Annotated in this window: 62 protein-coding genes and 1 other annotated feature (2 of these 63 running past the window's edge); of the genes, 13 read left to right on the top strand and 49 right to left on the bottom strand. The window is 52.1% G+C overall.

Annotated features, from left to right (window positions below; all coding sequences use genetic code 11):
- The 7 genes from AC13H5_RS05545 to AC13H5_RS05515 all read right to left on the bottom strand — a co-directional run.
- Positions 1-331, bottom strand: partial view of a BsuPI-related putative proteinase inhibitor gene (locus AC13H5_RS05545; protein WP_371743387.1) — the 5' portion only. 479 nt of this gene lie to the left of the window's left edge; the window shows 331 of its 810 coding nt (coding positions 1-331); the start codon lies at positions 329-331; its stop codon lies off the left edge, out of view.
- A 102-nt stretch (positions 332-433) separates the two neighbouring features.
- Positions 434-628, bottom strand: coding sequence for a hypothetical protein (locus tag AC13H5_RS05540; protein WP_021066980.1), 195 nt, complete (start codon positions 626-628; stop codon positions 434-436).
- 243 nt (positions 629-871) lie between these two features.
- Positions 872-1963, bottom strand: coding sequence for a virulence factor (locus tag AC13H5_RS05535; RefSeq protein WP_483546448.1), 1092 nt, complete (start codon positions 1961-1963; stop codon positions 872-874).
- Between the two features lie 71 nt (positions 1964-2034).
- On the bottom strand, positions 2035-2274 hold the full coding sequence (locus AC13H5_RS05530; RefSeq protein WP_034776991.1) for a hypothetical protein: 240 nt from the start codon (positions 2272-2274) through the stop codon (positions 2035-2037).
- Between the two features lie 69 nt (positions 2275-2343).
- Complete coding sequence (locus AC13H5_RS05525; RefSeq protein ID WP_034776989.1) at positions 2344-2904, bottom strand: NADPH-dependent FMN reductase; 561 nt, start codon at positions 2902-2904, stop codon at positions 2344-2346.
- Positions 2897-3610 (bottom strand): alpha/beta fold hydrolase, encoded by a 714-nt coding sequence (locus tag AC13H5_RS05520; RefSeq protein WP_404581865.1) that lies wholly within the window; start codon positions 3608-3610, stop codon positions 2897-2899. Before AC13H5_RS05520 ends, AC13H5_RS05525 begins: the two co-directional genes overlap by 8 nt.
- Positions 3610-4179 (bottom strand): GNAT family N-acetyltransferase, encoded by a 570-nt coding sequence (locus tag AC13H5_RS05515; RefSeq protein WP_034776985.1) that lies wholly within the window; start codon positions 4177-4179, stop codon positions 3610-3612. Before AC13H5_RS05515 ends, AC13H5_RS05520 begins: the two co-directional genes overlap by 1 nt.
- A 151-nt stretch (positions 4180-4330) precedes the next feature.
- Here AC13H5_RS05515 and AC13H5_RS05510 point away from each other — a divergent pair, with 151 nt between their 5' ends.
- The gene (locus AC13H5_RS05510; protein ID WP_034776983.1) at positions 4331-5062 is read left to right on the top strand and encodes a hypothetical protein; all 732 of its coding nucleotides are present in this window, start codon (positions 4331-4333) and stop codon (positions 5060-5062) included.
- Positions 5063-5335: 273 nt separating this feature from the next.
- On the top strand, positions 5336-5623 hold the full coding sequence (locus tag AC13H5_RS05505; RefSeq protein ID WP_029595769.1) for an FHA domain-containing protein: 288 nt from the start codon (positions 5336-5338) through the stop codon (positions 5621-5623).
- Positions 5624-5676: 53 nt separating this feature from the next.
- Here AC13H5_RS05505 and AC13H5_RS05500 read toward each other — a convergent pair whose 3' ends face one another.
- The 7 genes from AC13H5_RS05500 to AC13H5_RS05470 all read right to left on the bottom strand — a co-directional run bounded on the left by AC13H5_RS05500 (position 5677) and on the right by AC13H5_RS05470 (position 11277).
- Positions 5677-6939, bottom strand: a complete 1263-nt coding sequence (locus tag AC13H5_RS05500) for a PTS ascorbate transporter subunit IIC (RefSeq protein WP_214797064.1) — start codon at positions 6937-6939, stop codon at positions 5677-5679.
- A 32-nt stretch (positions 6940-6971) separates the two neighbouring features.
- Positions 6972-7238 carry a PTS sugar transporter subunit IIB gene (locus AC13H5_RS05495; RefSeq protein ID WP_034776979.1) on the bottom strand — a complete coding sequence of 89 codons (267 nt, stop codon included), beginning with the start codon at positions 7236-7238 and terminating at the stop codon, positions 6972-6974.
- Positions 7235-9259 (bottom strand): BglG family transcription antiterminator, encoded by a 2025-nt coding sequence (locus tag AC13H5_RS05490; RefSeq protein ID WP_483546447.1) that lies wholly within the window; start codon positions 9257-9259, stop codon positions 7235-7237. The genes AC13H5_RS05495 and AC13H5_RS05490 overlap by 4 nt, the downstream gene beginning before the upstream one ends.
- Before the next feature lie 170 nt (positions 9260-9429).
- The gene (locus AC13H5_RS05485; RefSeq protein WP_034776975.1) at positions 9430-9621 is read right to left on the bottom strand and encodes a hypothetical protein; all 192 of its coding nucleotides are present in this window, start codon (positions 9619-9621) and stop codon (positions 9430-9432) included.
- Entirely contained in the window at positions 9618-10151 is a 534-nt protein-coding gene (locus tag AC13H5_RS05480; RefSeq protein WP_483546446.1) for a hypothetical protein, read from the bottom strand. The genes AC13H5_RS05485 and AC13H5_RS05480 overlap by 4 nt, the downstream gene beginning before the upstream one ends.
- Positions 10148-10732, bottom strand: coding sequence for a phosphatase PAP2 family protein (locus AC13H5_RS05475; protein WP_034776971.1), 585 nt, complete (start codon positions 10730-10732; stop codon positions 10148-10150). The genes AC13H5_RS05480 and AC13H5_RS05475 overlap by 4 nt, the downstream gene beginning before the upstream one ends.
- Positions 10732-11277 (bottom strand): phosphatidylglycerophosphatase A family protein, encoded by a 546-nt coding sequence (locus AC13H5_RS05470; RefSeq protein ID WP_034779805.1) that lies wholly within the window; start codon positions 11275-11277, stop codon positions 10732-10734. The genes AC13H5_RS05475 and AC13H5_RS05470 overlap by 1 nt, the downstream gene beginning before the upstream one ends.
- A gap of 173 nt (positions 11278-11450) precedes the next feature.
- On the opposite strand from AC13H5_RS05470, the gene AC13H5_RS05465 reads away from it, so the two are divergent.
- Positions 11451-11960, top strand: coding sequence for a YjcG family protein (locus AC13H5_RS05465; RefSeq protein WP_034776969.1), 510 nt, complete (start codon positions 11451-11453; stop codon positions 11958-11960).
- A 2-nt stretch (positions 11961-11962) separates the two neighbouring features.
- Here AC13H5_RS05465 and AC13H5_RS05460 read toward each other — a convergent pair whose 3' ends face one another.
- Both AC13H5_RS05460 and fabI read right to left on the bottom strand, forming a co-directional pair.
- On the bottom strand, positions 11963-12151 hold the full coding sequence (locus AC13H5_RS05460) for a hypothetical protein (RefSeq protein WP_021066964.1): 189 nt from the start codon (positions 12149-12151) through the stop codon (positions 11963-11965).
- 85 nt (positions 12152-12236) lie between these two features.
- Positions 12237-13010 carry an enoyl-ACP reductase FabI gene (gene fabI / locus AC13H5_RS05455; protein ID WP_131433674.1) on the bottom strand — a complete coding sequence of 258 codons (774 nt, stop codon included), beginning with the start codon at positions 13008-13010 and terminating at the stop codon, positions 12237-12239.
- A gap of 149 nt (positions 13011-13159) precedes the next feature.
- Here fabI and AC13H5_RS05450 point away from each other — a divergent pair, with 149 nt between their 5' ends.
- On the top strand, positions 13160-14326 hold the full coding sequence (locus AC13H5_RS05450; protein ID WP_483546445.1) for an FtsW/RodA/SpoVE family cell cycle protein: 1167 nt from the start codon (positions 13160-13162) through the stop codon (positions 14324-14326).
- Positions 14327-14366: 40 nt separating this feature from the next.
- Here the strand turns inward: AC13H5_RS05450 and AC13H5_RS05445 are convergent, their stop codons facing one another.
- The 3 genes from AC13H5_RS05445 to yjbM are packed head-to-tail and all read right to left on the bottom strand — an operon-like array spanning position 14367 to position 16690.
- On the bottom strand, positions 14367-15233 hold the full coding sequence (locus AC13H5_RS05445; protein ID WP_483546444.1) for an RluA family pseudouridine synthase: 867 nt from the start codon (positions 15231-15233) through the stop codon (positions 14367-14369).
- Positions 15234-15236: 3 nt separating this feature from the next.
- On the bottom strand, positions 15237-16034 hold the full coding sequence (locus tag AC13H5_RS05440; RefSeq protein ID WP_034776962.1) for an NAD kinase: 798 nt from the start codon (positions 16032-16034) through the stop codon (positions 15237-15239).
- A gap of 11 nt (positions 16035-16045) precedes the next feature.
- Positions 16046-16690: a GTP diphosphokinase gene (yjbM, locus tag AC13H5_RS05435; RefSeq protein ID WP_034776960.1), complete on the bottom strand. Its 645-nt coding sequence runs from the start codon at positions 16688-16690 to the stop codon at positions 16046-16048.
- Positions 16691-16797: 107 nt separating this feature from the next.
- On the opposite strand from yjbM, the gene AC13H5_RS05430 reads away from it, so the two are divergent.
- Positions 16798-17379, top strand: a complete 582-nt coding sequence (locus AC13H5_RS05430; RefSeq protein WP_205729338.1) for a CYTH domain-containing protein — start codon at positions 16798-16800, stop codon at positions 17377-17379.
- Positions 17380-17464: 85 nt separating this feature from the next.
- On the top strand, positions 17465-18238 hold the full coding sequence (locus AC13H5_RS05425; protein ID WP_483546443.1) for a DsbA family protein: 774 nt from the start codon (positions 17465-17467) through the stop codon (positions 18236-18238).
- Positions 18239-18459: 221 nt separating this feature from the next.
- Here AC13H5_RS05425 and pepF read toward each other — a convergent pair whose 3' ends face one another.
- The 3 genes from pepF to cls are packed head-to-tail and all read right to left on the bottom strand — an operon-like array spanning position 18460 to position 22865.
- Positions 18460-20262 (bottom strand): oligoendopeptidase F, encoded by a 1803-nt coding sequence (gene pepF, locus AC13H5_RS05420; protein WP_034776956.1) that lies wholly within the window; start codon positions 20260-20262, stop codon positions 18460-18462.
- A 17-nt stretch (positions 20263-20279) separates the two neighbouring features.
- On the bottom strand, positions 20280-21341 hold the full coding sequence (locus AC13H5_RS05415; protein ID WP_483546442.1) for a competence protein CoiA: 1062 nt from the start codon (positions 21339-21341) through the stop codon (positions 20280-20282).
- A gap of 12 nt (positions 21342-21353) precedes the next feature.
- Positions 21354-22865 (bottom strand): cardiolipin synthase, encoded by a 1512-nt coding sequence (gene cls, locus AC13H5_RS05410; protein ID WP_034776952.1) that lies wholly within the window; start codon positions 22863-22865, stop codon positions 21354-21356.
- Positions 22866-22946: 81 nt separating this feature from the next.
- On the opposite strand from cls, the gene AC13H5_RS05405 reads away from it, so the two are divergent.
- The gene (locus AC13H5_RS05405) at positions 22947-23669 is read left to right on the top strand and encodes an SDR family NAD(P)-dependent oxidoreductase (protein WP_034776950.1); all 723 of its coding nucleotides are present in this window, start codon (positions 22947-22949) and stop codon (positions 23667-23669) included.
- Between the two features lie 43 nt (positions 23670-23712).
- Here AC13H5_RS05405 and AC13H5_RS05400 read toward each other — a convergent pair whose 3' ends face one another.
- The 4 genes from AC13H5_RS05400 to AC13H5_RS05385 all read right to left on the bottom strand — a co-directional run bounded on the left by AC13H5_RS05400 (position 23713) and on the right by AC13H5_RS05385 (position 26566).
- Positions 23713-24945 carry a DUF2254 domain-containing protein gene (locus AC13H5_RS05400; RefSeq protein WP_215190257.1) on the bottom strand — a complete coding sequence of 411 codons (1233 nt, stop codon included), beginning with the start codon at positions 24943-24945 and terminating at the stop codon, positions 23713-23715.
- 68 nt (positions 24946-25013) lie between these two features.
- Positions 25014-25670 (bottom strand): adaptor protein MecA, encoded by a 657-nt coding sequence (gene mecA, locus AC13H5_RS05395; protein ID WP_034776946.1) that lies wholly within the window; start codon positions 25668-25670, stop codon positions 25014-25016.
- Positions 25671-25850: 180 nt separating this feature from the next.
- Entirely contained in the window at positions 25851-26249 is a 399-nt protein-coding gene (gene spxA, locus AC13H5_RS05390) for a transcriptional regulator SpxA (protein ID WP_015881217.1), read from the bottom strand.
- 179 nt (positions 26250-26428) lie between these two features.
- Entirely contained in the window at positions 26429-26566 is a 138-nt protein-coding gene (locus tag AC13H5_RS05385) for a hypothetical protein (protein WP_016510424.1), read from the bottom strand.
- Between the two features lie 227 nt (positions 26567-26793).
- Here AC13H5_RS05385 and AC13H5_RS05380 point away from each other — a divergent pair, with 227 nt between their 5' ends.
- Positions 26794-27324, top strand: coding sequence for an HD domain-containing protein (locus AC13H5_RS05380; protein ID WP_034776944.1), 531 nt, complete (start codon positions 26794-26796; stop codon positions 27322-27324).
- Positions 27325-27397: 73 nt separating this feature from the next.
- Here the strand turns inward: AC13H5_RS05380 and AC13H5_RS05375 are convergent, their stop codons facing one another.
- From AC13H5_RS05375 to AC13H5_RS05355, 5 genes are all read right to left on the bottom strand, one after another.
- On the bottom strand, positions 27398-28348 hold the full coding sequence (locus AC13H5_RS05375; protein WP_034776942.1) for an ABC transporter ATP-binding protein: 951 nt from the start codon (positions 28346-28348) through the stop codon (positions 27398-27400).
- Complete coding sequence (locus AC13H5_RS05370) at positions 28348-29421, bottom strand: ABC transporter ATP-binding protein (protein WP_215190258.1); 1074 nt, start codon at positions 29419-29421, stop codon at positions 28348-28350. Before AC13H5_RS05370 ends, AC13H5_RS05375 begins: the two co-directional genes overlap by 1 nt.
- A gap of 24 nt (positions 29422-29445) precedes the next feature.
- Positions 29446-30471: an oligopeptide ABC transporter permease gene (opp3C, locus tag AC13H5_RS05365; RefSeq protein WP_034776938.1), complete on the bottom strand. Its 1026-nt coding sequence runs from the start codon at positions 30469-30471 to the stop codon at positions 29446-29448.
- Positions 30471-31397 carry an oligopeptide ABC transporter permease gene (gene opp3b, locus AC13H5_RS05360; protein ID WP_034776936.1) on the bottom strand — a complete coding sequence of 309 codons (927 nt, stop codon included), beginning with the start codon at positions 31395-31397 and terminating at the stop codon, positions 30471-30473. The genes opp3C and opp3b overlap by 1 nt, the downstream gene beginning before the upstream one ends.
- Positions 31398-31699: 302 nt before the next feature.
- The gene (locus AC13H5_RS05355) at positions 31700-33316 is read right to left on the bottom strand and encodes a peptide ABC transporter substrate-binding protein (protein ID WP_214752600.1); all 1617 of its coding nucleotides are present in this window, start codon (positions 33314-33316) and stop codon (positions 31700-31702) included.
- A gap of 272 nt (positions 33317-33588) precedes the next feature.
- Here AC13H5_RS05355 and AC13H5_RS05350 point away from each other — a divergent pair, with 272 nt between their 5' ends.
- Entirely contained in the window at positions 33589-33957 is a 369-nt protein-coding gene (locus AC13H5_RS05350) for a DUF3899 domain-containing protein (RefSeq protein WP_034776934.1), read from the top strand.
- Positions 33958-34003: 46 nt separating this feature from the next.
- Positions 34004-34211 (top strand) — a binding site (T-box leader).
- A gap of 48 nt (positions 34212-34259) precedes the next feature.
- Entirely contained in the window at positions 34260-35261 is a 1002-nt protein-coding gene (trpS, locus tag AC13H5_RS05345) for a tryptophan--tRNA ligase (protein WP_034776932.1), read from the top strand.
- A 110-nt stretch (positions 35262-35371) separates the two neighbouring features.
- Here trpS and AC13H5_RS05340 read toward each other — a convergent pair whose 3' ends face one another.
- The 15 genes from AC13H5_RS05340 to AC13H5_RS05270 form a co-directional block, all read right to left on the bottom strand.
- Complete coding sequence (locus AC13H5_RS05340) at positions 35372-37027, bottom strand: peptide ABC transporter substrate-binding protein (protein WP_214752598.1); 1656 nt, start codon at positions 37025-37027, stop codon at positions 35372-35374.
- 203 nt (positions 37028-37230) lie between these two features.
- Positions 37231-38763, bottom strand: a complete 1533-nt coding sequence (locus AC13H5_RS05335; protein WP_483546441.1) for a peptide ABC transporter substrate-binding protein — start codon at positions 38761-38763, stop codon at positions 37231-37233.
- Between the two features lie 66 nt (positions 38764-38829).
- A complete protein-coding gene (fabF, locus tag AC13H5_RS05330) occupies positions 38830-40062 on the bottom strand; it encodes a beta-ketoacyl-ACP synthase II (protein ID WP_029595790.1) in 1233 nt (410 codons plus the stop codon).
- Complete coding sequence (locus tag AC13H5_RS05325) at positions 40059-41018, bottom strand: beta-ketoacyl-ACP synthase III (protein WP_034776926.1); 960 nt, start codon at positions 41016-41018, stop codon at positions 40059-40061. Before AC13H5_RS05325 ends, fabF begins: the two co-directional genes overlap by 4 nt.
- Before the next feature lie 75 nt (positions 41019-41093).
- Positions 41094-41798, bottom strand: a complete 705-nt coding sequence (gene mtnN, locus AC13H5_RS05320; RefSeq protein WP_029595792.1) for a 5'-methylthioadenosine/S-adenosylhomocysteine nucleosidase — start codon at positions 41796-41798, stop codon at positions 41094-41096.
- A gap of 55 nt (positions 41799-41853) precedes the next feature.
- Entirely contained in the window at positions 41854-42327 is a 474-nt protein-coding gene (gene greA, locus AC13H5_RS05315; protein ID WP_029595793.1) for a transcription elongation factor GreA, read from the bottom strand.
- A 66-nt stretch (positions 42328-42393) separates the two neighbouring features.
- Positions 42394-43029 carry a uridine kinase gene (gene udk / locus AC13H5_RS05310; RefSeq protein ID WP_034776924.1) on the bottom strand — a complete coding sequence of 212 codons (636 nt, stop codon included), beginning with the start codon at positions 43027-43029 and terminating at the stop codon, positions 42394-42396.
- Between the two features lie 16 nt (positions 43030-43045).
- Positions 43046-43687, bottom strand: a complete 642-nt coding sequence (locus AC13H5_RS05305; RefSeq protein WP_483546440.1) for an O-methyltransferase — start codon at positions 43685-43687, stop codon at positions 43046-43048.
- Between the two features lie 66 nt (positions 43688-43753).
- Complete coding sequence (gene mltG / locus AC13H5_RS05300; RefSeq protein WP_034776920.1) at positions 43754-44896, bottom strand: endolytic transglycosylase MltG; 1143 nt, start codon at positions 44894-44896, stop codon at positions 43754-43756.
- Between the two features lie 71 nt (positions 44897-44967).
- Positions 44968-45270 (bottom strand): DUF1292 domain-containing protein, encoded by a 303-nt coding sequence (locus AC13H5_RS05295; protein ID WP_034776918.1) that lies wholly within the window; start codon positions 45268-45270, stop codon positions 44968-44970.
- Between the two features lie 13 nt (positions 45271-45283).
- Positions 45284-45706 (bottom strand): Holliday junction resolvase RuvX, encoded by a 423-nt coding sequence (ruvX, locus tag AC13H5_RS05290; protein ID WP_034776916.1) that lies wholly within the window; start codon positions 45704-45706, stop codon positions 45284-45286.
- Between the two features lies 1 nt (position 45707).
- The gene (locus tag AC13H5_RS05285; RefSeq protein ID WP_029595797.1) at positions 45708-45974 is read right to left on the bottom strand and encodes an IreB family regulatory phosphoprotein; all 267 of its coding nucleotides are present in this window, start codon (positions 45972-45974) and stop codon (positions 45708-45710) included.
- 37 nt (positions 45975-46011) lie between these two features.
- On the bottom strand, positions 46012-48651 hold the full coding sequence (alaS, locus tag AC13H5_RS05280; RefSeq protein WP_483546439.1) for an alanine--tRNA ligase: 2640 nt from the start codon (positions 48649-48651) through the stop codon (positions 46012-46014).
- A 310-nt stretch (positions 48652-48961) separates the two neighbouring features.
- The gene (recD2, locus tag AC13H5_RS05275; RefSeq protein WP_200881478.1) at positions 48962-51172 is read right to left on the bottom strand and encodes an SF1B family DNA helicase RecD2; all 2211 of its coding nucleotides are present in this window, start codon (positions 51170-51172) and stop codon (positions 48962-48964) included.
- 67 nt (positions 51173-51239) lie between these two features.
- On the bottom strand, positions 51240-51926 hold the full coding sequence (locus tag AC13H5_RS05270) for a magnesium and cobalt transport protein CorA (protein WP_483546438.1): 687 nt from the start codon (positions 51924-51926) through the stop codon (positions 51240-51242).
- A gap of 116 nt (positions 51927-52042) precedes the next feature.
- Here AC13H5_RS05270 and AC13H5_RS05265 point away from each other — a divergent pair, with 116 nt between their 5' ends.
- The 3 genes from AC13H5_RS05265 (at position 52043) to AC13H5_RS05255 (ending at position 53372) form a co-directional block, all read left to right on the top strand.
- On the top strand, positions 52043-52591 hold the full coding sequence (locus AC13H5_RS05265) for a VOC family protein (RefSeq protein WP_483546437.1): 549 nt from the start codon (positions 52043-52045) through the stop codon (positions 52589-52591).
- 62 nt (positions 52592-52653) lie between these two features.
- Positions 52654-52929, top strand: coding sequence for a hypothetical protein (locus AC13H5_RS05260; RefSeq protein WP_214797076.1), 276 nt, complete (start codon positions 52654-52656; stop codon positions 52927-52929).
- Positions 52926-53372, top strand: coding sequence for a hypothetical protein (locus AC13H5_RS05255; RefSeq protein ID WP_214797077.1), 447 nt, complete (start codon positions 52926-52928; stop codon positions 53370-53372). The genes AC13H5_RS05260 and AC13H5_RS05255 overlap by 4 nt, the downstream gene beginning before the upstream one ends.
- 44 nt (positions 53373-53416) lie before the next feature.
- Here the strand turns inward: AC13H5_RS05255 and AC13H5_RS05250 are convergent, their stop codons facing one another.
- The 3 genes in view from AC13H5_RS05250 to AC13H5_RS05240 are tightly spaced (at most 4 nt apart) and all read right to left on the bottom strand, a layout consistent with a single transcriptional unit that may run on beyond the window.
- Complete coding sequence (locus AC13H5_RS05250) at positions 53417-54082, bottom strand: tetratricopeptide repeat protein (protein ID WP_214797078.1); 666 nt, start codon at positions 54080-54082, stop codon at positions 53417-53419.
- A gap of 4 nt (positions 54083-54086) precedes the next feature.
- Entirely contained in the window at positions 54087-55208 is a 1122-nt protein-coding gene (mnmA, locus tag AC13H5_RS05245; RefSeq protein WP_034776905.1) for a tRNA 2-thiouridine(34) synthase MnmA, read from the bottom strand.
- Between the two features lie 3 nt (positions 55209-55211).
- A protein-coding gene (locus AC13H5_RS05240) for a cysteine desulfurase family protein (protein WP_138859718.1) crosses the window boundary here: on the bottom strand, positions 55212-56031 show its 3' portion. The gene runs 317 nt beyond the window's last position; 820 of the gene's 1137 nt are visible here — the last part of the coding sequence; the start codon falls outside the window, past its right edge — the gene reads right to left on this strand; it ends in the stop codon at positions 55212-55214.

The raw sequence follows: 56031 nt of genomic DNA, 5'->3' as shown, positions 1-56031 counted from the left end.
GTTCCCACGTCTCTTCGATAATCGATTCCGTGAACATATATTCACTGCCGTAATCGAAGACGGTCGTATCACCGTTCATCACCGTCATTTGAAAACGTTGAGACGAGTTGAACGTTACCTTAACCGGCTCTTCGTTCGGGTTTGTCATCGACACCGTCGTCGACAGTTGTTTCGATTCGGCATCGTAGCTCACGTCCGTATCGAGCGTCAATAAAGCAGGCGGTGTCGACGCGGTGTCGTCCACATCGCTCGGGTTCGCTTCTTCTTTGCTGCACGCCGCCACAACCAATATCATCGCCGTGACGATGGCCAATAACCAAGTCTTCTTCACGTATCCCACTCTCCTCTGAAAAATAAAAAAAAACGTCTATAGCACTAGTGTAAACGTTCGTGCAGACGTTTGTAATGGGTTTACGTATATTATTCACCTTTATTATGAAACTTGGACGTTTTCCACGTACTGTTGCCAACCAGTCATGAACAACGCGTCGGCGACGTCGATGTCGGAACGAACTTGTGCAGAGATCGAGAACGTCTCACTGTGAATCGACTCAAAGATGACCGTGATCATACCATCGACGACTTCCTTATAGGCTACGAGTTCTGGGGTTTCTGCAAAAAGCATCATGAGTATGGCTCCTTTGTTGGTATAAGATATGTTTAGTGTATCAACGATTCGCAAGGAAAAACGTCCCATCGTTCGACAGGACAAAAGACCCGTTTACCCAACTGTCGAATAACTGGTATCGATTGTTAGTCATTTGGATGAATTATCAAATTCAAAACGAGAAAAGAGAGACGAATCGCATGACGATTCGTCTCTCTTCCCTGTAACTGTAAAAAAAATAAATATTTGTTTGTCGAATGATTGTTACTTCGTTCGATTCGAAATTTGTTGCCACACCGTCCCAAGCGCTGTCTCTCCACTCGTGATTCGCTCTTTCGCGAGACGAGCTTGAAGAGAAACCTCGAACTCGCGGTCGTCCTCGGCAATTTTCAATGCCGGCACCGCTTGCTCATCTCCACAATCGAACAAGAACCGGGCGGCCCGCCAACGGACAAGCTTGCTCTTATCTTTGAGCGCCTCGATCATCGACGGCTGCGACTGCGGCAACGCCCAATCCGATACCGTATCGCCGGCCGTACGACGGACGATCGGTGACGAGTCCACGAGCGCCTGTTCGATATACGTGACGTACTCTTCGCGGTTCTCTTCGAACATGCCGATCATGACGACCGCTTGTCGACGGATCGCCATCACTTTATCCTCGAGCGCACGGCGGAAGTACACCATGTTGTCCGGGACGATCTCGAGTTCGTCCAAGAACGCCAATCGCGCTTTCCAATCGTCTGATTGCAACTGGTTCGCATTCGCTTCATAGTCGGCTTCCCGGCCGAACGCACGGGCGACGATGCGCGCGACCCGTTCTTCGGGATAAGCCGCCTCGAGTTCTTCTTGCGCGACGACGCTCACGTCCTCGAGCTCTCCGTAACGCGGAGCTTGCTCGACCCAACGCCGGTCTTGAATGACGTTTTTCACTTGTGCTTGCACGTCGAGCGCCGCGTCGACGAACCGCTTCGACAGACCGACACGTTTTTCGGTGTCACCTTTGACGAGTTTTAACTGCATCGGGACGTCGAGTACGAACTGGACCGATACGTGGACCGGTTCATAGTCCGCCGCCATCTGGTTTGCCTCGACTTCCGGGACGTCTTCCCCGAACGCGCGACGAATCTCGTTCATAACGTCGTGCCAATCATGTTTTGGATGGCGTTCGACGGCGAGGAAGTCGGAAACCGCATAGACCGACTTGACCCCTCGCAACCCCACGATGTCCTCGATAATCGGAGGCATGTCACGGCTCGCCTTGTCATACGTGACGCCTCGGCCAGTGAAAGACGGCTCCACGATAATCTTCAAGTTATTTGGACTTGGAGTTGGTTCAATTGCTACTAGTTTCATCCTCATCACCTCACCTTCAATCGTGACGAAAACGACAAAAAAACGCAAGCGAGTCGCTTGCGTCGTGAACATCAAAATAGGGCGATGAACTGTTGGAGCGAATAACGATCCCCTTCGACGATGAACGTATCGTCCCCGGCGACCGGCTCGAGGAAGAAACGTTTCTCTCCATCGGCCTTCACGTATCCGAAAATATGGCCCGTCTGATAGAATAATTCCACAATCGTGACCCGGCCGAACGTCATCCCGTCATTGATGACTGCCCGGTCCTCTAACTCGCCGCCATTGTACAGTTCAATATACGTTTCCATTTTTGCTGTCGCTCCCTTTGTGTTTGTTTTCACAATTTATTTCTATCAAACAATCAGGGCGACTTCAAGTTAATTTTTTGCTTGACGCTTCCAAAATTCAATCCAATTGTAATACTCCGATAATACTCGGTCGATTTGTTGCCGCGACTTTTCATCATGCAATCCAGTATCATCAATCTTTTCTTTACAATGCGTGATAAAGATTTCATTTCCTGGTAAAACGTTAGCACGATTTGTGGCAAATACTTGACGGAGATGAATTTGACATCGCGCCGTCCCGAGCATCCCTGGAGACGCCCCGGCAATCATGACCGGTTTCTCACGGAGCGGCGTGCCTGGTTCGAGCGACAGCCAATCGATCGCGTTCTTCAACACACCCGGGATGCTGTGGTTATATTCCGGGGTGACGACGAGCAGACCGTCCGCCTCACGCACAGCTCGTTTGAAGTCGCGCACGACTTCGGGTTCATCCGGGTCAATCAAGTCGTCGTTATAGAGCGGCATCTCAATCGAAGCGATTTCGACATCGAAGCGGTCACGGCCGAGCTCGATAATCGAGTGGAGCAACGCCGTATTGAACGACGCTTTCCGAAGACTCCCTGACACGGCGACAAGTTTGAATTTAGACATGTCGCACCTCCTTAAGCCAATCGTTGATGAGTCGCGCTTCTAATTCAGGCTCCTCCATCATCCCCATATGGCTGCTTGGGACGGTTTGTTTCGTGTGATGTTCTGCGCCTAAGAAAGCACGATCCGCGCCCATGTTCGGATCCTTGTCCCCATAGAGGAATAGTCCGGGCAATCCCGTTTCACGCACGGTCTCCGTTTCGTCGGCCCGATCGCGGATCGCGAGCTGGGCAGACATGACCCCTTCCTTCGACATCTCATACCCGATTTGTTTCGCGCGTTCAATCAAGCTAGTGTCGGAATCAGCCGCAAACACGCCGGGAATCATCGTATCGATGAACGGATGGACCCCTTCTTCCATTACTCGTTCGATCGCTTGATTGCGTTTGGCTTTTGCTTCTTCCGGGTCAGCCGCTGCCGTCGAGTGGATCAAACCGAATCCCGACAACTCGGTCGGATAACGGCGGACGAGGTTTGTCGTGATGTAGCCGCCGAATGAATGGCCGAGCACGATCGGCCGGTCGAGTTCTCGGAGCCGCATCTCGGCGACCACCCAATCCGCGAACTGGTCCATCGTCTCAGGTCCTGCTTCGGTTCCAGCATGACCTGGCAGCGTCAGCGCATATACTTCCGCATCAAGCAACGGGATAAGTTCCTCAAAATAGTCAGGTGACCCACATAAACCGTGTAACAGCACAAGTTGTCTCATCATCTTTCCTCCCTCTCATTCCATTCCTCTTTCAAGAGACGATACATCGTCAAGTCCATGAAACGGCCATGACTATAGGCATAATCATGAAGTAGCCCCTCTTCCGTGAATCCAAGCTTCTGCACCAACCGGTTCGACCCTTCGTTTTCCGGGGCGACGAGCGCCGAGATGCGATGAAACTTGAACTCGTCGAACCCGTGCCGGATGACGGCCGATGCCGCCTCATGCGCGACGCCGCGACGCCAGTGGTTCGGCGCAACCTCAAAGCCGATCTCGGCACGAAAGTATTGGGGCGTCCAGTTATGAAAGCCGATGGTCCCGACCAGTTCGTTCGTCTCACGGTCGCAGATCGCCCAGCGGATCGCTTTGCCTTGTTGAAACTGGTCTTTGAAATAAGCGATAACGTTCTTCGCCTCATATACGGCCAATAAAGGGTCAGACCCGTAATAGCGCATCACTTCCTCGGTCGAGAGAATCACATAGAGCGCCCTCGCGTCACGGGGTTCGAGTTCTCTTAAGATGAACCGACTCGTTATGAGTTCAGGAAAACTTTTTTTCAACCCCCACATATGGAATCCGCCTTTCTGCTTCTTTTCCTCAATTATAACCATTTTCCCAAAAAAACCATCATCTCAATCCTCCCGAACCGCTCAAACATGGCGCACTCGATAGGGATTTGCTAAAATCAAACTATAGTGACTTTGAACTGAGGGGATAAACATGTCAAAACAGTTGTTCTATATTAAACAAGACCGAGAACTGCAACGTTTTACACTTCACGGCGTGACGCTGAGCGATGTCACCGAGGCGCTATCACTCGCTCGCCCGATGATCATCTGTCGCACGGACATAAAAGGGATGAGACAGTCATCCCGGACCCGGTTTCGCTATATCGAGGCGCACGAACTGTCGACGTTCTCGACGAAATACTTAAACAATCAAACAAGCTTCACTGCTATCGACTTTCCCGACTACCACCTGCTCGAATCGTTATCAGACCATGAAATCGCCGAGATTTTGTTCCTCAGCCACATGGAACGAGGTTTGAAGGGGCCGTTCCTCAACTCGATTCAAAACGAGATCGCTTTCTTCAACGAGTCGAACGACCGTCACAGCAGCCTCTACATCAGAGACTGGTCGACGATTAGCCAGTTTCTCCAAAGTGTCTTGCAAAGCAAACTCGATCGGGACATCCGTAACATCAGTTTTGTCCCCATCCCCCTCCCGGTCATCGATGAAATTTTGGCGTTGTCACCACAAGGCCTGATCATCGATTTTGACCATACGAAACGGAGTCTATTCAATCGCCAAGTGTCGATCGCCTTCTATGTCGCGGGCCGATACGAGGACATGTCCGTCCTCGAGGAAGACTTTGACGCGAAGAAGGAATCGATTGCGTTGAAGGGACAATTGACGTATCGCCGGCGCACGTGGGAGATCGAACGCTTTTGAGTTCATCCCTGCATGAATCTTTGTCGAACCTGATCCCATCAGGTTCTTTTTTGTTATCCCGCCCATACGGATTACACCTTAAATCCCTTAGCGATGCGCCTGTGACACTATTTTTAAAAATTGATAACAAATTGTCTTAATTTTTCGTTAAATTAAGTCTTTTCTTTTATCGCGAGGACGGTATACTAGGAATAACCTTCTGGAGGAATGGAAGGCAATATAGAGAAAGCGAGGTGAAAATCTATTCATCATGCGGATGGATAGATACACGAGATGGAACAACTGAAAGTACAGGGAATGTCTTCGTTCACCAAGTTTGCGACGAATGGAAAAATGCTGAAACTAAAAGATGCAGTAGCCGGCGAGCAACGGATTTCGCTTCAAGAAGCGACCGATATTCAAGTATCGATGCTCGACGAGGACCATTCGCGCTTCACTATATTCGGTCAGTCACACCCGCTCGTTGAACTGACCCTTCCTCACCATTCTTGTGAAGTGTTACATGCCTGGTTATTACACAAGTTAAAACGACAAAAAATCAAGTTGGCTTCTAACGCCTAAAACAGTAGAAAGACCACGTCCGAACGGACGTGGTCTTTCGTTTGGATTCAACTTCATGTGAACAATGAGACGAACCAGCTGATGAGAATCCCGACGAGCGCGAAGTCTGAGTCTCCGAACGTCGTGCTCTCAAAGCCGAGGTTCCCGAGCAACGGTAGGAGCAGTGCCGGCAGGAAGCTGATGAGCACGCCGTTCGCGAAGGCACCTAAAATTGCCCCGCGGCGCCCTCCCGTCGCGTTGCCGAACACGCCTGCCGTCGCTCCCGTGAAGAAGTGCGGGACCAATCCCGGGACGATGATCGCGAGCCCGAACAGCGGGAGGAAGAACATCGAAATCAACCCGGCCGCAAAGCTGACCAAGAAACCGATGATGACCGCGTTCGGAGCGAACGGGAATACGGTCGGACAGTCAAGCGCAGGTTTTGCGTTCGGCACCATCTTGTCGGCAATCCCTTTGAACGCCGGTACGATCTCGGCGATCAACATCCGAACCCCGGCGAGGACGATATACACGCCGGCCGCGAACGTAATCGCTTGAATGATCGAGAAGACGATATAGTTCGAACCGCCTGATAGCTCACTCTCGACAAAACCGGGACCCGCGAAGATGGCCACGACAACAAACAAGAGCGTCATCGTCAACGAGACGGCGACCGATGTGTCACGTAGGAATCCGAGCTGCTTCGGTACTTGAATGTGTTCCGTCGAGTGTTCTTTGTTACCGGCATACTTGCCGATCGTACCCGAGACGAAATACCCGAGCGAACCGAAATGTCCGATCGCGAAGTCGTCCGAGCCTGTGATTTGACGGACGAACGGTTGCAAGAGCGCCGGGAAGAGCACCATACATAACCCGAGCAACAGCGAACCGACCGCGACGAGGACGACTCCTTCAAGGCCTGACACCGACAAAATCGCGGCGAGCAAACTCGCCATGAACAACGTGTGGTGACCCGTCAGAAAAATATATTTGAACGGTGTGAATCGGGCGAGCACGATGTTCATGACCATCCCGAACACCATGATCATCGCCGTCTCGACGCCGAACGCGTCTTGAGCGACCGCGACGATCGCTTCGTTATTCGGGATAACCCCGCGAATACTGAACGCCTCGTCGAACATCTGCCCGAATATATCAAGTGCCGCGATGATGACCCCGGCCCCGGCCCCGATAATGACGAAGCCCATGATCGTCTTCAACGTCCCAGAGACGACCGATGCCACATCTTTCTTTTGAAGCACAAGACCAATCAAAGCGAACAGACCGACCAAGATGGCAGGTGTCCCTAGTATGTCTCGCATAATTAAATCAAGCATTCATTGTTCCCCCTTCCGACCCCCGAAGTCGTTTACAGTTTACCTTCTAGTTGCGCCTTGATCCCTTCAATGTCCATGACGTTCTCAAGAGCCACGATTTCACGCGTCCCGTCATCGAGCGTACCGATGATGTCTTTGGCCCCCAGATAAATATCGGCCGGTTCCGTACGTGCCGTCGCGATATCCGTGTGCGACACTTCTGCCTCGGCACCCATTTGATCAAGCGCCTTCTTCACATTCAACTCCATGATGAAACTTGAACCGAGCCCGTTTCCACATACAACTAAGATTTTTTTCATGATTGTTCCTCCTCTGAATATTTGTTGATGACTGGTAACATGTCGTCACTCGTCTGGGCGGACAACAACGTCGCCAAATCGGCCTCGTTGCCGAGCAATTCCGTCAGTTGGGCGAGCGCCTTCAAATGTGTCGTCTGGTCGATGGCCGCAAGTACAAAGAAGAGCCGGACCGATTTGTTTTCGGGGAAGACGACCGGGTCTCCCACTTTCAATACGCTCATGCCGAGCTTTCGGACCCCGTCCTCGGGTCGGGCGTGCGGAATGGCCACGTCAGGCATGAGGACGATATACGGTCCGTGTTCTTCTACGTTGTCAATCATCGTGTCGATATAACTCCTCACAATCGATTCGTTCGCTTCGAGCGGCTTGGCCGCTAGACGGATGGCCGCTTGCCAATCCTCGACTTTGTCTAGCACTTGAATATTTTCTCGCGTGATCAGTTCATTTAGCACCGGCTGTCCCCCCTGGTGTACAGTTTGAGTCGTGTCTGCATACAGCAACGCCCGCAAATCTTGGCGCAGTTGCCGTTCGTTCGTGACGGTCGCATGTTTTTTTACGACTTGCAACACGTCGTCGAGTTGAACTGTGACGTGCTCGCCCCGTTTTAAAAATCGTTGCTCGATTTGACGCTTCAACTGGATTTGTTCAAGCCGTGTCGGCAACGCTGGGACAAGTGTCACATTCGCCAACTCATGAATCGTTCGCGGCAACGGGACGGTCGTGAAAATCAAGTCGACGAGCGGCGCGTACTGCTCGACGTCCCGCTGCGAGATCGGTGGTAAAAAGACGATCTCAGGAAATTGATTCTTCAAAATATGGTCGAGCATGTGCGAGACGCTAATCCCGCTCGGACAGACGACGATGGCTTTCATCTGCTCATCGAGGTGCTGTCCTTGTTGATGGAGATGCGCAGCAAAATGGAGCGTATAATACATGACTTCCGTCGCCGGAACGGCTTTGCCGAGACGTTGCCGGAACGGCTCGAGTGATCGCTCTACGAGAACGTTCAACACTTTGTGTTCTTTCATAACATAACGTTCGAGCTCTTCGGGTGCTTCGAGCCCGGTGTAGACGCGTTGCATCGTCGCTTTCGAATGAAGCACGAGTTTCTCGCACAGTGCTTCCCGCTCGATGATGAACGTGCAACTGAGAAGTTCGAACCGTTCGATCACATCCATCATGACGCTAGCCAATTCGTGTTGTGTCGCCTCATCCATCTCTTCCTCGACTTTCGGTCCGCTCTTGATCAGCATATCGAGCGTCACCCAGAGATGAGGCATTTGACTGAAGTGGTGCCGGAGCGCGTCGTCCGTGTTCTCCGCCATGACGTGATCTTCTTCGTCGGTGGACGTAGGCAACGCCATTCGGCTTCCGAACAAGAGGAAGTAGGCGAGTTTTTCTCGATGGCTCTCGACCAAGCGGAACTGTCGAACCGTCTCGTACGTTTCGAGTTGGTGAAGCAGCTCTTCATATTCCATCTCCCAATCCGCGAGCACGGCACTGACAAGACGCTCCTTCGTCGAACGGGTGACGAGACGTTCAATCGTCCGATATAAATACAAGGCGATTGTTTGTGGATGTCCGTTTACGTGATACCCCGACTTCCGGGTATAGGCGAAATCGAGACCGAAATGCGCCGCGCTTTTCTTCACACCGTTCAAACTTTCTTGCACCGTGAATTTGGAGACGTCAAGGAGTTGTTGAAAATGAAACGCCGATAAAAACTCTCGGTTGACCAATGTGAAGAACACGATCAGCAATTCGCGCTCTTCTTCAGCCCAAATCAATCCTGCTTGTTCAAACCGCTCCGTCAGCTCGGGAGTGAGCGTCAATTGAATCGTCGCCCCGTCCGTGTGCATGTCTGGCAGTCCACAATCGACCAACCATTCTTGAATCCGCTCCAGCTCATACTCGATGGTCCGTCGTGAATACGGGAGCATCAGCTCGAGCGATTCAATCGTCACTCGTTGTTCGTGCATGATGACGCTCAGGATTCGCTTGCTCTTTTCATTCAATAACATGGTAGTGGCCTCCTACACGTTTAGTATAAGCGAGTTTCGTCTAGATTATGTAAGCGTTTACGACAGAGTTTTCGGGTCGCCGTCCCCAAACTTCTGTCTCTCGTCGTGCGACCAGAAAAAAGAGGCACAGGACCTCATTTGCCCTTTGCCCCTCCTTTATCCGTAGCCGCTTATTCTGTCGAACCGGCTTCGTTCTTCCGATAAATTGTGACGCCCCCGTGTTTCGCTTCCCCGACGACTTCAAACATCCAGCCCTTGTCGATCAACAGCGAGCGGACCGTCAAAAAATCGTCTTTTGGCACGAGTAACTCTTCGACCGAACCGTCGAGTAGTGCTTGGATCTTTTGTTCCCACTCGTTCATCGTACGTCACCTCTCTCCGCTTGTTGTCGGTTCGCCCAAGCGAACAGCCGTTCACTTGTCTGCATCACATTTCCCGGTACGCATACGTCATCTGGCACGCGGGGATGCGACGTGATCGCCTCATCGATGGCGAGTATGACCGGTTCACCGAGTTCCCGTTCAAGGTAATCCGCTGCGAACGCGATCCGCTCGCGGTCTGTCGTGACACCTGCGTCGCGCAGGGCGCCTTCATAGGCCTCATCCCGCTCATTGTCCTTCATCAATACATGTCCCGATTCAATGATGGCGAACGGAGGCTTGGCATCGACATGAAACACCTCGTAGGCTCGATAAGCCGCTTCATCACACGACAAGAGCGGCACGAAGCGGTGTTGCCCTGTCCACTTCTTCAGTTGGAACAATGTCCGCATCGCGGTGAACGATTTGGCTCCGGACGCATCCTTTTCGACCAGAATCGTCGGCGCTTCCGCCGCATCAGCCCGGTCGCGGTCCATAAACAACCATGTTTCGACTTGTGTTACAAGAATCAAATTTGTTTCCTCCTTACCATTTCTGACCCCGCCACGATGACAAGGGCGACGAGCCAGCCTCCGATGACGTCACTAAAATAATGGACGTTCAAGATGACCCGGCTGAACGAGACGGCCAACGTCATTGTGACGAGCAGAATCAAGCCTGCGACGGTCTCATTCCGTCGATACACCAATACGGCGAGCAGTCCATACAACGCGAGTGACCCTGAGGCATGACCGCTTGGGAAACTGTACGTCGTCGCGTCGAGCGCCGCATCGATTGACGGCCGGTCGATACCATAGATGAGTTTCAGCCCTTGCGTCACAAGTAGCGTCGTAATGACGACAATCGGTAAACGAAACGCCTCGAACCGGTCGCCCCGCCACAAAAAATAAAGCATGCCGATAAACGACAGGCCGATCAATACCTTCACGCTGCCGAGCTCGGTCACATAGACGAACAGCGGACCGGCGAGCGGGTCAAGCGTAGACGTGACGAACCTATCAACCGGCACCACCCAACCTAAAACAACGACCACCGAGAAGAGCACGAAACTGATCGCCCCGGTGATCGCCAACATGTTTGAGCGCGGTGTCATTAATACAAGCCTTTCCGTTCCCGCATCTCGTCTTCGCCAAAGTCGGTCATATCGCGCAAGCGGTGCGCCAAGCGTCCCGATGCGTTCGCCGCGATCGCGCCGACGAGGTCGTCCATGAACGTATGGACTTGACCATCTTCCATTTTCGTGTCGAGCTGTTTGATGATACCGATTTTCGCTTTGTCTAAGTATCCGAACGTCGTGACGGCGATGGAACCATATGTGTTGACGGCCCCGATGGCAATCGTCTCATCGACACCGAACAAGCCCTCGTCCGATGCCACGATTGACAACAGTGGCTCGGACAACTGTCCGCGTTCGGCGAGAATATCAAGTTCTGATCCGACGAGAATCGCATGTTGGAGCTCTCGTTTATCTAACACGGCCTCGACCGATTCCGTGCAGTCTTTCAATGACAAGTGTGGCGAATACGGCGCCTGCATTTGATAGACGATCTCGGCGATCGATTCAATCGATACGCCCCGTTCAATCAAGCGAGCCCGTGCGGCCTCGCGTACGTCTCGTGAGTGTGGTACATGTTTCATCATCTAGGCGGGAACACTCCCGCTACACATCCTTTCATCTCGAGAAGGTTTCTCCCGAAGTACTCAACCTCTATTATACTGAAAACTCGAAAAAAAGACTAAGCCCGCTTTGACTTCATTCAATAAATCGGTCATCATAAAAAAGTAGACCACTTTATAAAGGGGGAACTGGAATGAAGATTGGGGTAGTCTTATTTCCATCAAAACAAGTTCAAGATTTCGCCAACTCGTATCGGAAGCGGTACGATACGAAGTACGCCTTGATTTCACCACACGTGACAATCAAGGAACGCACGGAGATTGACGAAGCCGATTTACCGAAAGTGCTCGAGTATTTGCAACAAGTCGCGGACTCGACCAAACCGATCCAATTAAAAATCGATGGGGTCCGCTCGTTCGCACCGACGAACAACGTCCTCTACTTAAAAGTGTTGCCGACGCGCGAACTGTCAGCGCTCCAAGACAAGCTCCACGAGGGGCTTCTCAACCAGCCTCCCAAATACGAGTTTCTCCCGCACATCACCATCGGGCAAGATTTGACCGATGCCGAACTGTTCGACGTGCTCGAACGGATGCGCATGGAGCAAGTTCATTTCGAGGAAACGGTCAACCGTATGGCCGTCATGTATGAGCTCGAAAACGAAACATGGAACGTCTATGAGACGTTCCGGTTCCGCGGATAAGATTACACGCTCCGGTCGACAAATCGACCGGGGCTGTTTTGTTGTTCGGCTTCTAGCCATTCTTCTTGGCGCGGCCGGATTCGTTGGACACGCTGAATCCGCGTGACCGGCTCGATATTCGCCCGTTCTGTCGGTTGAACTTGGCGATTTCCATATTGGACGACCGTGAAATCAATCTGATAAGGACCCATGATCCAACCTCCTTCACAGGTCCTTACCCGAAATCAGGTCGGAATAACACAAAAAAGAGCGCATCGCTGCGCCCTTCCCCTATATTTACAAAATATGATAACCGCTGTCGACGTGGATGACTTCTCCTGTCACACCGCTACCCATGCTCGATAACAAGAACAAGCCCGTCGAGGCCACTTCTTCTGCCGAGACGTTGCGACGCAGTGGCGCCTTCTGTTCAAGCTCAGACAAAATGCTGTTAAAGTCGCCGACACCTTTGGCCGATAACGTGCGAATCGGTCCTGCCGAGATCGCGTTAACGCGGACGCCGTGAGGTCCGTACTCGTTCGCCAAGTATTTGACGCTCGAGTCGAGGGCTGCTTTTGCGACACCCATCAAGTTGTAGTTCGGGACGACGCGCTCACCGCCGAGGTACGTGAGTGTGATGACCGAAGCGTCTTCTGCGAAATACGGCTTGGCCGCTTTGACGACTGCCGTCAAACTGTACGCCGAAATGTCGAGCGCTTGCGCGAACTGCCCGCGCGTCATTTCCGAGAATTCGCCGCGTAGTGCTTCTTTGTCAGCGAATGCGATTGAATGGGCGATTCCTTGAATCGGCCCTGCTTGTTCGTGAATCGTACGGAACGTAGTATCGATCGCTTCGTCGTTCGTGACGTCGCATTCTAAAAGTAGGGCCTCTCCGTTCAAATCGGCCGCAAGCGACTCAAGACCTGATTTGAACCGTTCGGCCGCATACGTAAGGACGAGCTTCGCACCTGCCGCGTCGAGCGTCTTCGCGATCGCCCATGCGATCGAGCGTTTATTGGCAATTCCCATGACGACATACGTCTTATTCGTTAACGTTGGATAGATTGACATCGTAAACTCCCCTTTTTAGTACCTGGTTATAACATCTGTTATCAGATTACAGAATGGTGTCTGTTTTGTCAACTAGCGCGTAACGTATTGCGATTTTTTTAACTTACGGTAAGATAAAATACGTATAGAAAGGGTGAGACGACTTCATCATGAACCGCATTCAATCTTATTTAAGAAGTTTAGACACGACACTTTTGACAATCGTCTTTTTCTTGATGGTCATAAGCCTAGGTGCCATTTACACGGCACAACCGATGTTGCCGACACGATTACAACATATCAACTTCGCATTCGATCAAGGAATCCGTTACATCATCGGGTTCGTGGCCATGTTCGCCATCATGACGATCGAGTACGAACAGTTGCGAAAAATTCACTGGTATCTCTATTCCTTCGGGCTCTTGCTGCTAGTGGGCTTGATACCGCTCCGGGATACGACACTCGTTCCAAACATCAACGGGGCGTACGGCTGGTACAACGTGCCGGGTTTCAGTTTTCAACCGGCCGAATTCATGAAGTTGTTTTTGCTCATCTCCATGGCGACGATCGTCTACGACCATAATAAACGCTACGGCTCATCCCAACAGGACACGTGGCTGTTAATGAAGCTCGTCCTACTCGCCATTCCGCCGCTCGCACTGATTGTCACGCAACCGGATTTAGGGACCGGACTGGTTCTCATCACGATGCTCGGGGCCATCATCATCGTCTCCGGAATCGGCTGGAAATGGTTGCTCGGTCTGTTCAGCGCCGCTGCCGTGACGATCGGCGGTTTCATGTACTTGTTCTTCTCCCATTTCGAGGTGTTGCAAAGCTTTGTTCCGGGACACGCCTTGAATCGATTCCAAGCGTGGATTTATCCGTATGAGTATTCCGACGACTTGGCGTTCCAATTGATTAAATCGCTTCAGGCGATCGGGTCCGGTCAAATGTTCGGGGCCGGCTACGGTCAAGGTTTGGTCTATTTGCCGGAGTCGCAGACCGACTTCATTTTCGCCGTCATCGCTGAACATTATGGGTTCATCGGTGCGGCCATCGTGATAATCGTCTTCTTCCTGTTCTTATACCGGATGATTCATATCGCGCTTGAGGCAAGCAGTCCGTTCGGCAGTTACATCGTGACCGCAGTCATCGCCATGTTCACGTTCCAAATTTTCCAGAACATCGGCATGACGATCGGTGTCCTTCCGATCACCGGTCTGACGTTACCGTTCATCAGTTACGGCGGGACCGGGATCATCATGAACATGATTGCCATCGGCCTCGTCATGAACGTCGCGTCGAAATCAAAATCGTATATGTTCGACGACGATTGAAAAACAGTCCCGCGCTCAGCTGAGTGCGGGACTGTTTGTATTATGCTTCAAGTCGAAAATCATGCGGGTATGGCGCCTCAATGACGAGTCTCTCCCCCGTCATCGGGTGACAAAACGTCGCCGAGGCGCTGTGGAGCGCGTGACGGTCGAGTACGGTCTTACCACCGTACATCGTATCCCCGAGGAGCGGATGCCCGATATGGCGCAGATGGACGCGGATTTGATGCGTCCGTCCGGTCTCGAGGGCGATCGTCAGCGCTGTATATGCCTCGTGTGGCTCTACTTCGAGGATATGGGTCACGGCGTGCTGTCCGTCTGCCGTCACGATTCGTTCCATGATTGAATCCGGGGCACGGCCGATGGGAGCGTCAATCGTCTGTGGCGAAACCTCGCCTTCGACGAGAGCGAGATACGTCCGTGACAAGCCCCCGGTCTGTTGCAATTCACTGAACCGATGGTGCACGTACGCATATTTTGCGAACAAGACGACGCCGCTCGTGTCACGATCGAGTCGATTGATGACGTGAATCGCCGACTGCAATCCGATTCGCTCGTAATATCCGAGCACCGCATTGGCAAGCGTGTCGTCGGGATGAAGCCGGGACGGGATCGTCGCGATCCCAGCCGGTTTATCGACGGCGAGCAAATAGTCGTCCTCAAACAGGATCGTGAGCGGGCGTGACGAGCGGACCATCGTCTCCGCCGGCTGTTCGACCGGGAAATGGACCGTCACATCATCTCCTTCGCTGATGTCATAACGTACCGTCCGCGGCTCTCCGTTGACGAGGATGAGCCCCCCTTGTTTGATTTGGGTCAACATCTTGCGCGAGATGCCGCAGTCTGTCATTAAAAAATCGCGCAGCGGGACGTTCGCCCCCGCGACGCGATGCAATGTGAATCCGTACATCGGTTACTTCCCTTCCTCAATGAACGATTCCCGGACCCGTCGCCAAAATGGGAACGGGCGGAACCGGGCAAATGTCACTTTTTCTTTCGCGACCGCACAGCGAATCGAGCGCACGTTCGACCACGACAATGCTTCTTGGTGATCGAACGCGAGTTCGAATTCTGTTTTCGTGTGCGGCTCGATCTTCACTTGATGATGCTTCGGCAACAAGAGCGGTGAACCGATCGTCCGGTACACCAAGTTATTGATTGACGCCATCTCCGTCACTTGGATTGCTTCAATCGACGGATGGACGATGGCACCCCCGAGTGCTTTGTTATAGGCCGTCGACCCGGATGGTGTCGAAATGCATAACCCGTCACCTCGGAACGTCTCGAAATAATCGTCGCGAATCGACAAGTCACAGACGAGCGTACGTTTATAGTTTTTAATCGTACACTCGTTCATGGCGAGTTGTCGTTCGGTCGTCCCGTCCTCGTAATCGATGAGCACCTCGACGAGCGGATAAGACACCGGTTCGAACGATTCGCTCGTGATCATTTCCGTCAACTCGTCGAGCTCGTCTGGTTGCCAGTCGGCGTAAAAACCGAGATGGCCCGTATGAATCCCGACGAGCAGCGTATCATCGAGCCGGTCGATATATTCGTGGAACGCTTGGAGCATCGTCCCATCCCCACCGACCGAGACGACGATCCGCGGCTCTTTCGAGACCGAATGCCCCGCTTCGGTCAATTTATTCGTCAACTCGCGCGCAATATCGGCCGAACGCGCGTCTCCCCGTGCTACAATCGCAAACTGCATGCCTTGGCCCCCTAGTCTTGGTCCGTTTGGACGTTCATTTCTTTATCCCGGAACACTTGCTGTGCATCTTGAATCTCGACGCGGAGCTGACTCATCTCGGCATCGAGCAAAAATGCCGCTTCAGCCGCCCGGCGCAGGCGCTCCTGCACCTCGACCGGCATATCCCCGTCGTATTTATAGTTGAGCGAGTGTTCGATCGTTGCCCAAAAGTTCATCGCAAGCGTCCGCACTTGGACTTCGACAAGCGTCGGGAACTCGCCATGAATCGTTTGAACCGGGTATTCGAGAATCAAATGGTAAGAGCGGTAGCCCGATTCCTTTTGGTTCGTGATATAGTTACGTTCCTCGACGATTTTAAAGTCGGTCCGGTGATGGAGCAGTTCAAGGACGTGGACGATATCGTCCACGAATTGGCACATGATGCGGAGTCCGGCGATGTCTTGCATCTCCGTCGACAACTTGTCGTAAGGAATTTGCTTTCGCTTCGCCTTCTCGAGAATGCTACCGACCGGTTTGACCCGTCCCGTGACAAACTCGATCGGTGAGTGGTCGTTTTGAGATTTATATTGTTTCCGAATCGCCTTGAATTTAACTTTCAGTTCATCGACCGCGATTTGATACGGCACTAAAAATTGATCCCAATCCATTGATTGCATATGCTGTCACCACTTTCGTTCATTTCGGAAAACCCTGCTTTTTCCGTATGTATCCGATTGTATGGTATCATAAACGAACAATTGTTCATAGAATGGAGCGATGATTTATGACCCAAGAAGTGGAAATTGAATTCAAATCGATGTTGACGAAAGACGAGTATGAGACCTTGCTCACCGCCTACGATTTAACGGACAAAGTGAAATGGCAAGCGAATGACTATTTCGATACACCGACGTTCGAACTGAAGAAGCACGGCGCCGCCCTACGAATTCGCGAGAAAAAACATGGCCAAGTGTTGACACTCAAACAACCGCATGACGTTGGACTGCTCGAGACGCATGCCCCAATCAATGAGGCAGAGGCCGAAAACTTGTTCAAATACGGCATCATCCATGACGACCAAATGAAAGAGGCGCTCGCCGCGTTCGACTTGTCCGGCCCGCTCGAACATCTCGGTCGCCTTGAGACGAAACGCGCGGAAATCGAGACGCCAGACGGTCTGCTCGTCCTCGACGAAAGTCATTATTTGGAGATTCACGACTATGAAATAGAATTTGAAGTGACCGATGAAGCGAAGGGCAAAATCGCGTTCGAACAGCTTCTTCATCGCCATGGCATTCCCCTCCGGCCCGCCAAAAATAAAATCGTTCGATTCATGGAAGAAAAGATGCGTCGAAACCAAGGTTGAGCAGATACGTTGCCAACCTTTTTTTTTCGTTGCTACAATGAGCATACGATATATTTGATTTTTGTTTACGAGAGGAGGCGACACAATGGAACTTGAACAATGTAATGAGTCATCCTGTTCATTGGAAGAATCTTCTATCCAAGTAACATATAAGCCATTAGAGTTATTCTATTTCATGGACATCTCAGATCCAGACGGGCTTCACGTGATGACACTCATTAAAAAACTCGAACTTGAATACGGGCACTTGATTCGTTTCCGTATGGTTTCGACGGTTCCTAGTTGTGTTGGCGGATGTCAAGAAGAGGTTCGCCTTCTCACGATGATCAAGGCTATGGAGTTACAAGGGAAACGTCATGCGATGCGCTTCATGCGCCATCTGCATATTAACGATATCTTTTTGAAGGATGGCTCTAGCGACAGCGACTTATGGGAAATTGCCCGCTCGTTCGTCAGTTATGGACTCGACATCGATGAGTTGGCTGCCGATATCCAATCCAATCAACTGCTGAGCGCACTGGCGGTCGATCATGAGATCTTGAAAGACTGGGAAATCGAATCGCTTCCCGCCTTGACGTTCGTCACGCGTGACGAGGCGCTCAAAATCGAAGGACTCTATCCGTATGACGTCTATCAGGCTGTCATGGCCGAACTGCTCGGCTATGTACCGCCCCGTGAGACCGATTGGAACGTCGAGAAAGTGTTAGGACACTATGACGCCTCAACGATTACCGAGCTCGCTTTCATTTTAGAGCTCGACAAGCCTATCATCGAAAGAGAATTAAAAAAACTGTCGCTCCAACAACGTTGCCGGCCTGTCCCGGGCTGCAGCGGCGAAGCTTGGGCGACGAATAAATGACACAACAAAACCCACGGCCGGGGAGCCGTGGGTTTTTTCGATGTTTCCCGCGGGGACGGAAAACATCGTACCCGAGTATCTATACAGATCACAGGTTGGGAGAAAGTTTACGGTCAATAAAGGGGTTTGTGATTGATTTCACACTTATAATATACCGAGACGAGCGCACCGTGACAAGCACTTTGTTCATATTGTCACATAATGTTCACGCCCCGCTTCTTTTATTGGAAAAGTAACGCTTCCATCTCGTCTAGCACGGCCTCGAACTGATCGAGCGCTGCGAGCACCGGTGCTTTCGTCGTCATATCGACTCCAGCCGCCTTCAATACTTCAATTGGATAATCGCTCGACCCGGCCTTCAAGAACTTGTCGATGTAACGACGGACGGCCGGTTCCCCTTCGTCCATGATCTGTTGCGACAATGCGGCCGACGCCGAGATGCCCGTCGCATACTGATAGACGTAGTAGTTGTAATAGAAGTGCGGGATCCGTGCCCATTCGAAGGCGATCTCCCCATCGATGACGAGCTCGTCTCCGAAGTATCGCTTGTTGAGCTCGAGGTACGTCTCATTCAAGTACTCAGGTGTGAGCGAGACGCCATCTTGGGCCGCTTTATGGATCATATGCTCGAACTCGGCGAACATCGTCTGACGGAACAACGTGCCACGGAACGTCTCGAGCTGATTGTTCAAGAGATAGAGCCGCTCTTGGCGGTCTGTGCGCGTCTTCAGTAAATAGTCGTTCAAGAGCGCCTCGTTCGTCGTCGATGCCACTTCGGCCACGAAGATCGAGTAATCCCCGTACGGATACGGCTGCGACGCCCGCGTGTAATGGCTATGGACCGAATGACCGAACTCATGGGCGAGCGTGAACAAGTTGTTGACGTTGTCTTGCCAGTTCATCAAGATGAACGGTTGCGTGTCGTACGCGCCTGAAGAGTAAGCACCGCTCCGTTTGCCACGCGTCTCACGGACGTCGACCCAGCGTGAATCGAGACCGTCCTTGACGATTTGGACGTACTCATCGCCGAGTGGTGCGAGTCCCTCGACCATCAAGTCTTTCGCTTCGTCATATGGGATTTTCATGTCCACGTCTTTCACGAGCGGCGTATACAAGTCATACATATGCAGCTCGTCCACACCGAGTGCCCGTTTCCGGAGCGCGACGTAACGATGCAACAAGTCGAGGCGCTCGTTCACCGCTTCGACGAGACCGTCGTATACCGCTTCCGGGATGGCGTTATGATGGAGCGCCGCTTGACGGGCACTCTCGAACTTACGGACCGTCGCATAGAAGTTATCCTTCTTCACGCTGCCTGACAACGTCGAGGCGAACGTGTTCAAATATTGCTCGTACGTGCCGTACATCGCCTTGAACGCCCCTTCGCGGACGCTACGGTCGCTCGACTCGAGGAATGTGATGTAACGGCCATGCGTCAATTCGACATCTTCACCTTTCTCGTTCTTCACTTTCGGGAATTTCAAATCGGCGTTGTTGAGCATGCCGAACGTCGAACTCGACTGGCCGAGCACGTCACCAGCTTGAGCGAGAATCGCCTCTTCGGCTTCCGTCAACACGTGCGGACGCTCTTGCGCCAACTCGTCGAACGCATGGCGATAGACGTTGAGCGATTCGTGTTCCGCCATGAACGCCTCGATTTGACTCTCATCGATGGCGAGCAGTTCCGGCGTCATGAATGCGAGCTGAGCCGAGATTTGGGCCGCGAGCGAGCCCGCCCGGTCGTTCAACGCTTGGTAATGACTGTTCGACGTATCTTCGTCATAACGCATATGGGCGTATGTATACAGTTTATGCAATTGACGCGAGATGTCGTCGCGAAGTTGCAGGCCTTCAAACAAAGTAGAGGCTGATTCCCCGAGTTTACCTTTAAACTCGACCAAGGCCGGCACGTTTGCTTTCAATGCCTCAAAATCGTGTTCCCACGCCTGATCGTCCGCATAAATCGTCTCCAAGTTCCACGTCTCCTCGACAGGTACTTGTTTTCGTGTAAGTACTTCTGACATATGTCCACTTCCTTTTCCTAGTTTGTATACGATTTCGCCATGAATCGCTGAAACCCTTGAAATAATCGAAGATCGTGGAGAAGGGCCGTCTCTAGCGTCTTTGGGACGTGCCAATCCCGCACCGACTCCGTCATATCAAACACGTTCAAGAGTTGTCTCCATTGTACTTCAAACGCTTGGAGAAAGTCGCTTGTCGGGGTCACGTCAAACTGGCGGCACGTCTTCTCGATACTCCATGCGACGGAGTCTCCGGGACGCTCACGCCGATTCAAATAAAGCACCGTCTGAAATGTGAACGGATGGACGTGGATGCCCCAAAGCGAGGATAACGGCAAGTAACAGCAACTCGGCATGAGAGATGGTAACATTCCGATCGGATACAATCGGTTCAAGACGAGCCGGCGGTACTGCTGCGTCGGATAGGGCGGGGTCATCCGGCGGCGCCGGACGAGTTGAACCCATTGCTGGGCGTCGAAACGATAATAACATTCGAACGGCGAACTCGAGAATGACGATACGGTCTGCCAATGACCAACGCCACGTCGAACCGATATCGGGAAGCCAATGAAACGATAAAGTGATTGCTTGTAAGGGACATGGAGGCCATGCCGTCTAAACAGTTCGTGACGCATCCACGGCTGCAATGAAGGCCAAGCACTAGGTTCTAATCCGCTCGCCAGCCAGACGACATCGAGTCCGTTGTCGCGATAATGTCTCGTCCGCTCGACATAAGACTCGATTGTGAGCGTCGACGCTTGAATTTCGATGACGAGCCTTGTATCGTCGCGTCGGGCCAGCAAATCGGCACGACGTGCGCCGATGACGACTTCTTGTTCGACGGCGTAACCTTGTGTCTGAAGCCACTGCCGAACACCCCATTTGTCTTCGTGGTGCCCCGTCGACTCGCCTCGTCCACACGGATGGACATGTGCGAAATGAAGGCGTCGCCTCACTCCTTGCTTGACGATGACCCGTTCCCCGCATTCTGGACACACAAAAGGGGCAAACGGCTCGATCCGCCCCCGACTTAACGTAAGGGCATCGACATACCCCCCTGTCCGATCGATGGCAAACCGCATGCCGCTTCCCCCTCATAGTAGTGGTGAAAACATTCGGGCCAATGACTCGACGAGTTTGATGAAGTATGACCGTTCCGAGAACGCCTGCAACTCCAACTCGTGTGACCCTTCAAAGTCTTTATAGAGATCTTGCTTGAGTTGATGGACGGAATTCGTGTTGTATAAGAGCGCATTCACCTCGAAATTGAGGTGGAAGCTCCTGAAGTCCATGTTCGCCGTCCCGATTGTCGCCAGCCCATCGTCGACGACGATGACTTTCGAGTGCATGAACCCTTCTTCATACAGATAAATCTTCACACCGGCGCTGAGCAGCTCCTCGAAGTACGACCGGCTCGCATAAAACACAATCTTATGGTCCGGATAACTCGGGAGCACGATCCGGACATCGATTCCGGATAGCGAGGCGGTCTTGAGCGCGCTCATGATGTCCTCATCGGGAATCAAATACGGCGAAGAGATATAGACCGATTTTTTCGCGGCGTTGATCAGCGCGAAATAGATCGACTTCATCGTCTCATACGGTTCATCCGGTCCGCTCGCCACGATCTGTACACCCCCGCTCGCGCTGCGTACCGTCTCGAGCGGTTCGAGATAAAACGGAGTGAACAGGCGCTCGCCCGTCATATAGTACCAGTCCTGCAAGAAGATCAGTTGCAGTTCCGACACCCCTTCCCCTCTGACGTACAGATGCGTGTCACGCCAGAAGCCGAACTTCGAATGTTCGCCCAAATACTCGTCACCGACGTTCAACCCGCCGGTGAACGCCTCCGTGCCGTCGATGACGACAATCTTCCTGTGGTTGCGGTAGTTCGTCTTGCTCGACACGAGCGGCAAGACGACGGGGAAGAAGGCTTGGACGTGGACGCCTGCTTGCCGCATCTCGTCGAAGAACGTCCCGCTCGTATGGATCGAGCCGACGGCATCGTACAAGAAGCGGACCTCGACCCCCGCCCTCGCCTTGTCGATCAAAATGCGTTGAATTTCCCGAGAAATACGATCTTCCCGGAAAATATAATATTCAAGATGAATGTGGCGGGTCGCCCCTTTCAAGGCGGGCAACAGTTTCGAAAATTTTTCTTGCCCGTTCGTCAGCACTTGCGTATACGTGTTCGATGAGACGGGTAATTGATTGAGTGACGACGTCAAATGGAGCAATTTCTCATAATCGTCGTGGGAGAACATGAGTGACGGCGACAACGTCATCGCCTTCTGCCGATAGGCGAGGTACGTCTCTTCATCGAGCATCGCTTTCTCTTTGAACATCCGCTTCCGGCGATAGTTCTGTCCGAATACGAAATAAGCGAACAGACCGACGACCGGGAAGCCAAGCATGACGATCGCCCAAATGAGCGTCCGTTGCGGATTGCGGTTCTCGAGCAAGATGACGAGCAAAATGCTGAACGTCGTCAAAAAGACGAGCACCGAGAACAAGCCAATCACTTGGGAGCTCCAGTAATATGATAATACGGCAATGAGACCTGCGAGCAAAATCAGGGATAAAAGGACTTGTATGCGTCGCAACATATTATAAACTGACCCCGTTTCTATCATGTATTATCATAATTATACAACTTAACGCCATCTTTTGAGGGGAGCGAACGAAATATGGGCACATTTTTGATTACGGGAGCGACGAGCGGGATTGGACGGGCCGTCGCCCTCCGGTTAGCAGAGGAAGGACATGACGTCATCGGCATCGGCCGAGACGAGGCACGAGGCGAAGAAATCGAGGCGGCATCCGCTCGCGTCACGTTTATGGCATGCGATTTGTCCCAACCCGACGACATCGAGGCGATGATGGACGAACTCAAAGACCGGGCCATCACGTTAGACGGACTATTCAATAACGCGGCGACGTTCGGGCGCCCCGGGACGCCGGAACGGTTGCCTGCGTCCGCGTTCGATGACGTCTTCGAACTGAACGTGCTCGCGACAAACCGACTCATCCAACGCGCTATCCCGCTCCTCGCGAATGGAGCGAGCGTCGTCAACAACGCTGCCATCGTCGGCCACGTCAAATTCCCACCGATGCTCGGTCCATACGCCGCGTCCAAAGCGGCCGTCATCGCCTTGACGAAGACGTTCGCCCATCGAATGAAAGGCAAAATCCGCTTCAATGCGGTCTGTTTCGGTCCGGTCGACACCCCGCTCAGTCACAAGTTGTACGGCGGGGAAGCCAAGTTCCAAGAGGCGATGACCCATCATTTCCGGGGACATGCCGCTAAACCGGATGAAGTGGCGCCGGTCGTGACCTTCTTGTTGAGTGAGGCGTCGAGCTATATCAACGGCCAAGCCATTACGGTCGATGGGGGCTATACCCTCTCATGATGCACAGAAAGGAAGGGGTCTTCTCGGACCCCTTCCTTTCTCGTTAATCACGTATTTTCCGTGCTTTCGTCATCTGATTCGTCAAGAACGCTTTCTCTCGTGGATGCAACTCATCCAAGTCGAGCGCTTCCTCAAAGTAGTCGATGAAGTCCTCGAACGTTTCGTCATGCGAGGCGTGTGCCTGAATCCGCGCGATTCGGATCGCCTCGAAGACGGATGCCATCACGAAAATGTCGTGACTCGCATACGTCTTCACAGGAGCGAACGCCTCGAACAATGTCGCTTCCATCGTTTTACGTTTGGCATGCCAGTTGCTCTTGTCGTTGGAGAATAAAAAGTCGCCTGCCGGCAATCGGCTCAGTTCGCGTAAAATATCGCCGATGTAATGAATCGCGTGAATCGCCGTATTCGGATCATTGATGCCCGGTGAGACGCCTTTCAGCGCGATCTCACTCAACTTCTCGATGACGAACGCCGGGTCTTGAATCGATGAACGGATCTCGCCGATTTGGAACACGTCGATATCGGGCGCTTCTTCTGCGAGCCAATAGCCGAGAATATCTCCTTCCGCTACAAAGTCCCCAACGGCCACGACCGATTCGAAGTCAGCGTCACGGCTCTCCTGCTTCTCGCTCGAGAACAGTTGGACGTAGCCCGTTCGAGAGGCATAGACCGCCTGTCCTTCGAACGTGTGAACCGTTCGTTTCGGGACGATATACATGTCTTCCTCTTCGACCGCCCGTCTTTGGTTTTCGATGACGGATAGCGCTTCGCGGTGCAATGCCGATAAGAGGCGTTCCGCTTGAATCGAGACGCTGATCGTTTGAATGAATTTAACGAACGCCCAAATCGAGCTGACCACGAGCAGGACACTGATGCCTGAAGCGAGTACGACGTCTTCATCCGATGTCCGGATAAGGAACAAGTTCGTAATGCCGTACACCGTCGTCATGATGAACAGGCCGAGTGTATGCTTCGACGCCGAGTTCGTCAAAAAGTTATTGATCGTCCGAGGCGAGAACTGCGACGAATACGTCGTCAAAACGACGAGGATCGTCGAAAAGCTGAACGTCATCATCGTCATGAGGCTCGTGAACGACGAAGACAGGACAGAAGCTGCTGAATCCTTGTCTAAATAAATGATTTCCGGTAACAGCTCCCGAAAGAAGCTTCCAAAATATTGAGTCAGGAACGTTAACGCGATCCCTCCCACTCCGTATAAAAACGGGACGAACCAGGTGCTATCTTCCAACTTTAATTGAATCCGCTTGAGCATCACGACACCTCTTCATATGTATAAATTGGTAAAAAAATCGCCTGTCCACATGAACAGGCGATTAGGGTTTAGAAATAGTGACGGACTTTTGAGAAGACATCCCCGTCGAGAATGAGCTTGCCGTATTCTTCAAGCATCGCTAACGTCTGCGTGCTGAACGTCAAATACTCGGCTAAGAGACTTAATACGTTCTCTTCTTCTTCCGGTTCCATCTCGTCTGGGAAGTCAATCCACAAGTAATACCGATTGTCGTAATGGAATAACTTAAGGTTGACGTTGTTCAACGCCTCTCCTGCTCGTTTACTGAGCGAGATGATCGCCTCAAAGTCATCCGTTTCCATGGCGAGCGGAGCCCACGCCTCCGGCTCGGCTTCGATTTCATCAAGTTCACTCAATTGATCAAGCACCGATTGCTGATCGCGCGCCTCGTCGATTGCCGAGCGCAATAGTGACCCGAGCTCAGAATCGTCTTCAGAGTCAATCACATTTTTCGCGATCGTCACGGTCACTTCAAGTCCTTTTTCAAACGCTTGTACTTGTATCCATAGTGGACCATCAAACGAGATATCTTCTCGTTCGTGCGCTTCGTCCATCATCTGCCAGAACAGCTGCTCACCACGTTCTCGGTTATACCAGATTTCATCACGAGCGAAACCGCGTTTCTCGATATCGACATACGTAATGAAAAATTTGACGGTGTTGTCGTTGATGCGCTCAATTTTCACGATTGTCCACTCCCTTCTCACCTCACTCCTACTTCAACAATTAAGGAGGAGAGGGGAAATTGTCTTGTTATCATAGTACCCTTTTTTTAACGTGTCAATCTATTGATGATGGGGTTGTTACTACTATTTTATCGGAAAAACGGAATAATAAAAAGCACACTGCTTAGACAGTATGCTTCCTCACTCGTTGACGAGTCGTTGCGCTTCTTGAAGTTGGAACGTCCGGACCTTGCGCGGCAAGAATCGACGAATCTCATCTTCGTTGTACCCGACTTGAAGACGTTTTTCATCAATCAGAATCGGACGGCGGAGCAATCCTGGATATTCTTGAATCAAATCATATAGTTGTTGGAGTGAAAGCGCATCGACCGATACGTCGATTTTCGAGAAAACTTTAGATCGGGTCGAGATGATTTCATCTGTCCCATCTTCTGTCATACGTAGGATTTGTTTGATCTCATTGAGTGAGAGTGGTTCTGAAAATATGTTCCGTTCCGTGAATGGAATATCATGCTCCTCGAGCCATGCCCGTGCTTTTCGGCACGATGTGCAGCTCGGAGACGTGTACAATGTGACCATTTTCGTTCCTCCCTGATCAAGTGTTCGTTCATCTTTTTCAAGTGACTCTATTTGTATACCCAAAAATTCGTCCACTTAATTATAATAATTCTTATTTATTGAAACTTCAATGATAACTTTTCTCACTCGGGTAAGAAAAGAGGACGCACTCAGGAGAATGCGACCCTTGATCGACCGTTCTAGGACGCCGGCATTCGAGAAACCGGTTGTGATACCGTCTCTTTGCCAGGCTTCACTTGTAAGTCTTTCAATTTCTTCTTGAGGACTTCCTTCAGAAGTTTCTTTTTCTGTTGCAATACTTTGTCACGCTCTTTCATGGTCTCTCACCCCCAACGCCATAAGGACTCGACCCACCGACCGTTACTGAATCTGAAAATCTTGAACTTGCACTAATCTACAATTAAATTATAGCACATTCTTATGAAAATGGTTGAACAATCTCGAAGATTTTCATCATTTCACACGTTCCAAATTTGCTTTTCTTTTTCAATTCCCGTATAGTTAATAGAAATAACCTTTGAAATCACCAAGGAGGAGAGCGAATATGAGAATTACGCTAGAGACGATTATGCAACATCCGGTCACCCAAAAATATTTGACCCGTTCCGGTCTGAAACACGCCGTCGACGTGTGTGAACGCGCTCTCGAATTGGCGACGCGACGAGGGCTTGATACGGATTTAGCGACGAAAGCCGCTCTGCTCCATGACATCGGTCACTACGAATGGTACACCGAAGGCAAATGGAACTACGATTTATACCGTCAAAACGACATTCATGCCATTAAAGGGGCCGAACGCGCCCATAAGCTGTTGATTCGTCTCGGGGAAGACCCGGCCCGCGCGAAAGAGATCTCGGTCATGATTTTGCTTCATACCGATTCCTATCTCCCGCCTAACCGGATTCAACGTACCCCACTCCAACAGCTCGTCCATGATGCGGATACGTACGTGGAACAACCTGGCGGACTGCATCACTATGAGACGATGGAAATCGAAGATGCCCTTGCCCGTGTCCGCCTGATTGACGCGGTCGTCGAACGGCTCTCGAACTTGCCACGCATCTCAAACGCCTGACACCGTCCTTGGACGGTGTTTTTCTTTGCGCTCAAAAAAAGTCCCGAATCCGGTTGGATTCGGGACTTTCTAATTATACGAGTTGCGCTTTATACGCTTCGTATTCTTCGTCTGTCAATGAGACGTAATGGCCTGGCTCGACTTCACGGAGCGGCGGGATGCTTGAATCCTCATCCGAACGTCCGACGGCACCGAGTGACTTCGACTCATACACGATCCGCTTACGTGTGCGCTCGTGCTCTGGATCCGGAAGCGGGATCGCCGAGAGAAGCGACTTCGTATAGGCGTGAATCGGGTTCTCATACAAACGCGCTGCTGGAGCGAGTTCGACGAGGTGACCTTGATACATGACACCGATCCGGTCTGAGATATACTTGACCATCGACAAATCGTGGGCGATGAACAAGTACGTCAAATCACGGTCGCGTTGCAATTCTTTCATCAAGTTGACGACCTGAGCTTGGATCGATACGTCGAGAGCCGAGATTGGCTCATCGGCGATGATGAAGTCTGGTTCAACTGCGAGAGCGCGGGCAATCCCGATCCGCTGACGTTGACCGCCCGAGAATTCGTGCGGGTAACGGCTCGCGTGCTCTTTCGTAAGACCGACCGTTTCGAGAAGGTCATAGACACGGTTCATCCGGTCTTCTTTCGTCTTGGCAAGGCCGTGGATATCAATGCCTTCAGCGATGATATCAGCGACCGTCATCCGCGGGTTGAGCGATGCGTATGGATCTTGGAAGATCATTTGCATGGCCCGGTTGAATTTCAACTTCTCCGCTTTTGACTTCTTGCCATGAACGTTTTCGCCTTTGAAGACGACGTCACCGTCCGTCGCGTCATAAAGACCGATGATGGTACGACCTGTCGTCGATTTCCCACAACCGGACTCCCCTACGAGACCGAGTACTTCACCTTTGTAGATATCAAACGAGATGCCATCGACCGCTTTAACGACGCGGCCTCGGCCAATTTTAAAGTGCTGCTTCAGGTCTTTTACTTCGAGTAATTTCTCGCGTTCCATTATTCAGCACCACCTTTCAAAATCGATTTGGCGAACGCGCTGTCCGGACGATACTTGAGTGCAAGGTCACGGATTGCTCTCGGCGGGCTCACTTGCGGTGCTTGCGGGTGCAATAACCAACTTGCCGCATAGTGCGTGTCGCTAATTTGGAACATCGGTGGTTCTTTTTCAAAGTCGATCTTCATCGCATACGGGTTACGTGGTGCGAACGCATCGCCTTTTGGCGGGTCGAGCAAGTTCGGCGGCGTACCTGGGATGGCCGGAAGCGCCTCGTTCGGGTCATCAGATGGGCGCGGCATCGATCCGAGCAGTCCCCATGCGTATGGGTGACGCGGCTCGTAGAAGATCTCATCGACCGTTCCCTTCTCGACGATTTTACCAGCGTACATGACGGCAACACGGTCAGCCATGTTCGCGACGACACCGAGGTCGTGCGTGATGAAGATAATCGCTGTGCCGGTCTTTTGTTGGATGTCTTTCAAGAGTTCCAAAATCTGAGCTTGAATCGTTACATCGAGAGCTGTCGTCGGCTCATCGGCGATCAATACTTTAGGGTTACATGCGAGCGCGATCGCGATAACGATCCGTTGACGCATACCACCTGAGAGTTGGTGCGGATATTGCTTAAGACGTGCTTCTGGGTTTGGAATCCCGACGAGTGTGAGCAATTCAAGCGTACGCTTCTTCGCATCCTCACCCGTAAGACCTTGGTGTTGCTTCAATCCTTCAGCGATCTGTTTGAAGATCGTCATCGTCGGGTTGAGTGATGTCATTGGATCTTGGAAGATCATGGCGATATCACGGCCACGGATCTTCAACATTTCTTTTTCCGACAACTTCGCCAAGTCTTTACCTTCGAACAAGATTTCTCCGTTCGTGATTTCACCTGGCGGGTTCGGGATCAGACGCATGATCGCTTTTGAAGTGACGGATTTACCAGAACCCGATTCACCAACGATGGCGAGCGTCTCGCCTTTTTTCAAATCAAACGATACGTTGCGAACAGCTTGTACCGTTCCAGCATACGTATGGAACGAGACCGCTAAGTCTCGGACAGATAAAATCGTTTCCATTCACGAGTCCCCCTGTTTCTATAATTATTTACGCATTTTCGGGTCAAACGCATCACGCAAGCCATCGGCGAGCAAGTTGAAGCTGACCATGAGCAAGACGATGATGACTGACGGGATGACGAGCAAGTACGGGAATGTCCGTAGCTCTTTGTATCCGTCGTTGATCAACGTACCAAGTGACGCTTGTGGCGGTTGAAGTCCGATCCCGATGAAACTGAGGAACGCCTCGAAGAAGATGGCAGATGGAATCGTGAACATGAGTGTGATGATGATGGCGCCGAGCGTGTTCGGGATCAAGTGTTTGAAGATCAAACGGTTACTTGAAGCACCGAGCGTACGAGCTGCCAAGACGAACTCTTGGTTTTTAAGTTTCAAGATTTGACCGCGGACGAGTCGACTCATCCCAATCCAGCCGGTGATCGTCATCGCGAGGATGATCGTGAACACCCCTGGGTCAAAGATCAAGATGAACAAGATGATCAAAATCAAGTTCGGAACACCTGTCAAAATTTCAACGATCCGCTGCATGATGTTATCTGTGCGGCCACCGAAGTAAGCCGAAATCCCACCGTATGCGACACCGATGACCGTATCAATGATCGCAGCCATCAAACCGATGAAGAGCGAGATGCGCGTTCCTTCCCAAACACGTGACCAAAGATCACGGCCGAGGTAGTCCGTACCGAACCAGAAGTTCTCTTCGACATTTTTCTGTTCATAGAAATCGATGTCGCGTCCACCGAGGTTGGCCATCCCATCAAACCCTGCCCACTCAAGTCCAGTGACTTTAGGTGGAAGTTTTGCTTGTGAGATGTTTTGTTCGTAAGCGTCACGGCCTGAAAGCATCGGACCGAACAACGCGAGCAAAACGAGAATGACAATGACTGACAACGAGAGGATGGCGGCTTTGTTTTTCTTTAGGCGCATCCAAGCGTCTTGCCAGAAGTTCAAACTTTTACCGGCAATACGTTCACCGAGCTGTTCATTCATCTCGACACGTTGGAACATGTCTTGGTCGAACTGCTCGAAATTCTTTTTATTTTCAATCATCAGTTATCCCCCCCAAGACGAATACGTGGGTCAACGACTCCGTAGAGCAAGTCGACAAGTAGAATGATAATAATGAACAAGGCCGAGAAGAAGAGCGTTGTGCCCATGATGACCGAGTAATCATTCAACGTAATTGATGTAACGAACAACTCACCAAGTCCCGGAACCGCAAAGATCTTTTCGATAACGAACGTACCTGTCAACAGGCCGGCCGTCATTGGTCCGAGAATTGTGATGGCAGGAATCATCGCGTTACGCACCATGTGTTTCCAAACGATGGCGTTTCCGGTCAATCCTTTCGCCTTAGCGAGCGTGACATAATCTTGTCCGGTCACTTCTAGCATCTCGGTCCGAACGAAACGAGCGATCGCCGCCGTGACACCGAGCGAGAGCGAGATGGTCGGCAAAATCGTATGAGCCGGTGAATCCCAGAACGCGACAGGGAGGATTTGCAACTTAACTCCTACATAGTACTGAAGGAGGGCTGCAAATACGAATGATGGGACAGAAATCCCGATTACCGATACGAACATTGAACCATAGTCGATGTACGTGTTATGACGGATGGCCGCAACAATCCCGAGGAGCAATCCGACAAACGTCCCGAGGACGAGCGCTTGAATCCCTAGTTGAGCTGAAGGTCCGATCCGTTCCATAATCAAATCCGTCACTGGCCGGTTGGCCGTACGGAACGATACGCCGAGGTCACCTTGCACAAGGTTCCCTAAGTAAGTCGCATAACGAACTGGAAGTGGATCATTGAGTCCGTAACGATCGTTCAAGAGTTGAATTTGTGATTCAGTCAATTTCTCCTGGTTTTGGTACGGCGAACCTGGAAGCAGGTCCATCAGGAAAAACGTGAACGTCGCAATCAAGAAGAACGTGATGAGGCCGTAAGTCAGCCGTTGCAGAATATAACGTCCCATAAATAAATACCCCCTGTTTTTCTAATGTGTCTATGCTTGCACCAACAGCGTCACTATGACATATTGCCCTTTTCTTGAATTCACAAAATGAAAGGAATTTTCTGAAAGAATAGGTCAAACGTCATCTCAAGGCTCTTAGCACAGCACATGAAAATTGAAGAATCCTTAGTTTGTAAAGTATTCTGAATTTTCACTGTTACTACATTATACTTTACCAACAAAACATTTGAATAGTATTTTCTCTCATTTCCGGATTTTTTTTAGAAAAGGGGGGACATGCACGTTGCATGCCCCCTTCTCATTTAGTTGATATCGACGTATTTGTACTGGTAATCAGCACCGAATAGTTGACGGTTGAAGTTTTCGACGTTTGGACGGAGCAAGTAAGCGACACCAGCTTGGTAAATCGGCATGATGGCTTGGTCTTGTTCAATCAAGAGCGTCTCTGCTTCTTTAAATTTGTCATAACGGGCATCGATTGCTGTTTCAGCAGATGCTTCATCAATCAACTTGTCGTAGGCAGCAGACTTGTAGTTGATGTCGTTTTGACCGTTGTCAGACGTGAAGATGCCAAGATTTGTGAGCGGATCTTGATAGTCAGGTCCCCAAAGGGCGAATGACATTTGGTACTCTCCGTTCGCTTCGAGCTCGAGCTTGTTATTGAACGGTTGTTGTGAGATGTTCACGGTCACGTTCGGCAAGTTCGATTCGATTTGGCCTTTCATGTACTCTGAGATTTGTTTCGATACTTCGCTGTCGAATGAGAGAAGTTCGATTGTAGCAGCTTCGCCGCCAGTCGCCTCTTCCCAAAGTGATGCCGCTTCGTCAGCGTTCGTTTCAAAGTGCGTCACGCCTTCCGTGTAATCCGTGCCGTCTTCATACTTGATGAAGTCTTTCGGGATGAACGAAGTCGTGGCGATTGAACCGTTGTTCAAGAGTTGGTCGATGATTCCGGCTGGGTCGACCGCACGAGCGATTGCTTTACGGGCATTGACGTCAGCGAAGACTTCATCTTCATGGTTGAACTTGAAGTAACCGACGCTTGAACGAAGGCCTGTGTTATAGTCGTCGTTCTCTTGGAAAGCAGCAACTTGTTCAGATGAAAGGCCGGCGTAGTCGACTTCTCCTGCTTCATACAAGTTGACGACCGTCGATGTGTCTTTGACGACACGTACGTCTACTTTTTCCAAGGCGACGTTTTCAGCATCCCAGTACGCGTCGTTTTTCGTCAACACGTACCCTTGCTCACGATCCCACTCCGACCATGTGAATGGACCGTTGTAAATGTGGTTCTCTGGAGTCGTTGAGAAATCCGCACCCTTTTCAGTAGCGAACGCTTCGTTGATCGGTGTGAATGTACCGAACGATGTGAGCGAGATGAATGATGGGTCCGGACGCTCGAGTGTGACTTCAAGCGTCTTCTCATCGATTGCTTTCACGCCGAGGTCTTCTTTTGGAAGATCTCCTGTGTTGATGGCTTCAGCATTTTTTACTGTGTTCATGATGTACGCGTATTGTGAACCAGTTTCTGGATCCACAGCGCGTTGCCAAGCGTAGACGAAGTCGTTCGCTGTGACAGGTTCGCCGTTAGACCATTCCGCGTCGCGGAGTGTGAACGTGTAGACCGTTTCGTCTTCGTTCACTTCTGGTTCTCCTTCGGCGATTGCAGGAACGGCATTCCCGTCTTGATCCAGACGGTAAAGACCTTCCATCGTGTTGGCGATCAAGTTGAACGCGACTGCGTCCGTCGCGAGCGCCGGGTCAGCCGTTGTAATATCAGACGTGTCCGTCAAGCGGAGAACTTTTTCTCCGTTCGAAGACGAACCGCCGTCAGAGTCTCCGCCAGTCGAGCAAGCGGCGAGCACTGAACCGAGTGCCAAGATGAGTGTCATCATGAGCAAAATCGATTTTTTCTTCATTGCGATGTCCCCTTTCTGAATCGTGAAGCATGGCGTTTCGTCGGACGATAACATCTTACTTTTTCTTTAATTTTCTGAATATTTCATTTTGTATCCGACGAAAGAACGTTAGGGCTATTGTAAAAAATTTTTAATCAAACTGTCAACTCCCTAATAAACCGCTGTCATTTTCAACACGAACTTCTCGCCTTCTCCACCAAGCAACAGGTATCATAGAGCCATAGGGCGGATGACTCGATGGAGCACATCCAAGCTGAAAGGAGTTTGTCACATTGAAAAATTTTAGAAGTATATTAATCGTTTGGGGGATTGTCACAATTGCCTACACGGTCTGGTCGAGCCTCTCTTATTACCAGGATGAAACGTTATTGTTTCATTTGAGCGGCGGTCTGTTCGTCGCCGGGATGCTCGTCTTTGCAATCGGTATGTTCTCTCAAATGAGCGCGTCTGGACTATTCGACGGCATCATGTACGGGTTCAAACGTAACCGACGCGCCAAGTTGAAAGAGATTGATCCGGATTACGAGGAAGACGAAGAGGCGACTCCGGAAGAACGGGCCGCTCAAAAACATTCGGCTTCGCGTTGGGTGTACGTCGGCGTCGGTAGCATCATTCTCTCCTACGTCATCACCCTCGTTTGACCTTCCGATTTTTCAGACGATATGCTACACTATGGCTAGAACAATAGGAAACACGATGAAGAAGACAAGTACCTCGATCCCCCTTTCCCCCAGAGAGTCTACGTTGCTGCGAGTAGATGGAGAGCGTCGAGCGAATGGACTTCGGAGTGGCTCACCTGAACGATAGTATGGTGAGACGGTCACGCCCGTTAACGCGATCAAGTGGCATGAACTTCATGCAAATTTGGGTGGCACCGCGGTTATTCGTCCCGATTTTTCGGGCGGGGAACCGCGGTTTTTTTATATTCTATGGAGGTGCAATCATGGCAAAAATCTTTTCTGGCATTAAACCGACCGGCGTCGTGACGCTCGGTAACTACTTAGGGGCGATGAAACAGTTTGTCGAGCTCCAAGACGAGCACGAAGCGTTCTACTGTGTCGTCGATCTCCATTCGATCACGGTCCAACTTGACCGGGTCGAGTTGATGGACAACACGCGTAAACTTGCGGCGCTCTATCTCGCTTGTGGTCTCGACCCTGAGAAGTCGACGATTTTCGTCCAGTCGGAAGTGAAGGCGCACGCCCAGCTCGGATGGATGTTGACGTGTATCGCCGGCATGGGTGAACTGAGCCGGATGACGCAGTATAAAGACAAATCCCAAAACAGTGAAAATATCGGTGCCGGCCTCTTCGTCTATCCGACGCTCATGGCGGCCGATATCCTCTTGTACGGGACAGAACTCGTCCCGGTCGGTGATGACCAAAAACAACACGTCGAATTGACGCGTGACTTGGCCGAGCGCTTCAACAAGCGATACTACGAGACGTTCACGATTCCTGAGCCGCTCATTCAAAAAGAAGGCGCCCGCATCATGAGTTTGACGAACCCGGTGAAGAAGATGTCGAAATCGGATGCGAACGTGAAAGGCTTCATCTCGATGCTCGATGAGCCGAACGTCATCCGCAAGAAAATCAAGAGCGCGGTCACAGACTCGAGCGGGATCATCAGCTTCGACCGAGAGAACAAGCCGGGAATCTCAAACTTGCTTGAGATTTATTCACTCTCGACCGATACGCCAATCGACGAACTCGTCGAACGTTATCAAGATTCGAACTACGGGACGTTCAAACAAGATGTCGCTGAAGCGGTCGTCGCCATGCTCGAACCGATTCAGAATCGCTATCATGAACTCGTCGACTCAGCTGAGCTCGATGCGATCCTCGATGCAGGACGTGAAAAGGCAGAAGCTGTCGCCAACAAAAATCTCGCGAAGATTGAAAAAGCGATGGGCCTCAACCGAAAACGTGCCAAAGTGAAAAAATAAGACGAAGCCGCCCTTTACACTCAAAGGGCGGCTTTTCTGCGTAGCGATTTCAAATTGGATACAACAAAAAAAGAGACAGGCGTCCCCGTCTCTTTTTTTGTTGTTTCGAATTATTGTTTGCCTTCGATATAAGCCCACTTGTACGAGTAGTCAGCGCCGAACGCGTGTTCAACGATGTCCTTAACGTATGGCTTCGTGAGGCGAGCCGATCCACGTTGGTAAACTGGCGAGATCGCGTTCTCTTCAAGAACGATTTTCTCTGCAGCTTGAAGGTCAGCCCAACGCTGTTCAGCATCTGTGCTTGATTTCGCAGACTCGATGAGTTTGTCGAATTCTTCGTTCGACCACTTACCACGGTTGTATGGTCCGTCAGTGACGAAGAGGTCAACGAATGTCATTGGATCCTGGTAGTCAGGGCCCCATCCAGCGAATGTCAACTCGAAATCACCTTTGTTCTCAAGGTCAAGTTTGTTGTTGAACGGTTGTTGCTTGATTGTGAGTGTGATACCTGGAAGGTTCTTCTCAAGTTCACCTTTGATGAACTCACCGATTTGCTTCGCAGATTCTGAGTCATAGTTGAGGAGTTCGATTTCGACAGAGTCTTGACCGATTTCTTCAAGTCCTTTTTCCCAAAGATCTTTCGCTTTGTCCACGTCGTAGCCGCCGATGTCGCCGTTCGCTTCACGGAAGTCTTTACCGTCTGGTCCAGTTACGAAGTCTTTTGGTACGAGGTAGTTCGCAGGGATTGAACCGTTCGCAAGGAGCGTTTCAGAGATCGCTGCTTTATCGTATGCCGCGTCAATCGCGTTACGGATGTTTTGGTTGTCGAGTGCTTCAACTGCAGTGTTGAACTGGAGGTAGAAGAGTGTTGGCTCGACGACAGTCGAGAAGTCTTCGTTGTCTTGGTATTGCGCAACGAGCTCAGAAGTCAAACCAGTACGGTCAACGTCGCCGTTTTCGTACAAGTTAACGCCTGTTGAAACTTCTTTAACGACTTTAACGTTGATTTCGTCAAGTTTGACGGCTTCAGCATCCCAGTAGTCGTCGTTTTTGACCATTTTCCAGCCTTGCTCGCGCTCCCAGCTTTCGAGTTTGAACGGTCCGTTGTAGAGCGTTGTTTCTGCAGACGTACCGAAGTTCTCGCCCTGCTCTTTGTCGAACGACTCAAGTTTAGGCATGAATACGCCGAAGCTTGTGAGGCCGAGGAAGTAATCTGCTGGTGCAGTCAATTTAACTTCAAGTGTCTGATCATCAAGTGCCTTGACGCCGACAGCGTCGCGCTCGCCTTCGCCAGTGTTGTAGGCTTCAGCACCTTCGATGATTGACATGACGTAAGCGTATTGTGAAGCGTTGTCCGGGTTAAGGACTTCTTTCCAAGCGTATTCGAAGTCGTTCGCTGTTACAGGCTCACCGTTAGACCAAGTTGCGCCTTCACGGATTTTGAACGTGTACGTTTTCCCGTCTTCAGAGACGTCATGATCTTCCGCGATCCCCGGTGTCGGGTTATCTTCGTCGTCCATACGATAGAGACCTTCGTTAACGTTGTTCAAGACGTTGAACGAAACCGCGTCAGTCGCGAGTGTAGGGTTAAGTGAAGGGATGTCAGAACTATCGAGCAAGTTGAGGACTTGCTCCTCGTCTGCGCCGCCTTCAGAACCTTGATTATTTGATGATGTCTCTTCTTCCCCACCCGAGCAAGCTGCTAGGAATGCGCTAGATAGAAGCGTTACCGACGTTGCTAAAGCAAAACCTTTTTTCTTATTCATTGCGATGACCCCCTGATTTTTTTCGGTTTAACGAAATGAACGATGGTAGAAAATTCAGATATCTCACTTTACAAAATTTGCTACCACAATCCCGTTGAAGCAATAATACAATATTCTGATAATTTTGCAAAGTGTTTATTTTGATTTTTCTAAAAAATTTTTATTATAGGCTAAAAGCCCGCCTAGGGAGACGGGCTTTTAGCTCATTTTTCATAAACTTTAGAAAAAGTTAGGACGTACGAAGGACCGATGACCGGAAAACCGATTTCCGCATATTTGGAATCGACTGCGTAAGATCTTCCAGCTTGGTAGATTGGGATAACGACAGCTTCTTCCAACAGCCGTTTTTCCGCCTGTCGATACGTCTCATTCCGGTCCGCAAGTACTTCTGTCGAGCGGGCCTCATCCATCAAACGATCGAACGTGTCGTCCGTGTACCCGCTCGAATTCAAATAGTTATTTGTCTCGAATTGGGTCAAATAAGCACTGAATGCCGGGTAGTCTGGTTGCCACCCTGATAGTGACAACGCGTAATCGCCTGCGACTTCTTTCCTAACTTTGTCACCGAGCGGCAACTCGACGACGTTCACTTGAAGACCAGGAAGTTGTTCAAGCTCTGTTTCAATCGTCTGGGCGATTTGTCTCGCCTCTTCATCGACAAAGCTGAGCAACTCAATCTCGATTTCCTCTTCTTCGAGCCGATCAAGCACGTCTGCGAACAGTGTCGCCGCCTCTCCTTCAAGCGTCGGCTCCGTCTCCGTTTGATCGGTGACGAGCAATCGTTCTGTCGTCCGTTCGGCTCTTGCGAGCGACCCTTCCACTGCTTCGCGGTCTAAGGCGAGCGCGAGCGCGCGTCGGAAATCGGCATCATCGAACGGATACTCGTCGACGTTCGGTTTCAAATAGAAGACGCCGCTTCGCGGGACATCAACGAGCTTACCTTCGAGTGATTCGATTGTCCCCTCGTCCGTGCCGTAAGGGATCGGGTGAATACCGGCGGGCTCTGAGCTTAGACCTTCATCCGCCCAGATGATAACCTTTTCGAGTGTGACGCGATCTGCATCATAATAAGCCTCGTTTTTTATCAACGTCGCCTGGGCCGCGTCGATTGACTCGATTTGGAACGGTCCGTTCGCATCGAGCTCTTGCCACTCCCCAATCATCGTCTGCGGCAAAAAGGCCGGCATCGCTAACATCTGCTCGAACCCTTCCATCGGCCGCTCGAGCGTCAGTTCAAGTGTCTGTTCGTCAATGGCTTTCACGCCGAGCGTCTCTGGTTCTTTCGTCCCGAGACTGATCGCTTTCGCGTTCAATACATCTCCGAGGAGGAAACTGAACGGGGAATTCGTATCGTCATCGGCGAGCATGCGAAAATGATCGACAAACGTTTCAGCCGTGATCGCATTTCCATTGACGGTTTGACTTGCCTTCAAGTTAAACGTATATGTCGCCCCGTCCTCGGAACGCGTCATCGTCTCAACGAGTCCCGGTTCAATCTCACCGTCCGCTCCGAAGCGATACAATCCTTCATAAATATGCGATAACACAGTTTGCGAACTCGGATCGATCGCGAGCAGTGTGTTCGGCTGCTCCGGCAACGTCTCTCCATGGATCGTCACGATTTGTTCTTCTGGTGGTAGTAATTCTCGTGCCTGCTCTCGTTGTCCGTACCAAATAACGAAAAAAAGGATAAGGACTGAACCCAACAAGGCGGCACCGATGAAAAATCGTTTCATCTGGCATTCTCCTCTCTGTTAGACCAACCCTTATACCCTACCCGTTTTTGTCACTTTTTTCTACTATTAGTCGTTCACTTTCGCGAATGCGAGCGTCGCGTTGTGGCCCCCGAAGCCAAGCGAGTTGCTCAGTGCGTACTGGATATCAAGTTCCCGATTTCCATCACGGACATAGTCTAAATCGCAATCATCAGCTGGTGTCTCACAGTTGATCGTCGGATGAATCCGTCCCTCATGAATCGATAGCGCCGTGATGACGGCCTCGACTCCGCCGGCTGCGCCGAGCAAGTGCCCGATCATCGATTTTGATGAGTTGACGGCCAAGTTGTGCGCGTGGTCACCGAAGACGTTATGGATTGCTTTCGTCTCGAGCATGTCGTTGAGTGGTGTGCTCGTCCCGTGTGCGTTGATGTATTGAACGTCTTCTGGACGAATTCCCGCGTCACGAAGCGCCTCGTTCATTGCTTTTGATCCACCTTCTGCCTCAGGTGACGGTGCCGTGATGTGGTAAGCGTCCGAACTCATGCCATACCCGACGACTTCCGCATACATTTTGGCTCCGCGCGCTTTCGCATGCTCATATTCCTCGAGAACGAGCACGCCCGCGCCTTCACCCATGATGAAGCCGTCACGGTTCTGATCGAACGGGCGGCATGCCGTGTTCGGGTCTGGATTCGTCGATAGTGCCTTGTTGGCACAGAATCCTGAGAATGAGAGCGGCGTGATTGGTGCTTCGGCCCCACCTGCGAACATCGCGAGGGCATCACCACGTTGGATGACTTTAAACGCTTCACCGATTGAGTTCGTTCCAGACGCACAAGCTGTGACCGAGCAGTTGCTCGGCCCTTTTGCTCCGAGGTAAATCGAAACTTGACCGCTCGCCATGTTTGGAATCATCATCGGGATGAAGAATGGGCTGATGCGACGTGGTCCCCGTTCATGCAAGATGCTCGCTTGTTTGTCGATGGTTTCGACCCCACCGATCCCGCTTCCGATCCAAATCCCGACATCGTCCGCGATTGCTTTCACATCTAGACCGCTATCCCGATGCGCAGCGTCAGCCGCAAGAATCGAATATTGAATGAATGAATCCATCTTGCGCGCTTCCTTCGGTTCGACCAAATGATCGATGTTCCATTCCTTTACTTCCGCCCCGACTTTCGCCGGATACTGGCTAATATCAATCTTTGTTAACGTATCGACTGCATTTTCCCCGTTCAACAGTCGCTCCCACATTGCCGTAACGTCGTTCCCGAGTGGGGAAACGACTCCTAATCCTGTGATGACTACTCGTTTCATGCGTTAATCTCCTCCGTGATGTTAGCGTTATTCCAAGTTAAACAGCTCGCTCCCCATGTGAGCCCGGCGCCGAAGCCGGCGACGACGATCGTTTGACCGTTTGAGATTTTCCGTTGCTTGACCGCTTCGGCCAAAGCAAGTGGAATTGAAGCAGCTGACGTGTTCGCATGGTCTTGAATCGTGACGACAACTTTTGCTTCGTCAATCCCTAACCGTTCAATCGCTGCGTCAATGATACGACGGTTCGCCTGGTGCGGCACGAGGACGTCGAGGTCTTCAATCGTCTTCCCGGCCCCTTGCAACGCCTCTAAGACGATGTCAGGCATCTTACGGACGGCGAATTTGAACACTTCACGACCGTTCATGACAATCTTACCTTCTTCATTCTCATATAAGAACTTTCCGCCGGTTCCGTCACTTCCGAGAATGACCGACTCGATGGCGGCCACCTCGTCTTCGCCGAGAACGACGGCACCCGCCCCATCACCGAACAAGACGGCGGTCGAACGGTCGTCCCAATCGATCAAGTTGCCCATCTTCTCAGCTCCGATGACGAGTGTGCGCTTCAACCCTTTCGCGAGCATCATGCTCTTCGCCGTATCCATCGCGAAGATGAAGCCGCTACAGGCGGCGCTAACGTCGAAGGCGACCGCTTGCTTTGCCCCAAGGTTGGCTTGCACGAGACAAGCCGTCGCTGGGAATGATGGCGCCGTCGCCGTCGCGCAAATGATCGCGTCGATATCTTCAATCGACACACCCGCACTTTGAAGCGCCCGTTCGGCAGCCTTTGTGGCCATATCGGCAACGCTCAAATCAGCGTCTGCCAAATGGCGCGCCTCGATCCCGGTCCGGGTCCGAATCCATTCGTCGCTCGTATCCATTCGTTTTTCCAAATCGATGTTCGTGATCCGGTTGTCCGGAAGGAACGAACCGATGCCAATGATTCCAATGTTCATGTTGATGACCCCTATTCTTAGTATCTGGTACTAATATAAGGGAATAAAAAAGGGATGTCAACGCATCCCTCTCGATTATTCGCTTTGACCGAGTCGTTTCGTGACGGCCATGACCATTTTCGCCGAGTTGATCGATGCCGTCTCCAAAAATTCGTCGAACGACAAGTTCGCTTCCTCATCGGCGCTGTCCGAGATTGAACGCGTCACGACGAATGGGACACCAAACTGGTAGCACGTCTGCGCGATCGGAGCGGCTTCCATCTCGACGGCGGCGACGCCATCAAAATGCCCGAGGATGTCCGCCACCCGTTTCGAGTCATTGATGAACGAGTCGCCCGTCACGATGAGGCCCGTATGGACGTTCACGTCATGGAGACTCTCGATGACTTCTTTACAGACGTCCATCAAGTGCGCATCGGCCGTATACGCCGCCGGCATGCCTGGAACTTGCCCATACTCGTAGCCGAACGCTGTCACGTCGACATCGTGGTGACGGACTTCTGTCGAGACGACGACGTCGCCGACTTTCATCCCTTTTTTGAAGCCGCCGGCTGAACCGGTGTTGATGACGACGTCCGGTTTGAACTTATCGATCAAGAGCGTTGTCCCGATGGCCGCGTTCACTTTGCCGATGCCTGATTTCAAAATGACGACTTCCACGTTGCCAAGGTATCCTTCATAGAAGTGATAGTTGGCGATTTCCGTGTCTGTCCGTTCTGTCAATTCGTTGCGAAGCAAGTTTACTTCTTCTTCCATCGCTCCAATGATTCCGATTTTCATGATATGTGCCTCCTCAGAAAGAGAGCGACCTCCAGATGGATGTCGCTCGTTAGTGTTACTTGATTTCTTTAATTTCGACGACCATGTCGCCGCCTGGCGTTTGAACGTTGACCACGTCTCCGACCGTACGGCCGAGAAGCGCTTTAGCGATCGGTGATTCGTTTGAGATTTTCCCTGTGAACGGGTCGGCCTCGGCGCCACCGACGATTGTGTACGTCTCGTCTTCGTTATCTTCTTGAATGAAGAACGTTACCGTTTTCCCGATGGCGACCATCGAGTTGTCGGCTACGTCATCTTGGATGATGACGGCGTTACGAAGCATCTCTTCAAGTTGGGCGATGCGTCCTTCGACCATTGCCTGCTCTTCTTTCGCTGCATCATATTCAGCGTTCTCAGACAAGTCTCCGAAATCGCGGGCGATCTTAATATTCTCAACGACTTCTTTACGGCGCACCGTCTTCAGTTCGTTCAATTCATTTTCGATCTTAGCTTTTCCGTCTAACGTCATGTAATGTTGTTTTTCAGCCATTTCTGTCACTCCTTCATTGTCTCCTAGTATATTACAGCTAGGTTAAATTGAAAACGATTTATTTCCTTATGCCCGGTTGCGTTCTGTGAGCACCCAGCGAATCTTCGTCACGAGCAAATCGATGGCGACAAAGTTTTCTCCACCTTCAGGTACGATGATGTCCGCATAACGTTTCGTCGGCTCACAAAATTGAAGATGCATCGGCCGGACGACATTCGTATATTGGGCGACGACCGAGTCGATCGACCGGCCCCGCTCATTGAGATCGCGCTGCATCCGGCGTAGGATGCGGACGTCCGCATCCGTGTCGACGAACACTTTAATGTCCATCAAGTCGCGGAGACGATCATCCTCGAGCGCCAAAATGCCTTCGACGATGACGACGTCGACCGGCTCGATCAAGATCGTCTTGTCCGAGCGCGTGTGCGCCGCATAGTCATACACCGGTTTCTCGATGGCCTTGTGCTCTTGTAACTGCTTGATATGCTCGATCAAAAGATCGTTATCGAATGCGAACGGGTGGTCATAGTTCGTCTTATATCGTTCTTCCATCGTCATCTCTGACTGGTCTTTATAATACGCGTCTTGCTCGATCATGACGACCGATTGTCCTTTGAACGCATCCACGAGCGCGCGGGCCACGGTCGTCTTACCTGATCCGGTCCCCCCGGCCACGCCGATAATGACGGGTTTATGTTGCATCAAAGTTAAGTCCTCCTCATCGTAATTTACGACTGATTGCTAGGCCATCACCAAGGGGCAAAATTGCAGTATGATAATCGGTCCGTGCCATCAATTGCTCAGTAAACTCTTTTACGAGACGAACGAGCCGGCGGCGTCGACGGTCAAGCACTGACACATCCTCGAGCAGGACGTCCCCTCGTAAAAATAAATTATCGCTGTAAATCGTACCACCAATTGGTACTAAAGCGCCATACCCATCAAAGAATTTTTGATACTGACCTTTGGCCGCGTCGATAAAGACCGCATCGAATTCTCCTTCAATCGCCCCGATCAACTCCACCGCATCACCATGAATGACAGTGATTCGGTCCGATACGTCCGAGCGTCCGATAAAGCCGAGTGCCTCTTCATGTCGTCGTGCGTTTCGTTCGATCGTGACGATTTCTGCGTCCGGCAACAGTTCAGCCATTCGAATCGCACTGTATCCGATTGCCGTACCGACCTCAAGGATCCGTTTCGGACGTTGCATCGCGAGAAGCGACAGCAACACTTCAGATCCGGTCAAGTCCATGATCGGCACGTGATGTTCTCGGGCGAACGCCTCCATCTCCGCCAATAACGGCGATCGGGGCGTGACCAAGTTCTCCACGTAACCTTCATAGGATGAATGTTCCACGTCGTACACCTCTTACTCTCTAATCATTCAAACGACCGGAAGCCAAGGCTTCCGGTCGCATATCCGTCAATTGTTGTTTGCTTCTTCAAACGCTTCCCATTCTGGACGATACTTGTTGACGTTCTGTTGGTGCGCCTCGTACTCCACTTCGAACAAGACTTCCCCGTTCGGGAATCCTTCACGCGGTGGTCGGGCGTAGAAATAAACGTTATCCGTATCGTTCGGATTGAGCGTGGCGACGAACGCGTCACGACTGACCGCAGCGATTGGTCCGATTGGGATCCCTTCGTAGCGGTATGTGTTATAAAGTGAATCGTTTTGGAGATCGTTGAACGATGTGAAAATCGAAGTCTCCCCGGTACCGTACCAGACGGTCGGGTCGGACTGCAACTTCATGCCATCGGCCAGACGGTTTTCAAACACACCCGCGATCTCTTGACGGTCTTCCGTCGAGACCGCTTCTTTCTCAACGACCGAGGCGAGCGATAACGTCTCATGGAACGTGCGTCCCGACGCTTCGACCGCATCGCCGTATTCGAGATAGAGCTGTTCGGTCGGCTTGAGCATCTCATCGATGATCTGAGTGAGCGTCACACCTTTATCGAACTCATACGTTGCCGGGAACAAGTAACCTTCGAGCGGGTGATAAATTCCGTCGGCGAGCACTTCGTCCGTCAGCATCTCATGCTCATTGACGAGCGAGCGGATATACTCCTCGTCGCTCAGTTGGTCCGAAATTTCTTCTTTCGGAATATCAGCCTGTTTTGCGAGACGCGAGATGACTTGGTCGATCGTAAAGCCTTCCGGGATCACCAATTTGATATCCGGGACGACGATGACTTTCCCCGTCTTCAACGTGGCGATCAACTCGTCAAGTGATTGTGACGGAGACAACGTATACGTCCCCGCTTGGAACGATGATTCATTTTTAAACCGTGTGTAAAAACGGAAAATCGTGCTATTCCTCACGAGGCCATTCTCTTCGAGTAGTTCGCCAATGTAACCAGAACCTGCACCGAGCGGAACCTCGACCTCGACCGTTTCGGTCGAAGCTGGGTCAACGGGTTCGAGCGATCGTTTCACGAACGCATAAGATACCGCGGCACCTGTGGCGATCACTAGAAGAAAGACAGCAAGGATGATGACCGTAATTCGCCGAACGATCCGGTTACGTGCACGCTTCTCATCAAACATCGATGGATGGTTCATGCGCATTTCTCCCCTGTTCTTCTGTTATGAAGATGGGCGACGAGGGTTTCCCCTAGTCGCCCGTCCACGTATTAGTCTAAACCAACTTCGTCATTGACGATATCGAACGCTTCCATGACTTCCTCGAAGTCATCATCGTCTTCGACGAGCTTCAAGATGAACTCGCCATCTTCAAGTTCTTCGATTTCAAACGCGTACACTTCGATTGTGTCGTCATCTTCGTCTTCTGTTTCTGGATTGCCGACCGGCTCAAGAACGACAAACGTCTTCTTCGAGCGGTCGCTCGTCATCCGGAAAATTTCTGCAAATAAATGCTCGTCTCCATTTTCGTCTGGAATACGGTACATTTCTTCTTCACGACGGATTTCTGCCATGAGTAATTCCTCCTTATTTGCCTGCACGATCCAGGTAATTTTGTAAAATCATGACGGCTGCCATCTTATCGATGACGGCCTTTCTCTTTTTTCGGCTGACGTCTGCTGAAATGAGCATCCGCTCCGCTTGCATCGTCGTCAAACGCTCGTCGACGAGAACTGTCGGCAAACCGGTCGCTTCGGTGAGGGCCGCGGCAAACGCCTGTGACGCCTCGCCCCGAGGTCCGATTGTCGCGTTCATGTTCTTCGGGAGGCCGACAACGACTTCTTTCACATCGTACTGCTCAATAATCGGTTGAAGCAGACGGACAGCTTCCTCAAAGTCCGGCTCGGTCCAGTAGACCGTCTCCACACCTTGTGCCGTCCATCCCATGAGGTCGCTCACGGCGACCCCAATCGTCTTCGAACCGACATCGAGCCCCATGACTCGCTTCATATTAATCCTCTCTACGATCGTTCAAATACGATTTGACCAGCTCTTCGAGCAGCTCATCTCGTTCGATTTTGCGAATTAAGTTTCGCGCATCGTTATGACGCGGGATGTAGGCAGGGTCACCTGACAACAAGTATCCGACGATTTGATTGATCGGTTGGTAGCCTTTCTCCTCGAGTGCTTGATACACCGTGATCAGTGTCTCCCGAGTGTTGGCTCGATTATCATCTTCTGGAAAATTGAATTGCATCGTGCGATCCATTTGGCTCACAAGAATCCACCTCTTTCCGTTTGCACTTCACACTCTATTATGCCAGTGATTGAACGTAATGTGAAGCAAACTTCAATGCTTCATCCAGTTTTGTCGCATCCCGGCCTCCGGCTTGCGCCATGTCAGGACGGCCTCCGCCGCCTCCGCCACAACGTGTCGCCACTTCTTTGATCAATTTCCCGGCATGGAAGCCACGGTCGTTCAAGTCTTTCGTCACACCTGCGACGAGGTTGACCTTGTCGCCGTTCGCCGAGCCGAGCAAGATGACGGCCGAGCCGAGCTTGCCTTTCAATTCGTCGACCATGCCACGGAGCGCGTCCATATCTTGTCCGTCGACGCGCTTAGCGATCAATTGGACATCACCGAACGTCTCGATGGCGTCTGTGAGTGACGACGCTTCGATGTTGGCGAGTTTCGCTTTGAGCGATTCGCTCGCGCGTTCGAGTTCTTTCATTTCAGTTTGAAGCGCTTGGACACGCGTCGGCACTTCGAGTGGTTTTGTCTTGAGCAGTTTCGCTGCCGTCTCGAGCGTCTCGATGTGCTGGTTCATCACTACGTAAGCACCGGCTCCTGTGACCGCCTCGATGCGACGTGTACCGGCTCCGATTCCTGATTCCGACAAGATTTTGAAGAGACCGATTTCAGCCGTGTTGCCGACGTGGCAGCCACCGCAAAGTTCGACCGAGTCACCGGCAGCGACGACGCGGACGACATCCCCGTACTTCTCACCGAAGAGCGCCATCGCACCTTTCGCTTTCGCATCGGCGATGTTCATTTCTTCGATATCGACAGCGATTGACGCCCAGATGCGCTCGTTCACTTGACGTTCGATCGATTGAAGCTCTTCAGCCGTCACTTGGCCGAAGTGCGAGAAGTCAAAGCGAAGACGGTCTGGTGTCACGAGTGAACCTGCTTGGTTGACGTGCTCACCGAGCGTGTCTTTCAACGCGCGATGCAACAAGTGCGTCGCTGTGTGGTTTTTGATGATCGCTTGACGCGAATCGAAGTCGACCGTAGCCGTCACCGCGACTTCTGCCTTGGCGACACCTGACGTGACCGTGACCGTGTGCAAGTTTTGGCCATTCGGTGCTTTCGAGACGTCTTTTACGTGAAGGACGAAGTCCGACCCGACGATTTGTCCTTTATCGCCGATTTGACCGCCGCTCTCAGCGTAGAATGGCGTCTGATCGAGGATGACTTGTGCTTCTTCCCCTGCTGCGACGACGTCAACGAGCTCTCCATCATGAATCAAGCTGATGATTTTCGCTTCCGTTCCGAGGTTCGTGTATCCGACGAATGATGATGGAAGCGTAATTTCTGCAAGAACGCCTGACTGGATTTGCATCGACTCAACGTCGGCACGGGCAGTCCGAGCGCGTTCACGCTGGGCGTTCATCGCTTGTTTGAATCCATCCTCGTCGACCGTCAATTTGTGGTCTTCGGCGTACTCGATCGTCAACTCGAGCGGGAAACCGTACGTATCGTAGAGACGGAACGCATCTTCACCGCTGATGACGTTCGAACCGGCCGCTTTTTGCGCTTTCGCGACTTCGTTCAAGATAGCGAGACCATCATGGAGCGTCTCGTGGAAACGTTCTTCTTCATTCTTGACGACTTTCTTGATGAAGTCTTTCTTCTCACGGACTTCAGGGTAGAAGTCGACCATGATGTCGCCGACGACGTCGACGAGCTCGTACATGAACGGACGCTCGATGCCTAGCATCTTCGCATAGCGGACGGCACGGCGGAGCAAACGACGAAGCACGTAGCCACGGCCTTCGTTCGATGGGAGCGCCCCGTCTCCGATCGCGAACGAGACGGTGCGAATGTGGTCAGCGATGACTTTGAACGCCACGTCTTTGCTGCTGTCGGTGCGGTACGTCTCGCCGCTGATTTTCTCTGTCTCGCGGATGATTGGCATGAACAAGTCCGTGTCGAAGTTCGTCGGTACGTCTTGCATGACGCTCGCCATCCGCTCGAGACCCATACCTGTATCAATGTTTTTCCGTGGGAGCTCGGTATAGTTGCCGTGCCCGTCATGGTTGAACTGACTGAAAACGATGTTCCAAATCTCAAGGTAACGCTCGTTCTCGCCGCCCGGGTATAGTTCTGGGTCGGTCGGGTCGTCGCCGAACGCAGGTCCGCGATCGAAGAAGATTTCTGTGTTCGGGCCAGACGGGCCTTCCCCGATTTCCCAGAAGTTCTCTTCGAGTGGGATGATGCGGTCGGCCGGCACGCCGAGTGCGAGCCAAAGTTGTTTCGCTTCTTCATCTTCCGGGTGAATCGTCACCGACAAGCGATCCGGGTCGAGCCCGTACCATTCGTCGCTCGTCAGAAGTTCCCAGCCCCATTTGATCGCGTCTTCGCGGAAGTAATCACCGACCGAGAAGTTCCCGAGCATTTCGAAGAACGTATGGTGACGCGCCGTCTTCCCGACGTTCTCGATATCGTTTGTCCGAATCGACTTCTGCGCGTTGACGATGCGCGGGTTGGCTGGAATGACACGGCCGTCAAAGTATTTTTTGAGCGTCGCGACGCCTGAGTTGATCCAAAGAAGCGTCGGGTCCTCGACCGGTACGAGTGAGGCACTCGGCTCGACACTGTGTCCTTTCGATTTGAAGAAATCTAAATACATTTGGCGAATCTGTGCGCCAGTTAATGGTTTGAGCGGTTTCATCAACAATTCCTCCTTCAGTTTAAACGAAACGAAAAAAAGCGATGCTCATCCCTGTGGAAAGGGACGAAAGCATCGCTTCGTGGTACCACCCTCGTTCGCACGGCAAAGCCGTGCCTCGAACATCCGATAACGCGGATGAGGCGCCCAGGGTGAGTGGGGACTCCAGACTAGCTTCGGTCGACCGGACCCCCATCTTCTCACAGCCTAGGAAGATGTCTCTGGTGAGGCGGTTACGACGTACTCATTTCCTTCATCGTCTTTAATCGTTTCAGTTTTCTATTCGTCATTATCACACGTCAATCGGGAGACGTCAAGACTTGCCGCCTAGCCGCTCGACGAGTTTCGTTCGCCGCACCGGCTCTTCTTCTCGCGTCGCCGCCTCGAGGGCACGGACGTCTCCGAACAAGAGCAAACTCTTCTTCGCCCGGGTGACGGCCGTATAAATCAAGTTGCGCGACGAGCGGAAGCCGCCGTTGAAGAAGACGGGCATGAGCACGATCGGGAACTCGGAACCTTGTGACTTATGGATGGTGATGGCATAGGCGTGGGTGAACTGGTCCCATTCGCTCCGGTTATACTCGACCTCGGTCTGATCGAAGCGGATATAGATTTTGTCGACCTTGTCGACGTTTTCTTTCGCATAGAAAATGTTCGTGATTTCACCGATATCGCCGTTATAAACGTTCTCCTCGGCGTTATTGACGAGTTGGAGCACTTTATCCCCGTTTCGGTACGTCCGGTTGCCGTGTTTCACTTCACGGGCCGCCGATTTCGGATTGAACACGTTTTGGAGCGCCTCGTTCAATCCGTCGATGCCGCATACCCCACGGTACGTCGGCGCGAGCACTTGGATATCGAATGGGGAATAACCTTTTCGCAGCGCGGCCCCGGCCATTTGACAGATCGCCTGGAGCGCCGTCTCTTGGTTGGCCGTATAAAAGCGGCGGTCCGGCAGTGCCGCGAGCAAATCGTCCGGCATCTGTTTCGCGTTGAGTGCGTGCGCCAAACGCAGGATGCTCGACTCGGACGCCTGCCGATGGACGACATCGAGCCGGACGACGGGAATCCCGTCGGTCGCCATCAAGTCGGCGAGCACTTGGCCCGGTCCGACCGAAGGCAATTGATCCCGGTCACCGACGAAGAGGATTTTCATCCCGTTCGGCACTGCCCGAAGCAGGCTGCGGAACAAGAAGATATCAATCATCGACGCCTCGTCGACGATGAGCACTTTTCCGACGAGCGGATTCGTGTCATCGACTTGAAACGAGCTACCATCAAACTTTAAGAGACGGTGAATCGTCGAGGCCGGCAAGCCCGTCGACTCACTGAGCCGTTTCGCGGCCCGGCCGGTCGGTGCGGCGAGCACGAACGGGAACGGTTGGTTCTGTACCGGTTCGAGCTTCCAGTCGAACACGTCGCTGAGCGCGTGGATGATACCGCGGACGACGGTCGTTTTCCCGGTCCCAGGTCCGCCTGTCAGCACCATGAGCGGCGACTTCAAGGCAAGTTCGATCGCCTCTCGTTGTTGCTTGGCATACTCGATCGAGAACATCTCCTCGACGCGACCGACCGCATCAAAGATCGTCGTCATATCGACGTCTTCAGTCGTCGATGTCGACATGATGCGCGCGAGTTCCTCGGCCGCTTTTTGTTCGGCCCGGTACACACGTGGATGATAGACGACTCCGTCTTCGACAATGACACGTTCATCGTTCGCGAGCGTCTCGAGCGCCGAGACGAGCGCCTCACCCGGATCACCGCCGATGATGCGCGGCATCTCATTCGCGAGCTGATCGGCCGTGACGAACAAGTGTCCGTTCCCTTGCTCGAGCTCGAGCACGTACAGCACGGCCGCCGCGATCCGTTCCGGGTGAATCCCTTGGATGCCAAAGTGGGCGGCGATGGCGTCGGCCGTCTTGAAGCCGATGCCTTGAACGTCATACATGAGGGCGTATGGATTTTTCTCGATCGTCTCCATCGCCCGACCTTCATACTCTTTATGAATCTTCGAGGCGAGTCGCGGTGTGACATCGAACGGCGCCAAAAACAACAGCAACTGATCGACCCCATACAACACGTTCAACCGCTCGGTGATGACGCGGGCCTGCTTTTCTTTCAAGCCGTCGACGTTCGACAAGATACTCGGATGCTTAACGATTTGGTCGATGCAGTCGTCTCCGAGTGCGTCAGCAATCTTTTGGGCCGTTTTTTGCCCGATTCCCGGGAAAGAGCCGTTCGTCAAAAACCGGACGGCCGCCCGTTTCGTCATCGGGACGACACGGCGGATCCATTCCGCTTTCATCTGTTTCCCGAATCGGGGATGGTCGACGAGACGCCCGTGCGCTTTATACGTCTCTCCTTTTTCAATGCCGACGCCGACACCGGCGATGACCATCTCGGTCTCGTCTGTCTCAAAGTTCTTTTCTTTTATACGTACGAGCGCGATCGTGTGCGCTTCTTCTTCCGATTGAAACAGGACGCGGATGACTTTTCCTGTCAACTCGTAAGGTGCTGCCATCATTCGAGCCACCTCCAGCTAGTTTTCCATCCCCCATTATAGCCCGAGTTTGAACGGTAGGACAAATCGCCTAACTGAACAGGTTGAGGATGCGCTCGAGCTGGTCGAGGTCGACACGTTCAAGAATCCGAATCAGCTGATCGACATCGATTCGGTTCAAGATGCGCTCAAGTTGCTCCAAGTCCACGGTTTCAAGCAGTCGTTCGAACCGTTCCAGCTCCCCCGAATTGACATAACCTTCGAGCCGCTCGAACAGCTCGGTCCGCTCGACACGAAACAGTTGCTCAAGCGATGGTCGCTGAATCAACAGCACAAGTCCCGCGGCGATGACGTGGACGCCCCAGTTCAACACGACGTGACCGAACCGTACCGTCTGTCCGACGAACGGGACGAGCGGGATGAACGACAGCTGCAACACGATGATGGCGAGCTGGACGTATGGATTTGGGATGAACCAGGCCACAATCGCGAGCAGGGCTGGTACAACCCAGGCCACCCCGACCGTCCCGATCGTTACGGACCAAGAGCGATGGGTCGACAACACCCAATGCATGATGATGCCGAGCACGAAGAACGTCGCGAATAAGACTAACAGGACGGTCGTCGCCCGCTCCGACTCGACGACGACCCGGAACAACAGATTATTTGTCCATTCGCCCGTCGCTAAACGTTCATCGATGGCGGCAAACAGACGACCGAGCATAAACCATTCGATGATAAAAAAGACAAGGACACTGACCAGACTGATCGATCGCATAGACTTCTCCCCTCTCAATTGTTATTCCATTTCCCGAACAATTGGACGGCTATGCACGTTTTTCGTCGAATCAAAGCGGGAACTGTTCGAGTGAACCTATGAAGGAGGGACTATGTATGACGAAACGTATTCCAATCAGTGGCCTGTGTGAACTCGTGTTAGAAGTGACCGATATGGCGGAAGCCGTCGACTTTTGGCACGGCAAGCTCGGACTTCCCGTCGTCGAACAATGGGTCGGTGACGATGCCGAGCCGAGCGAAGCACAGGAACAGGCGGACGAACCGTGGGCGACGTGGCTCTATGTCGGGGGGAACACCCGTCTCGGCCTCTGGCTGAAACGAGAGTTCACATCGGCAGAAGAATCGAATCGCCAAGAGGACGTGACCGAGTGGGACACGCTCTATGATGAAGGCGGCGCCCACGTCCACTGCGCATTTTTCGTTCCGATGGAGTCGTTCGACCAAGCGCTCGAAGTGTTAGAGGCGTCAAACATCCCGACGAAACTCCGGACGTGGGACGAGGACGAGACGGTCAACGGCAAAGAGCGCTCGGCCTACTTTAAAGACCCGAGCAAGAACGTCATCGAGCTGTATACGAAAAACATGGACGAGGCGTACGAGAAGTTCGGCGGCGAGCCCGTAAAAATCACGACGAAGCAACTCTGATTCACATATACGCTCGACACCCCACATGATAAGATGAGAGAAAATGGAAAAGGTTGTGTTTTATGCGTTTCTTCCCACTTCTGATCATGACTGGGTTAACCATTCTCACGCTCGGACTCTATTTCGTGATCGATGCGTTTCCTACGCTCGACCGGCCGACTTCGTTTGCCGCCTTATCGTTCTTTTCATTCGGGGCCATGTTGCTCATCTTAGCGGATGGGGTCCGTCGGGCCAAATCAGGAACGGGCGTCGCGTGGAGTTATATCGCGCTCGCCGGCACGTTGTTCGTGACGATTTTTAATGTTTCGGTTTGGGTCATCGGGGAGGTGGCTTCATGACGCTCATCTTACCAACATGCATCACCGGTTTTTCATACGGCGACTGCCCTACCCCCGAGTTTGATGATCAATCGTTCCGAACGGTTTGTTTCGATTACGCCCGTCGTAAAGGTGGGACGTGTAGCATCATCCTCGGGGATTCGGTCACCCCGAACTATGATCAAGCGACCATCACCATCCGAGGACGCAGCATCTATGTGCTGCTCAGCAGAGTTTATCCCGTCATCGGCATCTCAAAATATGAACCGTTTGAGTACGAGTACATCGATGTGCCCGAACTGACCGATTTATTTCCTGATTTATATCAAATCCCATCAGCGGCGGAGTTGAATGAGCGGTTCGATTTGTCACTACAGCCGTTTCTGAACAAGGCGGAACGCGAAGAAATCGAATATTGGGAACCAGAAACAATTGGAAACGTCATCTTCCATTATTGGGACTAACAAAAAGCGCCTCTCGCAAACACTGCGAGAAGCGCTTTATTGATTCAGTTACCGAGCAGCTCATCCATTTTCGCTTTCGCGTCAAAGGCGAGCGCATGGTCCGGTTGCAACTCGAGCACACGCTCAAGCTCGGCGTACGTCTTATCTTGTTCACCGAGGAACGCGTAAGCGATCGCCAAGTTGTAGCGGGCGTCCGTATGGCTCGCGTCGAGGTCGAGCGTATGCTCGAGCGCTTCGACGGCCTCGTCGAGCTGTTCGTTCTGCGCGAGCGCGAGCCCGTATTGGAACGAAATCTCGACGTCTTCCGGCGCCTGCTTCATCGCTTCCCGAAGACGCGGCAAGGCCCGGACGAAGTCGCCCATCGCCTTGTACGTCAAGCCGAGCATGAAATGAAGGTCGGCGTCGTCCATCCCGGCGAGGAGCGCCTGACGCAGAGATGCCTCGGCCAAGTCGAGCTGTTCGAGCTCATAGGCGAGCGCTCCCTTCGCGTAATGGGCCGCGCCGAACGCGTTGTCGAGTTCGAGCGCCTTATCGTAAAAGACGACGGCCCGTTCATGGTCGCCGATTGCTTGCAAGAGCGTACCCATGTTGACGTAACCGGTCGGGTCCGTCGGGTCCGCTTCGATGGCAGCATTGAACTGCTTGGCCGCCTGTTCGAACTCACCTTGTTGCATCGCTTGGATGCCTAATTCGTTTGCGTTCAAAGTCATCACCTCATCCGATATAGTCGAGTCGTTTTCCGTTTCGATACGCTTCGTCAATCGTCGCACCACCGAGGCAGATGTCACCGTCATAGAAGACGACAGCCTGTCCTGGCGTGATCGCACGTTGCGGCTCATCAAATTTGACGAGCACTTCGCCATTTTCAAGTGGCGCGATCGTCACAGGCACGTCTTGTTGACGGTAGCGGAATTTCGCCGTCGCCCGGAACTCGCCTGTTGGTACGGCCCCTGTCCATGACAGCTTCGATGCGAGCAACGCGTCCGAATAGAGCGCGTCATGATGGAACCCTTGGCCGACGTAGAGGATGTTTTCTTCCACGTTTTTGCCGACGACGAACCATGGGTCCCCGTCGCCGCCGATGCCGAGGCCGTGGCGTTGACCGAGCGTGTAATACATGAGCCCGTCATGGTTTCCCTTTTGTTCCCCATCGAGCGTCTGCATGATGCCTGGTTGTGATGGCAAATACTCCGAGAGGAACTCTTTGAAGTTGCGCTCTCCGATAAAGCAGATGCCCGTCGAATCTTTCTTCTTCGCTGTCGCGAGTCCCGCTTCTTCGGCGATGACACGGACGTCTTTCTTGTCCATATGACCAATCGGGAACATCGTCCGCGCGAGTTGGTCTTGTGACAACTGGTTCAAGAAGTACGTTTGGTCTTTGTTGTCATCTTTCCCACGAAGAAGTCGATGCTCACCGTCGACGTACTCGACCCGTGCGTAGTGCCCGGTCGCGACGAAGTCGGCACCGAGGCGAAGCGCGTGGTCAAGGAACGCCTTGAACTTGATTTCCTTGTTACACATGACGTCCGGGTTCGGCGTCCGCCCGAGACGGTACTCGGCCAAGAAGTATTCGAACACGCGGTCCCAATATTCTTTCTCGAAGTTGACCGCGTAATAAGGGATCCCGATTTGGTTCGCGACCGCGATGACGTCTTCATAGTCTTCGGTCGCCGTACAGACACCGTTCTCGTCCGTATCATCCCAGTTTTTCATAAAGATTCCGATGACGTTATACCCTTGCTCTTTCAGCAAATGGGCCGTCACCGATGAATCGACGCCGCCTGACATCCCGACGACGACCGTCGTCTCGGCAGGGGCTTTTGTGCGTAAGTTCATGATTTATCTCACTCCGTTCGTGAATGTCGAGACGACCTCAGAGAGTCGTTCGGCGAGCCGCTCCACGTCTGCGACCGAGTTGCCATGTCCAAAGCTGATGCGGACGGACTGTTTCGTCCGATCCGACGTCCCGAACATCGCCGTCAATACGTGTGACGGTTCAATCGACCCTGCCGTGCAGGCACTGCCGCTCGAGATGGCAAAGCCGCGCATGTCCATCATGATGAGGAACGGTTCAAGTTCGATGCCCGGGAGATACAAGTTGACGATGTGCGGTAAGCGGTTCGCCCCGTTCACGTCATACTCGACTCCGAGTTCATCGAGTCGCTTGAAGAGCGCCTCGGTCATTTGCTGGTACGCGCCCACTCGTTCGACCTGTTCGATTTTGGCCAGTTCGGCTGCTTGTTGGAACCCGACGGCACCCGGAACGTTTTCCGTGCCGGCTCGACGTTTCCGTTCTTGTTGTCCTCCAAAAGAACGCGTCGCTAATTTTACACCTGTTTTTATAAAAAGAAAACCGATACCTTTCGGGCCATTGATTTTATGGGCCGAGGCCGACAATAAATCGACCCCGAGCGCCTTGACGTCAATCGTTTCCGTACCGAGCGCTTGGACGGCGTCCGTATGGAAGTAAGCCTGATGGTCGGCGAGGAGTGCACCGATTTCCGCAATCGGTTGAAGTGTGCCGACCTCGTTGTTGCCGTACATGACCGAGACGAGGATCGTATCGTCCCGGAGCGCAGCACGAACGGAGTCAAGCGTCACCGCACCCGTCGCGTCGACATCGAGATACGTCACTTCGAATCCTTCCCGCTCGAGTTGC

The organism is Exiguobacterium sp. FD-YE-25-4, from assembly GCF_057004685.1.
This window is presented reverse-complemented; position numbering and strand designations above follow the sequence as displayed.

Bases quoted from the DNA above. Each gene is read 5' to 3' on its own strand.
- AC13H5_RS05540 (WP_021066980.1), bottom strand. From the start codon at position 628: ATGATGCTTTTTGCAGAAACCCCAGAACTCGTAGCCTATAAGGAAGTC.
- AC13H5_RS05535 (WP_483546448.1), bottom strand. From the start codon at position 1,963: ATGAAACTAGTAGCAATTGAACCAACTCCAAGTCCAAATAACTTGAAG.
- AC13H5_RS05530 (WP_034776991.1), bottom strand. From the start codon at position 2,274: ATGGAAACGTATATTGAACTGTACAATGGCGGCGAGTTAGAGGACCGG.
- AC13H5_RS05525 (WP_034776989.1), bottom strand. From the start codon at position 2,904: ATGTCTAAATTCAAACTTGTCGCCGTGTCAGGGAGTCTTCGGAAAGCG.
- AC13H5_RS05520 (WP_404581865.1), bottom strand. From the start codon at position 3,610: ATGAGACAACTTGTGCTGTTACACGGTTTATGTGGGTCACCTGACTAT.
- AC13H5_RS05515 (WP_034776985.1), bottom strand. From the start codon at position 4,179: ATGTGGGGGTTGAAAAAAAGTTTTCCTGAACTCATAACGAGTCGGTTC.
- AC13H5_RS05510 (WP_034776983.1), top strand. From the start codon at position 4,331: ATGTCAAAACAGTTGTTCTATATTAAACAAGACCGAGAACTGCAACGT.
- AC13H5_RS05505 (WP_029595769.1), top strand. From the start codon at position 5,336: ATGGAACAACTGAAAGTACAGGGAATGTCTTCGTTCACCAAGTTTGCG.
- AC13H5_RS05500 (WP_214797064.1), bottom strand. From the start codon at position 6,939: ATGCTTGATTTAATTATGCGAGACATACTAGGGACACCTGCCATCTTG.
- AC13H5_RS05495 (WP_034776979.1), bottom strand. From the start codon at position 7,238: ATGAAAAAAATCTTAGTTGTATGTGGAAACGGGCTCGGTTCAAGTTTC.
- AC13H5_RS05490 (WP_483546447.1), bottom strand. From the start codon at position 9,259: ATGTTATTGAATGAAAAGAGCAAGCGAATCCTGAGCGTCATCATGCAC.
- AC13H5_RS05485 (WP_034776975.1), bottom strand. From the start codon at position 9,621: ATGAACGAGTGGGAACAAAAGATCCAAGCACTACTCGACGGTTCGGTC.
- AC13H5_RS05475 (WP_034776971.1), bottom strand. From the start codon at position 10,732: ATGACACCGCGCTCAAACATGTTGGCGATCACCGGGGCGATCAGTTTC.
- AC13H5_RS05470 (WP_034779805.1), bottom strand. From the start codon at position 11,277: ATGAAACATGTACCACACTCACGAGACGTACGCGAGGCCGCACGGGCT.
- AC13H5_RS05465 (WP_034776969.1), top strand. From the start codon at position 11,451: ATGAAGATTGGGGTAGTCTTATTTCCATCAAAACAAGTTCAAGATTTC.
- AC13H5_RS05460 (WP_021066964.1), bottom strand. From the start codon at position 12,151: ATGGGTCCTTATCAGATTGATTTCACGGTCGTCCAATATGGAAATCGC.
- fabI (WP_131433674.1), bottom strand. From the start codon at position 13,010: ATGTCAATCTATCCAACGTTAACGAATAAGACGTATGTCGTCATGGGA.
- AC13H5_RS05450 (WP_483546445.1), top strand. From the start codon at position 13,160: ATGAACCGCATTCAATCTTATTTAAGAAGTTTAGACACGACACTTTTG.
- AC13H5_RS05445 (WP_483546444.1), bottom strand. From the start codon at position 15,233: ATGTACGGATTCACATTGCATCGCGTCGCGGGGGCGAACGTCCCGCTG.
- AC13H5_RS05440 (WP_034776962.1), bottom strand. From the start codon at position 16,034: ATGCAGTTTGCGATTGTAGCACGGGGAGACGCGCGTTCGGCCGATATT.
- yjbM (WP_034776960.1), bottom strand. From the start codon at position 16,690: ATGCAATCAATGGATTGGGATCAATTTTTAGTGCCGTATCAAATCGCG.
- AC13H5_RS05430 (WP_205729338.1), top strand. From the start codon at position 16,798: ATGACCCAAGAAGTGGAAATTGAATTCAAATCGATGTTGACGAAAGAC.
- AC13H5_RS05425 (WP_483546443.1), top strand. From the start codon at position 17,465: ATGGAACTTGAACAATGTAATGAGTCATCCTGTTCATTGGAAGAATCT.
- pepF (WP_034776956.1), bottom strand. From the start codon at position 20,262: ATGTCAGAAGTACTTACACGAAAACAAGTACCTGTCGAGGAGACGTGG.
- AC13H5_RS05415 (WP_483546442.1), bottom strand. From the start codon at position 21,341: ATGCGGTTTGCCATCGATCGGACAGGGGGGTATGTCGATGCCCTTACG.
- cls (WP_034776952.1), bottom strand. From the start codon at position 22,865: ATGTTGCGACGCATACAAGTCCTTTTATCCCTGATTTTGCTCGCAGGT.
- AC13H5_RS05405 (WP_034776950.1), top strand. From the start codon at position 22,947: ATGGGCACATTTTTGATTACGGGAGCGACGAGCGGGATTGGACGGGCC.
- AC13H5_RS05400 (WP_215190257.1), bottom strand. From the start codon at position 24,945: ATGCTCAAGCGGATTCAATTAAAGTTGGAAGATAGCACCTGGTTCGTC.
- spxA (WP_015881217.1), bottom strand. From the start codon at position 26,249: ATGGTCACATTGTACACGTCTCCGAGCTGCACATCGTGCCGAAAAGCA.
- AC13H5_RS05385 (WP_016510424.1), bottom strand. From the start codon at position 26,566: ATGAAAGAGCGTGACAAAGTATTGCAACAGAAAAAGAAACTTCTGAAG.
- AC13H5_RS05380 (WP_034776944.1), top strand. From the start codon at position 26,794: ATGAGAATTACGCTAGAGACGATTATGCAACATCCGGTCACCCAAAAA.
- AC13H5_RS05375 (WP_034776942.1), bottom strand. From the start codon at position 28,348: ATGGAACGCGAGAAATTACTCGAAGTAAAAGACCTGAAGCAGCACTTT.
- AC13H5_RS05370 (WP_215190258.1), bottom strand. From the start codon at position 29,421: ATGGAAACGATTTTATCTGTCCGAGACTTAGCGGTCTCGTTCCATACG.
- opp3C (WP_034776938.1), bottom strand. From the start codon at position 30,471: ATGATTGAAAATAAAAAGAATTTCGAGCAGTTCGACCAAGACATGTTC.
- opp3b (WP_034776936.1), bottom strand. From the start codon at position 31,397: ATGGGACGTTATATTCTGCAACGGCTGACTTACGGCCTCATCACGTTC.
- AC13H5_RS05355 (WP_214752600.1), bottom strand. From the start codon at position 33,316: ATGAAGAAAAAATCGATTTTGCTCATGATGACACTCATCTTGGCACTC.
- trpS (WP_034776932.1), top strand. From the start codon at position 34,260: ATGGCAAAAATCTTTTCTGGCATTAAACCGACCGGCGTCGTGACGCTC.
- AC13H5_RS05340 (WP_214752598.1), bottom strand. From the start codon at position 37,027: ATGAATAAGAAAAAAGGTTTTGCTTTAGCAACGTCGGTAACGCTTCTA.
- AC13H5_RS05335 (WP_483546441.1), bottom strand. From the start codon at position 38,763: ATGAAACGATTTTTCATCGGTGCCGCCTTGTTGGGTTCAGTCCTTATC.
- fabF (WP_029595790.1), bottom strand. From the start codon at position 40,062: ATGAAACGAGTAGTCATCACAGGATTAGGAGTCGTTTCCCCACTCGGG.
- AC13H5_RS05325 (WP_034776926.1), bottom strand. From the start codon at position 41,018: ATGAACATTGGAATCATTGGCATCGGTTCGTTCCTTCCGGACAACCGG.
- mtnN (WP_029595792.1), bottom strand. From the start codon at position 41,798: ATGAAAATCGGAATCATTGGAGCGATGGAAGAAGAAGTAAACTTGCTT.
- greA (WP_029595793.1), bottom strand. From the start codon at position 42,327: ATGGCTGAAAAACAACATTACATGACGTTAGACGGAAAAGCTAAGATC.
- udk (WP_034776924.1), bottom strand. From the start codon at position 43,029: ATGCAACATAAACCCGTCATTATCGGCGTGGCCGGGGGGACCGGATCA.
- mltG (WP_034776920.1), bottom strand. From the start codon at position 44,896: ATGAACCATCCATCGATGTTTGATGAGAAGCGTGCACGTAACCGGATC.
- AC13H5_RS05295 (WP_034776918.1), bottom strand. From the start codon at position 45,270: ATGGCAGAAATCCGTCGTGAAGAAGAAATGTACCGTATTCCAGACGAA.
- ruvX (WP_034776916.1), bottom strand. From the start codon at position 45,706: ATGAAGCGAGTCATGGGGCTCGATGTCGGTTCGAAGACGATTGGGGTC.
- alaS (WP_483546439.1), bottom strand. From the start codon at position 48,651: ATGAAACCGCTCAAACCATTAACTGGCGCACAGATTCGCCAAATGTAT.
- recD2 (WP_200881478.1), bottom strand. From the start codon at position 51,172: ATGATGGCAGCACCTTACGAGTTGACAGGAAAAGTCATCCGCGTCCTG.
- AC13H5_RS05270 (WP_483546438.1), bottom strand. From the start codon at position 51,926: ATGCGATCGATCAGTCTGGTCAGTGTCCTTGTCTTTTTTATCATCGAA.
- AC13H5_RS05265 (WP_483546437.1), top strand. From the start codon at position 52,043: ATGACGAAACGTATTCCAATCAGTGGCCTGTGTGAACTCGTGTTAGAA.
- AC13H5_RS05260 (WP_214797076.1), top strand. From the start codon at position 52,654: ATGCGTTTCTTCCCACTTCTGATCATGACTGGGTTAACCATTCTCACG.
- AC13H5_RS05255 (WP_214797077.1), top strand. From the start codon at position 52,926: ATGACGCTCATCTTACCAACATGCATCACCGGTTTTTCATACGGCGAC.
- AC13H5_RS05250 (WP_214797078.1), bottom strand. From the start codon at position 54,082: ATGACTTTGAACGCAAACGAATTAGGCATCCAAGCGATGCAACAAGGT.
- mnmA (WP_034776905.1), bottom strand. From the start codon at position 55,208: ATGAACTTACGCACAAAAGCCCCTGCCGAGACGACGGTCGTCGTCGGG.